The 56,092-nt window shown below is 72.5% G+C and carries 52 protein-coding genes and 3 pseudogenes (1 of these 55 cut by a window edge); 21 read left to right on the top strand and 34 right to left on the bottom strand.

Annotated elements, in window-relative coordinates; all coding sequences use genetic code 11:
- From TU30_RS06625 to TU30_RS06605, 5 genes are all read right to left on the bottom strand, one after another.
- Positions 1–99, bottom strand: the start of a protein-coding gene (locus TU30_RS06625; protein ID WP_042165811.1) for a hypothetical protein. It extends 720 nt beyond the left edge of the window; 99 of the gene's 819 nt are visible here — the first part of the coding sequence; the start codon lies at positions 97–99; the stop codon falls past the left edge of the window.
- Positions 96–1,361, bottom strand: coding sequence for a glycosyltransferase family 4 protein (locus TU30_RS06620; RefSeq protein ID WP_042165808.1), 1,266 nt, complete (start codon positions 1,359–1,361; stop codon positions 96–98). The genes TU30_RS06625 and TU30_RS06620 overlap by 4 nt, the downstream gene beginning before the upstream one ends.
- Before the next feature lie 92 nt (positions 1,362–1,453).
- Positions 1,454–1,891 (bottom strand): hypothetical protein, encoded by a 438-nt coding sequence (locus tag TU30_RS06615; protein WP_042165807.1) that lies wholly within the window; start codon positions 1,889–1,891, stop codon positions 1,454–1,456.
- Positions 1,892–2,079: 188 nt separating this feature from the next.
- Positions 2,080–2,616 carry a MarR family winged helix-turn-helix transcriptional regulator gene (locus TU30_RS06610; RefSeq protein ID WP_042165804.1) on the bottom strand — a complete coding sequence of 179 codons (537 nt, stop codon included), beginning with the start codon at positions 2,614–2,616 and terminating at the stop codon, positions 2,080–2,082.
- A gap of 51 nt (positions 2,617–2,667) precedes the next feature.
- The gene (locus tag TU30_RS06605) at positions 2,668–3,759 is read right to left on the bottom strand and encodes a PP2C family protein-serine/threonine phosphatase (RefSeq protein ID WP_042165801.1); all 1,092 of its coding nucleotides are present in this window, start codon (positions 3,757–3,759) and stop codon (positions 2,668–2,670) included.
- A 278-nt stretch (positions 3,760–4,037) separates the two neighbouring features.
- On the opposite strand from TU30_RS06605, the gene TU30_RS06600 reads away from it, so the two are divergent.
- Entirely contained in the window at positions 4,038–4,547 is a 510-nt protein-coding gene (locus TU30_RS06600) for a hypothetical protein (RefSeq protein WP_042165799.1), read from the top strand.
- Between the two features lie 40 nt (positions 4,548–4,587).
- Here the strand turns inward: TU30_RS06600 and pgm are convergent, their stop codons facing one another.
- The 7 genes from pgm to TU30_RS06565 form a co-directional block, all read right to left on the bottom strand.
- Positions 4,588–6,228 (bottom strand): phosphoglucomutase (alpha-D-glucose-1,6-bisphosphate-dependent), encoded by a 1,641-nt coding sequence (pgm, locus tag TU30_RS06595; RefSeq protein WP_042165797.1) that lies wholly within the window; start codon positions 6,226–6,228, stop codon positions 4,588–4,590.
- A 103-nt stretch (positions 6,229–6,331) separates the two neighbouring features.
- Positions 6,332–6,760 carry a hypothetical protein gene (locus tag TU30_RS06590; RefSeq protein ID WP_042166569.1) on the bottom strand — a complete coding sequence of 143 codons (429 nt, stop codon included), beginning with the start codon at positions 6,758–6,760 and terminating at the stop codon, positions 6,332–6,334.
- A complete protein-coding gene (locus TU30_RS06585) occupies positions 6,757–7,665 on the bottom strand; it encodes an STM4011 family radical SAM protein (protein ID WP_042166567.1) in 909 nt (302 codons plus the stop codon). The genes TU30_RS06590 and TU30_RS06585 overlap by 4 nt, the downstream gene beginning before the upstream one ends.
- A 46-nt stretch (positions 7,666–7,711) precedes the next feature.
- A complete protein-coding gene (locus tag TU30_RS06580; RefSeq protein ID WP_042165795.1) occupies positions 7,712–9,088 on the bottom strand; it encodes an STM4012 family radical SAM protein in 1,377 nt (458 codons plus the stop codon).
- Positions 9,085–9,906: an STM4013/SEN3800 family hydrolase gene (locus tag TU30_RS06575; RefSeq protein ID WP_042166564.1), complete on the bottom strand. Its 822-nt coding sequence runs from the start codon at positions 9,904–9,906 to the stop codon at positions 9,085–9,087. The genes TU30_RS06580 and TU30_RS06575 overlap by 4 nt, the downstream gene beginning before the upstream one ends.
- Before the next feature lie 94 nt (positions 9,907–10,000).
- Entirely contained in the window at positions 10,001–11,200 is a 1,200-nt protein-coding gene (locus tag TU30_RS06570) for an STM4014 family protein (protein ID WP_042166561.1), read from the bottom strand.
- A gap of 10 nt (positions 11,201–11,210) precedes the next feature.
- Positions 11,211–12,170 (bottom strand): STM4015 family protein, encoded by a 960-nt coding sequence (locus TU30_RS06565; protein WP_042165792.1) that lies wholly within the window; start codon positions 12,168–12,170, stop codon positions 11,211–11,213.
- Between the two features lie 286 nt (positions 12,171–12,456).
- Here TU30_RS06565 and TU30_RS06560 point away from each other — a divergent pair, with 286 nt between their 5' ends.
- From TU30_RS06560 to TU30_RS06545, 5 genes are all read left to right on the top strand, one after another.
- Positions 12,457–12,783 (top strand): hypothetical protein, encoded by a 327-nt coding sequence (locus TU30_RS06560; RefSeq protein WP_042165790.1) that lies wholly within the window; start codon positions 12,457–12,459, stop codon positions 12,781–12,783.
- A gap of 80 nt (positions 12,784–12,863) precedes the next feature.
- Positions 12,864–13,949: a DUF6745 domain-containing protein gene (locus TU30_RS06555; protein WP_042165788.1), complete on the top strand. Its 1,086-nt coding sequence runs from the start codon at positions 12,864–12,866 to the stop codon at positions 13,947–13,949.
- 161 nt (positions 13,950–14,110) lie between these two features.
- A complete protein-coding gene (locus TU30_RS36425; RefSeq protein WP_176726219.1) occupies positions 14,111–14,260 on the top strand; it encodes a hypothetical protein in 150 nt (49 codons plus the stop codon).
- A gap of 77 nt (positions 14,261–14,337) precedes the next feature.
- On the top strand, positions 14,338–14,775 hold the full coding sequence (locus TU30_RS06550; protein ID WP_042165786.1) for an ATP-binding protein: 438 nt from the start codon (positions 14,338–14,340) through the stop codon (positions 14,773–14,775).
- 77 nt (positions 14,776–14,852) lie between these two features.
- Positions 14,853–15,575: an adenosylcobinamide amidohydrolase gene (locus tag TU30_RS06545; protein ID WP_042165784.1), complete on the top strand. Its 723-nt coding sequence runs from the start codon at positions 14,853–14,855 to the stop codon at positions 15,573–15,575.
- A gap of 94 nt (positions 15,576–15,669) precedes the next feature.
- On the opposite strand, the gene TU30_RS06540 is transcribed toward TU30_RS06545, so the two are convergent.
- The 4 genes from TU30_RS06540 to TU30_RS06525 all read right to left on the bottom strand — a co-directional run bounded on the left by TU30_RS06540 (position 15,670) and on the right by TU30_RS06525 (position 18,337).
- Positions 15,670–16,176 (bottom strand): SRPBCC family protein, encoded by a 507-nt coding sequence (locus tag TU30_RS06540; protein WP_042165781.1) that lies wholly within the window; start codon positions 16,174–16,176, stop codon positions 15,670–15,672.
- 92 nt (positions 16,177–16,268) lie between these two features.
- Positions 16,269–17,189 carry an oxygenase MpaB family protein gene (locus tag TU30_RS06535; RefSeq protein ID WP_078878150.1) on the bottom strand — a complete coding sequence of 307 codons (921 nt, stop codon included), beginning with the start codon at positions 17,187–17,189 and terminating at the stop codon, positions 16,269–16,271.
- A gap of 168 nt (positions 17,190–17,357) precedes the next feature.
- On the bottom strand, positions 17,358–17,624 hold the full coding sequence (locus tag TU30_RS06530) for a hypothetical protein (RefSeq protein WP_042165779.1): 267 nt from the start codon (positions 17,622–17,624) through the stop codon (positions 17,358–17,360).
- Between the two features lie 104 nt (positions 17,625–17,728).
- Positions 17,729–18,337 (bottom strand): hypothetical protein, encoded by a 609-nt coding sequence (locus TU30_RS06525; RefSeq protein ID WP_042165776.1) that lies wholly within the window; start codon positions 18,335–18,337, stop codon positions 17,729–17,731.
- 243 nt (positions 18,338–18,580) lie between these two features.
- On the opposite strand from TU30_RS06525, the gene TU30_RS06520 reads away from it, so the two are divergent.
- From TU30_RS06520 to TU30_RS06510, 3 genes are all read left to right on the top strand, one after another.
- Positions 18,581–21,265 carry a SpoIIE family protein phosphatase gene (locus TU30_RS06520; protein ID WP_042165774.1) on the top strand — a complete coding sequence of 895 codons (2,685 nt, stop codon included), beginning with the start codon at positions 18,581–18,583 and terminating at the stop codon, positions 21,263–21,265.
- A gap of 167 nt (positions 21,266–21,432) precedes the next feature.
- Positions 21,433–21,735 carry a hypothetical protein gene (locus TU30_RS06515; protein ID WP_042165773.1) on the top strand — a complete coding sequence of 101 codons (303 nt, stop codon included), beginning with the start codon at positions 21,433–21,435 and terminating at the stop codon, positions 21,733–21,735.
- 126 nt (positions 21,736–21,861) lie between these two features.
- Positions 21,862–24,141, top strand: coding sequence for an MMPL family transporter (locus tag TU30_RS06510; protein ID WP_042166556.1), 2,280 nt, complete (start codon positions 21,862–21,864; stop codon positions 24,139–24,141).
- Here the strand turns inward: TU30_RS06510 and TU30_RS36955 are convergent.
- The 5 genes from TU30_RS36955 to TU30_RS06490 form a co-directional block, all read right to left on the bottom strand.
- Positions 24,026–25,786, bottom strand: a complete 1,761-nt coding sequence (locus TU30_RS36955; RefSeq protein WP_267889329.1) for an IS1634 family transposase — start codon at positions 25,784–25,786, stop codon at positions 24,026–24,028. The two genes, TU30_RS06510 and TU30_RS36955, sit on opposite strands and share 116 nt — an antisense overlap.
- Positions 25,787–26,079: 293 nt before the next feature.
- The gene (locus tag TU30_RS06505) at positions 26,080–28,032 is read right to left on the bottom strand and encodes a DUF1996 domain-containing protein (RefSeq protein ID WP_042165771.1); all 1,953 of its coding nucleotides are present in this window, start codon (positions 28,030–28,032) and stop codon (positions 26,080–26,082) included.
- A gap of 290 nt (positions 28,033–28,322) precedes the next feature.
- Positions 28,323–28,994, bottom strand: a complete 672-nt coding sequence (locus TU30_RS06500; protein ID WP_042165770.1) for a lytic polysaccharide monooxygenase — start codon at positions 28,992–28,994, stop codon at positions 28,323–28,325.
- Positions 28,995–29,244: 250 nt separating this feature from the next.
- The gene (locus TU30_RS06495; protein ID WP_042165767.1) at positions 29,245–29,877 is read right to left on the bottom strand and encodes an N-acetyltransferase; all 633 of its coding nucleotides are present in this window, start codon (positions 29,875–29,877) and stop codon (positions 29,245–29,247) included.
- A 106-nt stretch (positions 29,878–29,983) separates the two neighbouring features.
- A complete protein-coding gene (locus TU30_RS06490; protein ID WP_042165765.1) occupies positions 29,984–30,436 on the bottom strand; it encodes a flavodoxin family protein in 453 nt (150 codons plus the stop codon).
- A 135-nt stretch (positions 30,437–30,571) separates the two neighbouring features.
- Between TU30_RS06490 and TU30_RS06485 the strand changes: the two genes are divergently transcribed.
- A complete protein-coding gene (locus TU30_RS06485; protein WP_042165763.1) occupies positions 30,572–31,231 on the top strand; it encodes a class I SAM-dependent methyltransferase in 660 nt (219 codons plus the stop codon).
- Between the two features lie 67 nt (positions 31,232–31,298).
- Here TU30_RS06485 and TU30_RS06480 read toward each other — a convergent pair whose 3' ends face one another.
- Both TU30_RS06480 and TU30_RS06475 read right to left on the bottom strand, forming a co-directional pair.
- Complete coding sequence (locus TU30_RS06480; RefSeq protein ID WP_042165761.1) at positions 31,299–31,904, bottom strand: hypothetical protein; 606 nt, start codon at positions 31,902–31,904, stop codon at positions 31,299–31,301.
- Positions 31,905–32,360: 456 nt separating this feature from the next.
- Positions 32,361–32,909: pseudogene (locus tag TU30_RS06475) on the bottom strand (cation transporting ATPase C-terminal domain-containing protein); the annotation flags it as partial.
- A gap of 713 nt (positions 32,910–33,622) precedes the next feature.
- Here TU30_RS06475 and TU30_RS06465 point away from each other — a divergent pair.
- Positions 33,623–34,996 (top strand): alpha-lytic protease prodomain-containing protein, encoded by a 1,374-nt coding sequence (locus tag TU30_RS06465; RefSeq protein ID WP_042165756.1) that lies wholly within the window; start codon positions 33,623–33,625, stop codon positions 34,994–34,996.
- Positions 34,997–35,054: 58 nt separating this feature from the next.
- Here the strand turns inward: TU30_RS06465 and TU30_RS06460 are convergent, their stop codons facing one another.
- The 3 genes from TU30_RS06460 to TU30_RS06445 form a co-directional block, all read right to left on the bottom strand.
- Positions 35,055–35,378: a hypothetical protein gene (locus tag TU30_RS06460; protein WP_042165753.1), complete on the bottom strand. Its 324-nt coding sequence runs from the start codon at positions 35,376–35,378 to the stop codon at positions 35,055–35,057.
- Positions 35,379–35,606: 228 nt separating this feature from the next.
- Positions 35,607–37,265, bottom strand: a complete 1,659-nt coding sequence (locus TU30_RS06455) for a catalase (RefSeq protein WP_042166554.1) — start codon at positions 37,263–37,265, stop codon at positions 35,607–35,609.
- A gap of 535 nt (positions 37,266–37,800) precedes the next feature.
- Positions 37,801–39,315 carry a helix-turn-helix domain-containing protein gene (locus TU30_RS06445; RefSeq protein ID WP_042165749.1) on the bottom strand — a complete coding sequence of 505 codons (1,515 nt, stop codon included), beginning with the start codon at positions 39,313–39,315 and terminating at the stop codon, positions 37,801–37,803.
- A gap of 239 nt (positions 39,316–39,554) precedes the next feature.
- Between TU30_RS06445 and TU30_RS06440 the strand changes: the two genes are divergently transcribed.
- From TU30_RS06440 to TU30_RS06430, 3 genes and pseudogenes are all read left to right on the top strand, one after another.
- A complete protein-coding gene (locus tag TU30_RS06440) occupies positions 39,555–40,175 on the top strand; it encodes an L-threonylcarbamoyladenylate synthase (protein WP_042165747.1) in 621 nt (206 codons plus the stop codon).
- Positions 40,176–40,400: 225 nt separating this feature from the next.
- Positions 40,401–41,156: pseudogene (locus TU30_RS06435) on the top strand (dienelactone hydrolase family protein).
- Positions 41,157–41,333: 177 nt separating this feature from the next.
- Positions 41,334–42,839 (top strand): metallophosphoesterase, encoded by a 1,506-nt coding sequence (locus tag TU30_RS06430; protein WP_042165745.1) that lies wholly within the window; start codon positions 41,334–41,336, stop codon positions 42,837–42,839.
- A 29-nt stretch (positions 42,840–42,868) separates the two neighbouring features.
- Here the strand turns inward: TU30_RS06430 and TU30_RS06425 are convergent.
- Positions 42,869–43,778 (bottom strand): annotated as a pseudogene (locus TU30_RS06425) (TauD/TfdA dioxygenase family protein).
- Positions 43,779–43,946: 168 nt separating this feature from the next.
- Here TU30_RS06425 and TU30_RS06420 point away from each other — a divergent pair.
- On the top strand, positions 43,947–44,777 hold the full coding sequence (locus tag TU30_RS06420; protein WP_042166552.1) for an aldo/keto reductase: 831 nt from the start codon (positions 43,947–43,949) through the stop codon (positions 44,775–44,777).
- 85 nt (positions 44,778–44,862) lie between these two features.
- On the opposite strand, the gene TU30_RS06415 is transcribed toward TU30_RS06420, so the two are convergent.
- From TU30_RS06415 to TU30_RS06405, 3 genes are all read right to left on the bottom strand, one after another.
- Entirely contained in the window at positions 44,863–45,330 is a 468-nt protein-coding gene (locus TU30_RS06415) for a peroxiredoxin (protein ID WP_042165742.1), read from the bottom strand.
- Positions 45,327–45,707 carry a membrane protein gene (locus TU30_RS06410; protein ID WP_042165739.1) on the bottom strand — a complete coding sequence of 127 codons (381 nt, stop codon included), beginning with the start codon at positions 45,705–45,707 and terminating at the stop codon, positions 45,327–45,329. Before TU30_RS06410 ends, TU30_RS06415 begins: the two co-directional genes overlap by 4 nt.
- A gap of 74 nt (positions 45,708–45,781) precedes the next feature.
- Complete coding sequence (locus TU30_RS06405) at positions 45,782–46,303, bottom strand: MarR family winged helix-turn-helix transcriptional regulator (RefSeq protein WP_042165737.1); 522 nt, start codon at positions 46,301–46,303, stop codon at positions 45,782–45,784.
- Between the two features lie 292 nt (positions 46,304–46,595).
- Here TU30_RS06405 and TU30_RS06400 point away from each other — a divergent pair, with 292 nt between their 5' ends.
- On the top strand, positions 46,596–47,372 hold the full coding sequence (locus tag TU30_RS06400) for an NPP1 family protein (RefSeq protein ID WP_042166550.1): 777 nt from the start codon (positions 46,596–46,598) through the stop codon (positions 47,370–47,372).
- A gap of 144 nt (positions 47,373–47,516) precedes the next feature.
- Positions 47,517–48,452, top strand: a complete 936-nt coding sequence (gene hemC, locus TU30_RS06395; protein WP_042165734.1) for a hydroxymethylbilane synthase — start codon at positions 47,517–47,519, stop codon at positions 48,450–48,452.
- A 5-nt stretch (positions 48,453–48,457) separates the two neighbouring features.
- On the opposite strand, the gene TU30_RS06390 is transcribed toward hemC, so the two are convergent.
- The gene (locus tag TU30_RS06390) at positions 48,458–48,979 is read right to left on the bottom strand and encodes a hypothetical protein (RefSeq protein WP_042165732.1); all 522 of its coding nucleotides are present in this window, start codon (positions 48,977–48,979) and stop codon (positions 48,458–48,460) included.
- Between the two features lie 537 nt (positions 48,980–49,516).
- Between TU30_RS06390 and TU30_RS06385 the strand changes: the two genes are divergently transcribed.
- On the top strand, positions 49,517–50,311 hold the full coding sequence (locus TU30_RS06385) for a SigB/SigF/SigG family RNA polymerase sigma factor (protein WP_042166548.1): 795 nt from the start codon (positions 49,517–49,519) through the stop codon (positions 50,309–50,311).
- Here the strand turns inward: TU30_RS06385 and TU30_RS06380 are convergent.
- Complete coding sequence (locus tag TU30_RS06380; protein WP_176726218.1) at positions 50,259–50,591, bottom strand: ANTAR domain-containing protein; 333 nt, start codon at positions 50,589–50,591, stop codon at positions 50,259–50,261. The genes TU30_RS06385 and TU30_RS06380 overlap by 53 nt on opposite strands.
- Positions 50,592–50,858: 267 nt before the next feature.
- Here TU30_RS06380 and TU30_RS06375 point away from each other — a divergent pair, with 267 nt between their 5' ends.
- Positions 50,859–51,650 carry a VOC family protein gene (locus tag TU30_RS06375; protein ID WP_042166546.1) on the top strand — a complete coding sequence of 264 codons (792 nt, stop codon included), beginning with the start codon at positions 50,859–50,861 and terminating at the stop codon, positions 51,648–51,650.
- A gap of 61 nt (positions 51,651–51,711) precedes the next feature.
- Here TU30_RS06375 and glgX read toward each other — a convergent pair whose 3' ends face one another.
- Both glgX and TU30_RS06365 read right to left on the bottom strand, forming a co-directional pair.
- Positions 51,712–53,856, bottom strand: coding sequence for a glycogen debranching protein GlgX (gene glgX, locus TU30_RS06370; protein ID WP_042165727.1), 2,145 nt, complete (start codon positions 53,854–53,856; stop codon positions 51,712–51,714).
- Positions 53,853–54,365, bottom strand: a complete 513-nt coding sequence (locus tag TU30_RS06365; RefSeq protein ID WP_042165725.1) for a hypothetical protein — start codon at positions 54,363–54,365, stop codon at positions 53,853–53,855. The genes glgX and TU30_RS06365 overlap by 4 nt, the downstream gene beginning before the upstream one ends.
- Positions 54,366–54,733: 368 nt before the next feature.
- On the opposite strand from TU30_RS06365, the gene TU30_RS06360 reads away from it, so the two are divergent.
- Together TU30_RS06360 and TU30_RS06355 are read left to right on the top strand one after the other, a co-directional pair.
- Positions 54,734–55,033: a DUF5133 domain-containing protein gene (locus TU30_RS06360; protein ID WP_042166544.1), complete on the top strand. Its 300-nt coding sequence runs from the start codon at positions 54,734–54,736 to the stop codon at positions 55,031–55,033.
- Positions 55,034–55,106: 73 nt separating this feature from the next.
- On the top strand, positions 55,107–56,092 hold a 986-nt coding region (locus tag TU30_RS06355), incomplete at its 3' end, for a maltotransferase domain-containing protein (RefSeq protein ID WP_042165723.1).

Raw genomic sequence — 56,092 nt, 5'->3', positions numbered from 1 at the left:
CCCGGCCGGGTGCAGTGCGACGCGGAAGGCCGTCCGGCCGTCGGCGTCGACCGTGCAGTGGGCGCGCGGTGCACCCGTGTCCTGTGCGGCGGTGCTCATCGACGTCCCTTCCGGAGGGTGCGCAGCGCCTCGGAGGCGGCGGCGAGGGCGAGGTCGGCGGCGGCGTGGCCCTGGCCGGACAGGGTCCGGTGGGCCCGGCCCTCCTGCGGTGCGGAGCACCCGCCGGTGCTTCTGGCCGCCACGGCCTGCCCCGCGAGGCGTTCCGCCTGCGCCACGACGGGCCCGGGGGCGTAGCGGCGGGCGTTCTCGAGGGCCGCCCTGCCCATGCGGCGGCGGCGTTCGTCGTCACCGACGAGTTCCAGCAGGGCCGCGCCGAGGGCGTCGGCGTCACCTACGGGCACCAGCCGACCGTCGACGCCGTCCTTGATGATCTCTCCGGGTCCGTAGGGGCAGTCGGTGCTCACCACGGGCAGTCCGCAGCGCATCGCCTCGACGATGGTCATGCCGAACGGCTCGAAGTTGGACGCGGCGACCCCGAGGGAACCCTTGACCCACTCGGCCTCCATCGGGGTCGCCGCGCCCATGAGGAAGACGTTGTTCCACAGGCCGAGCGACTCGATCAGGCGGCGCAGCGCGGCCTGCTCCTCGCCCTTGCCGTAGATGCGCAGCTGCCAGTCGGGGTGGGCGGCGGCGACCCGGGCGAACGCGCGGATGATCAGGTCGTAGCGCTTGACGGGGACCAGCCGGCCGGCCGTGACGACCACCTTGGCGGTGCCGTCGGCGGCGGGCAGGACGGGATCGGGGACGCTGTTCGGCAGGGCCTCCACCCGTACGCCGGGCAGCCGCATCTTGCGCCGGTAGGAGTCGGCGTCCGCCTCGGTGACGGTGGTGAGCACGTCGAGGCGGCGGTAGGCACGGCGCAGCGCGGTGCGCAGCCGGGGCGGGTGGTTGTCCAGGGTGAGGTGCTCCTGGCCGACCCGTGCGACGTGCTCCGGGGCCTGGAGTGCGAGGTGCACGTTGAGTCCCGGCCGGGTTCCGATGACCACGTCGGCGTCGATGGACCCCAGGCACGCGGCGATCCGCTGGTCCGTCAGCTCGCTGTACTGGTGGTAGCGGTACTCGGCCGAGGGGAACACCTTGGCCGGTATCCGGTGCCGGGGGTCGTCCTTCTCCTGCCTGAGATCCACCAGGTGCCGGAGCCTCACATCGGGGTGCGGGGTGAGGTTCGGGTGCTCCCGGTGCCGCAGCACGGAGACGATCTCCACGTCGTGCCGTTCGGCCAGCGCGGCGGCGAGGTTGAACGTGGTGGTGATCGTGCCTCCGATGCCATAGGCGTTGTGGATCAGGAAAGAGATCTTCATGGCGTACTAGACCGCTCACGGCGTTCAGAAGTTGTCTGCTGTTATCACTTTGTTGGCTCGGGTTGCACCTTCTGGACGAAGGATCCGTCTGGTCACTGCTGCTGAGGCCGGCCGGCCGAAGGCGCCGCCGCGCCGGACGGCTTGATCCGCATACCGGGGCGGCGGCGGTGCACGGTCAGGTAGGTCAGTCCCTGGGCGCCGGCGGCGAGTGCGCGCATGGAGCCGTGCGGGAGCCAGGTCAGGACGCCCGCACGCAGGGGCTGCGCGCCGTCGGGCGCGGTCAGTGAGCCCTCACCGGCCAGGACGAGGAGAAGGACGTCGAGGTCGGGCTCACGGTGCGTGTCGACCTGCCGGCCGGGCGGGATGCGGACGACGTTGGCGTCGAGTTGCCGGCCGGACTCCGCCAGCCGCCACAGGGCGCCGGCCGGCCCGTCCTCGAGGGCCGCCAGCGCGGTCGTGTCGCACAGCGTCCGGGGCAGCGGATCGTCGTCACCGTACTCGGGGGTGGGGTCGCCGCCGTCTGCCGTCATCGGGTGTCACCGTCCTGTGCGCGGGAGCCTCTCAAATAGGAATTTAGCATGCATATTTGAGACCCGGCCCTCCGCTCCCGCACGGTCGGGCTGCCTGCAGTGCGGCGAGCCGGTCCGTGAGGATCGGGCCGGTCCCGTCCGGCCGTTCCTGCTGGACCCGAGCATTGTCGGCGTTTCGGCAACAACGCTCATCGGCCGGGTCGCTCGCGCTGGGCGTCTTCGTCCTCGGCAGGCGGGCCCGGCCCCTCGGGATCGTCCGGAGCCGGTGGCTCACCGCCGGCCTCGTTGAACGCGGTGAGCGCCCCGACGAGCGCCACCCGTTCCTCGGGGGCGAGCCGTCCGACGATCCCGGCGATCTCGGCGCGGCGCCGCGCGGTGACGTCCGCGACGATCCGCCGGCCCTCGTCGGTCAGCCGCAGCAGCGTCTCGCGGCGGTTGGCCGGATTGGTCCGCCGTACGGCGAGTCCGGCCGCGATCAGCCGGTCGACCATGCGCATCGCGGTGGACGGGGCGACGTGGAGCAGCTCGGCGAGGGCGACCAGCGTGGTGTCGCCGCGGGTCGACAGCACCACCAGCATGCGGAACTGCGGCTGGGTCACCCGGTCCTCGACCGCGCCCAGGGACCGCGCGGAGACCTCCACGAGCAGACGTGAGGCGGTCAGGACCGCACGGGTGACGGCGTCGACGTCGTCACCCGTCCCGGCGGGAACCCCACGCTCCGGCATGGATCCTTTGTACCTCACCCCCGCCCGGCCCGTACGCCTGCGAGCCGCGGCTCAACCACCGGGCGGGGACGGGTCCCCGTCGTCGTGCCGGTGGTGGCGCAGCAGGAGCATCGCGGCGTCGTCGCCGGGCGGCCCGCCGGCATGCCGGACCAGGTCGGCGCGCAGAGCCTCGAGGGCGCGGCGCGTGTCGGGCTCCTTCAGCAGACGGGTGCGCTCGCCCAGCGGATAGAAGCGTCCGTCCTCGTCGCGCGCCTCGGTGACTCCGTCGGTGTACAGGAGCAGTTGCTCGCCGGGCTCGAACCCGACCCGGAAGAGCTGCGGCCCCTCGGTGCCGTGCGCGGTCAGGCCGAGCGGCAGGGCGTACGACGGCGGCTCCGGGAAGTCGACGCCGCCGTCGCGCCGTACGAGTGCGGGAGGCGGGTGACCGTAGTTGAGGAGGACGAGGTCCCGGCCCACGTCGATCTCGGCGAGGACGGCGGTGACGAACCGCTCGCCCTCCAGTTCCCGGGCCACGCTGCGCTCCACCCGCTCGCCGACCCCGGCCAGGTCCCGCTCGTCGTAGGCGGCCTCCCGGAAGGCACCGAGCACCACGGCGGCCGTCTCCACCGCGGCCAGCCCTTTGCCCTGGACATCGCCGACGATCACCCGCACGCCGTGCGGCGTGGCCACCACCTCGTACAGATCGCCGCCGATACGCGCCTCCGCGACGGCGGACGTGTAGGAGACCGCCACCTGGAACGCCCCCGCGTTCAGCGGCACCGGCCGCAGCAGCACACGCTGCGCGACCTCCGCGATCGACCGCACGCTCGCCAGTTCCGCCTCCCGGCGGGAGCGCATGACCGCGGCCGCGACGCCGACGCCGGTGACCCCGGCCACGGACGCCATGGCGGTGTAGCCGCGGGGCTCCACGAACAGCCCGTTGTACAGGCCCAGTCCCACGCACAGCAGCAGGGCGAGTACACCGATCGCCGCGGTGCGGCGCCAGCCGCCGACGAGTCCGGCGAAGGCGGGGCCGACCGCCACCAGTGGCAGCAGGCCGACGCCCGGTCCGACCACGACGTCCACGACCGCGATCACCAGCATGACCACGACCGGCATCCAGGACAGCGCGGTCTGGCTCGATGACGGCTTCTCGTCGGTCATGACCTGCTCCAGCGGTGGCGAGGCACTCGAGAGCCGTCCGATTCCTCCCTGGGCTCCCCCTCCCCCGCTGATGAGACTATGCAACGGTCGCCGGCGTGTTCCGGCCTCCGCCTCGGACCTTTATGCAATCGAGTCCCACCGGTCCGGACGACCCGCGTCCGGGACGCCGGGCCCCTGGCCCGACGGTTTCGCGCTGTGGGATGATCCTGCCCGGGGTCCTGCCTGGTGCGGGTGAGCTGTGGTGTCGGCGGCGGGCTCCCCACCGGAGAGGAACGGACGTGACCGCGCAGCGACCTGACGGCGAGAAGCCGGAGGACAGGGACGGGACGCCGTCGGTACCCGACGAGGTCTGGCAGCGGTTCCTCACGGACAACGAACGCGCCATCCGCGCCACCGCCCCCGTCGAACCCTCCGCCCTGCAGCGGGCGTCGGGGTGGCAGCCGCGGCCGGCCCGCGGACGCACGGCGGGACCGGGGGCCGACAGCACGGGCGCCGTCGGTGACCTCTGGTACCCCGACGACCCGTGGGAGGGCCCGTCGTGGCGGGACCTCGACAGGCGGGCCAGAGCGCGCCGTGTCTGCCGGGTGATCGGTACGGCTGCCGCGATCGCGCTGGTCCTGGGCGCGTGGTCCCAGCTGTCCACCGGCGCGGGCACCCCGGATCGGGGGCCCGGCGACACGGTGCTGCAGCAGTCGGAGGACGTCCCCACGCAACTGCCCACGGCGACGTCCGGTCCGTCCGGTCTCGCCTCCCCGTCCCCGGCCACGCCGGCGGTGCAGGCCGGCTGACGCACCGCCGGCCCCCGCACACCGCGCGGCGCGGAACCCGTCAGCCGCCCAGCGCCGACAGCACCACCGCCTTGGCCTCCTCCTGCACCCTTCGGAGGTGGCCGGGTCCCTGGAAGGACTCGGCGTAGATCTTGTACACGTCCTCCGTGCCCGAGGGGCGGGCCGCGAACCAGGCGTTGGCCGTGGTCACCTTGATGCCGCCGATGGACGCGCCGTTGCCGGGGGCCTCGGTGAGCACCGCGGTGACCGCCTCCCCGGCGAGGGTGTCGGCGGTGACCTGCGCGGGCGAGAGCTTGGCCAGGCGGGCCTTCTCCTCCCGGGTCGCCGGGGCGTCGATCCGTTCGTAGGCGGGCTCGCCGAAGCGGGCGGTGAGCGCGGCGTAGTGCTCGGAGGGTGTCTTCCCTGTGACCGCGGTGATCTCGGAGGCGAGCAGTGCCAGGAGGATGCCGTCCTTGTCGGTGGTCCACACCGAGCCGTCGCGGCGCAGGAAGGAGGCGCCGGCGGACTCCTCACCGCCGAAGCCGAGGGTGCCGTCCGCCAGCCCGTCGACGAACCACTTGAAGCCGACGGGCACCTCGACCAGTTCGCGCTTCAGGTCGGCGGCGACCCGGTCGATCATCGCGGACGACACCAGTGTCTTGCCCACGCCGGCCGCGGCCGGCCACTGCTCGCGGTGCGCGTAGAGGTACTGGATGGCTGTGGCGAGGTAGTGGTTGGGGTTCATCAGGCCGGCGTCCGGAGTGACGATGCCGTGCCGGTCGGCGTCCGCGTCGTTGCCGGTGGCCAGGTCGAAACGGTCCCGCTGCGCGATGAGGGAGGCCATGGCATGCGGCGACGAGCAGTCCATGCGGATCTTGCCGTCCCAGTCCAGGGTCATGAACCGCCAGGTGGGATCGGTGAGGGGGTTGACCACGGTGAGGTCGATGCCGTACTGCTCGGCGATACGGCCCCAGTAGGCGACGGACGCCCCGCCCAGCGGGTCGGCCCCGATGCGGATGCCGGCCGTGCGGATCGCGTCCAGGTCCAGCACCCCCGGCAGGTCGGCGACATAGGTCCCGAGGAAGTCGTGGCGACCGGTGCCGGGGGCGGCGAGGGCACGGGCGTGGGAAATGCGCCGGACACCCTTGAGACCGTCACGGATCAGGGCGTTCGCACGGTCCTGGATCCAGGTGGTCGCCCCGGAACCGGCGGGGCCGCCGCTGGGCGGGTTGTACTTGAAGCCTCCGTCGGCGGGCGGGTTGTGGGACGGGGTGACGACGACGCCGTCCGCCAGGCCGGTGGTGCGGCCGCGGTTGTGGGTGAGGATCGCGTGCGAGACCGCGGGGGTCGGCGTGTAGCCGTCGGCACTGTCGATGAGCACCGTGACACCGTTGGCGGCGAACACCTCCAGGGCGGTCACCCTGGCCGGCTCGGAGAGCGCGTGGGTGTCGGCACCCAGGTAGAGCGGGCCGTCGGTGCCCTGTTCCGCGCGGTACTCGCAAATGGCCTGGCTGGTCGCGGCGATGTGGTCCTCGTTGAACGCGCCCGCCAGGGACGAGCCACGGTGCCCGGACGTCCCGAACGCGACGCGCTGCCCCGCGTCCTGCGGGTCCGGGTGCACCGCGTAGTACGCCGTGACCAGCCGGGCGACGTCGACGAGATCCTCGGGACCGGCCGGACCGCCCGCTCGCTCGTGCTGCATGTGCCCACTCCTTGGCAGGGATCGATTCTGCGCTTGCGGACACATCTTTCCTCTTCGAGGCCGCACCGCGCGAGTGGAACCGCCCGCCCCGTCCCGCCCCGGGTCAGATGCGTCCGCCGGTCATCCGTGTGAGGGGACCGTGGGCGTGGCGTTCCGTGCGGCGGCCCACCGCGTAGGACGCGGCACTCAGTACGGTCAGGCCGGCTCCGACACCGGCGGCGACGAGCTTGCGGTTCGAGAGGACCGTCCAGGCGGTCACCGCGGTCGCGGCGACCTGACCCGAGGTGGCGACGACCGCCTTACGGCCCGCCTCGACGCCCTTGGCCGCGCTCTGCACGGCGCCGTTCGCCGCTCCGGCCGCGCGCTCGGCGCCCGACTTGGCCACTGACGCCGCGTCACCCACCTTGGTGGCGGCGCCGCCTGCCGCCCGCTCGGCGGGAGCGGTCGCCTTCTCCGCGGCGTTCTGGGCCTTCGCCGCGGCGTTCCGGGGAGAGGTGGTCTTCTGATTCGGGCTCTTGTTCTGTTCACTCATGGACACCGACTTGCCGCTGAGTCCCGCGGCAAACCCGTTCCGTCGCCCGGTTCACGTCGAGCGGGCGTCGCCGGGACGCGTTCCAGGACACCGCCCGCGAACACGTCGTACAACGGCAGCGTCTCGAGGTGGACGTATCCGATGTGACAGTCGCAGCTGGTGAGGGGGCAGGCGCGCGGGGCCAGGGCCTGCCGGTAGCTGCCGTCGTAGAGGTTGCCCAGTTCGGTGCGGACGAAGTGGCAGCGGCGGACCGTGCCTTCGCCGTCGACGGAGATCACGGACTCCCCGGTACGGCAGGGCAGGCCCGCGCTGGCGTGCGGGTGACGGCTGTAGCCGAACAGCGGATCCAGTGCCGTCCACAGGTCCGCCTCGGCGTCGTCGTACATGCGGCCCTCGGCGGCGTTGACCCACAGGTACACCTGCTCCGGCAGCTCGGCGCGCAGCCGCCGGGCCGCCTCCAGGTGTTCGGACAGGCCGACGATGCCGACGCTGAACCGGACACCGAGGCGGGCCAGTTCGTGGCTCTTGGCCAGGAAGCGGTCGTACGGGGTCTGCCCGGGGTGGTAGGTGCACCACAGGGCGAGGGTGCCGAGGTCGGCGTCGGCGAGCCAGTCGGTACGGCAGCTGAGGTTGGTCTGGATGACGACCCGGCGGACGTGCGGCCGGTGGGAGAGGTCGGTCAGGGCGCGCCGGTACCAGGAACGGACCAGGCCCTCGCCCCAGGGGGTGAAGAGGAGGGAGAGGCGGTCGCCGGTCTGCTCGGTGGCCCAGTGGGTGAACCGTTCCAGGGCGGCGCGGTCGGCGCGCAGTTGCTCCCGGCTGTCGCGGCGCTTGGCGAAGGGGCAGTACGGGCAGTCGTAGTCGCACGAGGCGAGCGGACCGCGGTAGAGCACGGTCAGGTCCATGGGGCCGTTCGGCGGGCCGGGCGTGGAGCGGTTCACGGGACGGGTCTCACTTCCGCTCGTAGGCGGCCATGGCGGTCCGGACGGCCGGGGAGAACAGCTCCGGCCCGATGGCGTCGGAGTGGGCGAGTCCTTCCGGGGTCAGCCGCAGCAGCGGGGCGCGCGGGCCGCCGTCCGCCAGCCAGCCGCGGTCGGCGAACCGGGACAGTTCGGTGCCGAAGTCGTCCTGGGGCGTGCTGTCGAACCGGGCCCGGTAGTCGGCGGTGTCGAGGCCGTCCGCCTGGAGCAGTGACTGGATGAGGTGGCGGCGGCGGGCCTCGTCGGTGCCGATCGCCCGGCCGTACTCGGCTCGGGCCAGGTCTGCGGCCGGGCGCCGGACGTAGTCGTCGATGATGCCGCGGATCTCGTGCATGCCGACGGCGTAGTCGAAGGAGTAGTGCAGGCCGGCGGTGTACGAGCGGGCGCCGCAGCCGAGGCCGATCATGCCGTCGGTCTGGCAGGCGTAGTCGTCGGCGCCCTGCGGCGGGGCGTCTGCGCGACGGAACATGCGCATGGACTGCTGGGTGTAGCCGCGGGCCAGGAGGTGGTCGCGGCCCAGCCGGTACAGGCGCAGCCGCTGCTCGTCCCAGGCCGGGTCGGTGTCCGGTGCGCGGCGGCCGAGACCGGTCAGGGGGCGTATGTAGAGCGGGTAGAGGTAGAGCTCCTCGGGCTGCCAGGCCAGGGCGGCGTCCAGGGAAAGCAGCCAGGTCCGCTCGGTCTGGCCGTCGATGCCGTAGATCAGGTCGATGTTGAGGACGGGGATGCGGGCGTCGCGGACGCGGCCGAGGGCCGCCTCGACGTCGGCGCGGCGCTGCGGCCGTACGGCGGCACGGGCCTCGGCGTCGTCGAAGCTCTGGACACCGAGGCTCAGTCGGGTGGTGCCGCGTGCCGAGAGGACCTCGAGCCGGTCGGCGGTGGCCGTGGCGGGCGAGGCCTCCACGGAGAGGGGGACGCCGCGCAGGTCGGCGCCCATGCGGTGTTCGGCGATGTCGCAGAGCCGCTCGAGTTCGGCGGCGGTGAGGAAGGTGGGGGTGCCTCCGCCGAAGGCCGCGGTGGCGAACCGCACGCCGTCCTGCTCGCCCAGGGCCTCGCGCACCGCGGTCGCCTGCCGGTCCAGGGCGTCCAGGTAGGCACCGGTGAATCCGTCGGGGGCTCCGATGCGGGTGAAGAGGTTGCAGAAGCCGCAGCGGACCTCGCAGAACGGGATGTGCAGGTAGAGGGAAAGGGCGTCCTTGGGTTCGGCGGCCCACAGGTCGCGCAGGAGCGGGCGGTCGGAAAGCCGTCGGTAGGCGGTCTTGTGCGGGTAGGCGTAGACGTAGTTCTGGTACGGGCTCGCCGGGTACGTCCCGCCGGTCCGGGGGTGGCGGGGGCTGGTGACAGTGGTCATCGGGCGGCCTCGGCGGGGGTGTGGTCCAGGTGGAAGTGGGCGTAGGGCACGGTCCACACGGACGGGTGGCCGATGCGGTGGCCGGTGTAGCCGTCGTCGCCGTACGCGGTGCCGTGGTCGGAGCAGACGACGGCGAAGCAGGGGCGCCTGCTGCTCGCGGCGGCGAAGAGGCGGCCGATGTGCCGGTCGACGTACTCCAGGGCGGCGGCGTGCGTCGCGCGGGTGTCACCGTCGGCCCGGGTGGCGCCGGGCAGGTAAAACCAGTTCGGCTGGTGCAGGGCGGCCACGTTGACGAAGAGGAACAGGCGTTGCTCGTCGGGAAGTTCCCGTACGACTTCTTCCGCACGGGTTACCTGGGCCTCGAACGAGGTGGGCGAGGCGACGCCGAACTCCGGCTCCCAGTGGGACTCCTGGAACATCCCGGGGAGTACCGAGCCGAGGGGGCCCTGCCGGTCGAAAAAGCCGACACCGCCGATGCACACCGTGCGGTAGCCCTCCTTCGCCAGGCCCGACACCAGGTCCGGGGTCTCGTACACGAAGGTGCCGTCGGCCGTGGTCTCGCTGCCGGCGAAGCGTGCCGCGAACAGGCGGGGGTGCGGGCCGGGAGTGGCCGGCGTCGGCAGGAAGCCGGCGAAGATCGCCTGGTGCGAGGCGTAGGTGAAGCTTCCCGGGGCGTGCCGCTCCTCCCACCGGCCGCCGGGCAGCAGGCGGGCCAGGTTCGGGGTGCGGCCGGTGGCGGCGAGTTCGGCGGCGACGTCGTGGCGGAGGGTGTCGAGCGTGACGAGCAGGATGTCGTGGCTGCCGACGATCTCGCTCATGTCGGGCTCGTGCCGGTCCGGTTGCCGGGGCGCCGGGGGTGTGGTGGGGCCGGCGGCCTGCGGGCCGCGCGGTGCGGGCGCGGGGGGCGTCGGGTCAGGCGCGGGCATGGGTGGGGGTTCCTGTTCTGTATGAATCATGCGGGTGCTGCGCGTGGTGCCGGTGATTCGGATGCTGTGGGGTGTCCGCGGTGCCGGTGCGGTGCAGGACGGCGGCGATCTGTGCCGCGTAGGTGTCGAGGCCCTCCGCTCCGCTGCCCGGCAGGCCCGTGAGGCGGGGCAGCAGATCGCCGAAGGCGTTGACCTCGCCGACCGCGGACCTGCGCCAGCCGACGGCCGGGAGCAGGTCGACGCCCACGCACAGGGTGCGGGGGAAGCAGGCCGCCGTCCGCTCGCACACGGCGAGGACGTCGGACCACCGGCCGCCTCCCGCCCCTACGGCCTCCCGGACCGCGTCCAGGTCGCCGCGGCTTCCGCCGAGGTGGAGGTTGGTCAGTGGTGAGGTGCTGGTGCGCACCACGGCGTGGGTCGCACGGCCGGCCACCACCACGATCCGCAGATCGGTGACGCGTCCCCGCAGCGAGGCCTTGGGCAGCCAGCGTTCGAGATGCAGTCCGTCGGGTGCCAGCGTGTCGACGATCGCGGCGATGTCCCGCTCCCGTTCGTAGCGGCGCAGCTTGAGGGAGTTGAACAGGACTTTGTCCGGTGTGAGTTCGACGGAGGTGGTGGCACGGATGCGGCCGGCGGCCGACGACTCGACGGCGAGAACGCCGGAGGCCGAGGAGCCGTGTGCCGGCTTGACGAAGAGCCTCGGCATCCGGTGTTCGCGCATGAGGGTCCGGACGTCGTCCCAGCCCCGGACAGGTGCCGCGTCCCCTCCGGAGGTGGGTGACCGGGGCACGGGGACGTCCGCCGCTTCGAGGGTCGCGTGGCAGCGCCGCTTGTCGAACAGGACGGCCAGGTCGTCGGTGTCGTCGAGGCGGATGCCGCCCCGCAGCCCCCGCGTCGCGCGGGTGAACCGCGCGTACCAGAGTGCCGAGCCCTCGACCCTCGTGGGGTCCTGGATGTCCCGCAGCAGCCGGTCGACCTCCGGGTTCTCGCCGGGCGAGTCGAGCCGGACGATCTCGTCGGCCGCGAAGTCCGCCCCGCCCGCCCGCAGGACGTCGGCCCAGGGCACGATGCGCGGTGCGGGCAGGCCGGCCGCGCGTACGGCCTCGGCGAAGAGGGCGACCCTGCGGTTCTCCGGGTTGCCCACCACGGCGAAGCGCACGGGCGGGCCGGGCGGCTGGGCCTGCATCACGCGGTCGTCACTCCCCGACGGACACGTAGCGGAGGGCGGTGCCGTCCTCGTCCTCGTCCGCCTCGGCGTCGTCCGGGTCGAGGTCGACCTCGACGCCCGCGGCGGCGAAGGTCTCGCTCAGACGCTGCCGGAGAGGCTCGCTGAGGTAGTTGTGGTGCAGGTCGAGCTTCTTCAGATGCGTCAGCGGCTGACCGCCGAGGAGAGCGACGGCGCCGTCGTCGCCGAGGGTGCCCATGGACAGGTCGAGCACGTCGAGGCGGGCCACCACCGGGGCGGACGCCACGGCGGCGGCGACCTCGTCCTGGATCTCGCTGTTGCGCAGGGCGAGGTGACGCAGGCGCGGGAAGCGGTCACCGGACAGAATCGGCTCCAGGTCGGCGGCCTCGCTGTCCGCGCCGTACCACGAGGTGCCGAGCCACAGGTCGAGGTGCTCCAGCGCGGGCAGTTCACTGGCCCCGACGCCCCGGACGACCTCCACCGGGAGACCGCCGGTCTCCATGGTCAGCGAGCGCAGCGCCTCGTGACGCAGAGCGGGGAACTCCAGTCCCTGGCCTCCCCGCACCCCGAACTCCTCCAGGGCGGGGAAGCCGGCCAGCAGGGGGGTGACGTCGGTCTGGTTGATCCAGGAGATCTCGCACTCCTCGGACGTGATGTCCCCCAGGAAGACCGACCGCAGGGCGGGCAGGCGGTCACGCGCGGCCAGCAGCGCCTGGACGGCCTCGGACGGCGCCGAGTCGTACGCGTCCTCCCAGGCGCCGACGATCAGCGCCCGCACCCTGGTCGTGTCGACCTGGGCGCAGAACCGGGCGAAGGCCGCCTCCCACGCCTCCTCGGCGTCGTACGAGCCGGTGGCGATCCGCCAGGCCACGGCGTCGGGCCCGGGCAGCTCCGCCGTCGTCCCCGACGGTCCGGGGAAGGAGAAGACGGGCAGTCCGTACAGCTTCTCGAGGGTGCCACCGATGATCATGCGGGCCGCTCCTGACGTGTGACGCGGGTGAGGGACGAGCGGGGGGACGAGGTCCGGCGCCGTCACGGAACCCGGGCCGGGAGCGGCCCTTCGACGGTGCGTGCAGCAGTTCTACCAACAGCGACCGACAACGCCCGGCGGCGGGCCTCGCGAAGCCGCACTGGACATCGGTCAGTGGTGGAGCCACGACCACCGGAACCTGCGTACCCCTGTCAATGTCAGTGGTGGCTCGTACGGTCCTCGCATGGACTCCGGAGCACCGTGCGCCGGAGTGGAGGGGAGATCCGTGTACCGGCAGGGAGACGTGCTGATCGTGCCCGTCGTCGAGGAGGCGGTGCCCGCGCACGTCCCGGACGCGCCCAAGGAGCCGCGTGATGTCCGGGGCCGGCTCGTGCTGGCCCTGGGAGAGGTCACCGGGCATGCACACGCGGTCGTCGGCAAGGGAGAACTGGTGAGCGAGCCGGGCCCCTTCGGACCCCTGCTGCTGCATCTGCCCGAGGGCGGCCGGGTGGTGCACGAGGAGCACGCGACGATCCCGTTGCCGAAGGGGTGGTACCGCGTGGTCCGGCAGCGCGAGTACATCCCCGGTTCGGTACGGATCGTCGCCGACTGAGCGGCACGGACGACAGGCACCGGACAAGCACTGCCAGGAAGCACGGACCGGACGAGCGGTGCGGACAGGGGACGTGGGGAATGACGACGACGGAGCAGACGAACGGGGTGGCGGCCGTGACCGGCGGCCTTGCACCGGCGGCGGGCGGGGACCGCGCAAAGGGCGGTCCGGGGCGCTGGCGGGCGTGGGCCGCGAGCGCGGTGCGCGCCGACCGGGCCGCCGCCGAGGAGGGCATCCGGCTGGCCTACCGGCGGGCCGGGCTGCCGCAGCCGGAGCGGGTGGTCTGGGCCGACTCGCCGCGCGAGGGCGTGACGCTGGTGCGACAGGGCACGGACTTCGGGGCGAGCGTGCGCGAGGCGGTGCGCACGGCGCCCTGGGCCGCCGAACGCGCGCGCCTGCACGCCCGGTTGGGCGCGGCGGGCTGGGCACGCCACTGGTCGGCGACCGGCGGTGCCCTCTGGGACTCCACGCAGGCTCTGGTGGACCGGATCCGCACCGGGGTGCTCGACGATCTCGCGGCCGACGACGCGGGCGCCCGTACGGAGATACGGCTGGTCCTGCTGGACGCGCTGCTCGGGCAGCACGACGCGCCGTGGCTGGCCGCTCTGGACGCCGCCGGACCGTCCCCGCTCGACGGTCCGGCCCAGGTGTGCCGCAGCGCCGGCTGGTGGTGGCCGTTCGAGAAGGTGGCGGTGGTGTGCGAGCGGCCGGTCGCCCTGCACCGTGACGAGGCGGGCAGGCTGGACCACGGGGACGGCCCGGCACTGGAGTTCCCCGACGGGTTCGCCCTGTGCGCCTGGCGCGGCATGCCGGTGGGGCGTGCCTTCCTGGAGGAACTGCGCACCCTCACGCCGGAGCGGATCCGGGCCGAGGGGAACGCCGAGCTGCGCCGGGTGATGCTCGAGTACTACGGCTACGACCGCTACCTGGCCGATTCCGGTGCGCAGCCCGTCCACCGGGACGAGACGGGCACCCTCTGGCGGGTCGAACTCGACGGCGACGAGGCGGTCGTGATGGTGGAGGTCGTCAACTCCACCCCGGAGCCCGACGGCACCCACCGTACGTACTGGCTCCGGGTGCCGCCGACGACGCGGACCGCGCGGGAGGGGGTGGCGTGGACGTTCGGGATCGCGCCCGAGGTGTACGAGCCGCTGAAGCAGACGTGAGGTCTCTGCCGCCGTCCGCAGGGCTGACTCCGTCTCCAGGGGGTAGGCGAAGGAAGGAACCGACAAGGACCGACTCAGGACGAAGACGAGCAGGAGACCGACGAGTGATCTCCGGGCGGCCGGCCGGGCCCCCGGAGCGCGGTCCCGTGGAAGGAGTTCTCATGGCCGGCATCGTGGAGCGCATCAAGCGGTTCGCCCAGAGCCCTCAGGGGCGGCGTGCGACCGAGCAGGCGCGGCGTGCCGCGTCCGATCCCCGGCGCCGGGCGCAGGCCCAGCGGCTGCTGGGCAAGTTCCGCGGCGGTCGCCGCTGACCGGCTCCGCCGCCCTTCGGCGCGGTCCGGTGTCCGGGAAGGTCCGGGCCGCGTCGGTGTGATCAGAAAGGACCCTCATGGACGGATCGTCGGTGCGCGCGGTGGGCTGGGCGCGTACCCTCCCGATGGGCGGTGAGGTGAAGGCGGCGCGCGACTGGGCCCGCGACTACCTCGATGCCCTGGGCTGGACCACCACGGCTCCCGGGACGGCGGACGCCGTGCTGCTGACCGTGTCGGAACTGGTCACCAACGCACACCGGCATGCCCACAGCAACGCCCAGTTGACCCTGTCCCGCGACGACCGTTGTCTGCACATCTCCGTCCACGACACCTCGGCGGAGCTGCCGGCCCGTCGCAGCCCGGGGACGGAGGGCACCGGCGGACGCGGCATGCTTCTCGTCGATGCCCTGGCCGACGAGTGGGAGACCCGTCGCTGCCCGCACGGCAAGTCCGTCACCGCCTGCTTCCGGGGGCCACGGCCGACGGAGGCACCGGGGACGGAAACGGAGCGCTGACCGGGCCTCCTGCGGGCGGGGCGGTCGCCCCTGGCATACGATCGGCCGACCCCGATCCGCTCGAGGAGTTCCGCCCGGTGACCGCCGTCCTCCCGCCGCCCCGCACCTCCGTCGGACTGCTGTGCCCGCGCCGCCTGACCCGTGTCGAGGACGGCGTACCGCTGCACGCCCTGTTGTGGATTCCCGGGCCGGGCATGCGGATGATCAGCAGTGCGGTCCAGGGCGGTAGCATCGGCGAGCGGTCCTGGGTCCTCAACGCGCAGGTCCCCCACGGGTACCGCCGCACCGACCCCGCCCGGCACCTCGCCGACCTCGCCACCGGTGCGGGCGCGTTCGGTCCGGGGGTCGGTCTGATGACGGCCGCCGACGTCGCGTCGTACGCCCACGCGCACGACGGGGGCGCGGAGGTCATCGTCACGTCGGGCGTCGACGTACGGGGCTGGGCGGCGGTCCCCGAGGCCGCGAAGACGGCCGGGGAGGGCGGCACGGACTGCGCACACGCGCCGGGCACGATCAACATCGTCGTGGCCCTGCCGGTGCCCCTCACCGACGCCGCCCTGGTCAACGCGGTGGCCACCGCGACGGAGGCAAAGGTGCAGGCTCTGCTGGAGGCCGGCCACGACTGTTCGGGCACTCCCACCGACGCGGTGTGCGTCGCAGTCCGCGCCCCCTGTCCCGGTGAGACGCCGCACGCCTTCGCCGGGCCCCGTTCCCCGTGGGGCGCACGACTGGCACGCGCTGTCCGCCGCGCTGTGCACGACGCCACACCGTCGCCGCCGTCGCCCCCGCCGTCGCTCTGAGCGGTGGCGGCCCGGCAGCTCGGGGGCCGGGCCCCGCTCTCCGGCCCGGCCGGCCGAAGCACCGGAACGTCCGGACGCCAGGGGCGTCCCGGGCTCAGGCGCGGGTGCCGTCGCGGCCGGGCTCGGACGCGACGACCTGGCCGAGTGGGCGGCGGCGTTCCCACTCGGCGGCGTCGGCCTCGCAGACCTCCGCCAGCCTGGCGAGCAGGGCGCCGTGGCGGATCCGGGCCAATGCCCTCACGGCCGCGCGGCGCAGCCGGCCGTCGGCGCCCCGCAGGGGATGCTCGTCGACGGTCACCAGGCACTCGTTCCCCCAGGGCCGCAGCCGGACGGCGATCCGCGCCGTGCCGAGCGGGCCCTCCCGTGCTTCGAATTCCAGGGCCTCGCCACGCTCGCAGCGACGGACGACCGTCTCACCGGCCAGGCGAAGGGGCCCGATCCGGGTCTCGTAGTGGATCGCGGACCCGAGCCGTGGCCACTGCCCCCGCACGGGCTCGGACGACGGGGTTCCCACCAGCCAGTCCGCATGACGACTGCCGTCCGCGAGGACCTCCCAGACGGTCCGCGCAGGCGTTCTGACCAGACGATGACGAACCGCCACGACGACCTCCCGGGTCCAACAGCCGCACGAGTGCGCCGGACGTGTGAGCCCGCCTCACACCGGCCAGCACTGGGTGCCCACGGTCGGGCATGTCAACCGGCAGTGCCCTGCCCCGGTCCCGGCAGTCGGTCCTCCTGCCCACGCCGTGCACGCTCGCCGGGCGCCAGGGCCCAGCGGATGACGGCGGTGACGGCGGTGCCGAGCGGGCGGACGAACACGTCCTCGGCGAGCGGTGCCCGGGGCAGCCACAGGGCGCGCGAGGCCCAGACCGGCAGCAGGGACACCGCGCCCGCCGCGAGGGCGCCGTAGGGCAGCCGCGCGAGGACGGGCACGGGCGGGTTGAGCAGCAGGAAGCGCGCCGTACTGCGTGCCTCGGGGGTCGCGCGCAGTTCGCTCCGGTAGGCGGCCAGCCGATCGGTGAGCTCGGCACGGTTCGTCGGTGGGTCGGGCACGCCGAGGGCGGTGGCGATGCGCGCCATGTCCTCGACGTACGCGTCGCAGCCGGCGGCGTCCAGCGGCCGGGCGCCGAAGCGCTGGTGGGCACGGAGGAAGGAGTCGACCTCCGCAATGTGCACCCAGCACAGCAGATGGGGGTCGGCGGCACTGTACTCCTGACCGTCGGGGGTGGTGCCGTGCACGGTCTCGTGCACGGCACGTACCCGGTCGACGGCCCGCTGGACGCTGTCGGCCGGACCGTAGGTGGTCATGGCGAGGAAGGTGCTGGTCCGCTGGAGGCGCCCCCAGGGGTCGCCGCGGAACCCCGAGTGCCCCGCGACGGCGGCCATGGCCAGGGGGTGGAGCGACTGGAGCAGCAGGGCCGACAGCCCGCCGGTGAACATCGAGGCGTCCGCGTGCACCTGCCGGACCGGGCGCTCGGGACCGAACCAGCGCGGGCCGGGCGCGTCGTGGATGCGGGCCCGGTTCTCGGGTCCGTCCGGTCCCGCCACCCGGGAGAAGATCGCATCGCCGATCCGGTCACGCAGCACGCGGCCGTTGTCCAGGAGAAGTCCCATGGCTCGTACCGCCTCCCTGCGCCCGCGACCGCCGGCCGGCCGGCCGGTGCACGAACGGCCGGCGCTCCACGACGTCGCCTGCCTTACGCCTGCCTCGCTCCCCGTCCAGTACCCGCGAGCCAGGAAGTTACGGCGCACGCCTCATGCCTTTCTTCCGCACCCCGCACCTCACGGAACGTCCCCCTTCCAATCGAACACACTTCCGTCCCCGACGCGGGGCACGTACAGGGCACGGCCGCCCGCGCCGTAGCGGCCCATCTCGGTGGGCAGCCCGACACCGCCGCGCAGTTCCGCCTCGGAACGGTCGGTGATGTCCAGCAGCAGACCGTCCAGCGGTCCGCCGGCCAGTTCCACGTACAAGCGCCCGTCGCGCGGTCCCGGATCGTCGTGGTCCGCCCCGTAGACCCGGCCGCGCATGAACTCCAGCTCGTCCATACCGGCAGGGTGGCATCGACCACTGACAATCGCCGCCCGCACCGGAGCGGAGGCATGGCTTCCGAGCCTGCCGCGCGTCCGCTCCGGCCGGGCGGTTCGGTGACTCAGCGGGCACCCGTCCAGCTGTGGGCGACGTCGATGACGAGACGGTCCTGGAGCTGCAGCACCCGGAACGGCAGCCGGGCGCGCACACCGAGCCCCATCTGGGTGTCGCCCTCGAAGCTGGCGGCGAACCGGGTGTCCCTGAAGGTGCGGTACCCGGTCGGGTCCACGCCCGGCAGCGGCTGTCCCGCGCGTGCCGGATAGGTGGGCCCGCCGGTCTCGGGGTCGTAGGACGGGGCGGCAACCCGCACCTCGAGGATGGCGCCGCCGGCGACCGGGACGTGGGTACCGGAGCCGTCCTGGTGGAGCCGGTCGACGTACCGGACCGTGTACCCGACGGCGTCGGCGCTGCCACTGCCGCCCGCGCCCGGCAGGTCGACGACCATCCGGTCGTAGCAGTCGTGGCGGCCGGTCCTGACATCGCGCACCGGTGTGGTCGTGGCGGTGCCGGCCGTGTCGCTCTTGGCCTGGCTGCCCCAGCCGGTGGGGCACGCCGCGGACGGGACCGTCGCCGTCCGAGCTGCGGCCGGGGCGGCGACGGCGGGGACCGCCGCCGCACTCAGCGTGGCACCCACGAGCGCCAGGGTCACGTAGATCGTTCTGTTTTGCATTATTTCATGCCCCCAGGGGTTGCATCCTGCTGATATCAGGTGAGACGGCCTGGTTCACCCAAAGGTTGCGCTCCGGTGGGCGGATCCCGTTCACGCCCGGAGCGCGTCCACAGCGTGTCCGGTTCCTGCCGGGCACCCTGGGAGCGGGCCCGGGGCCGTTCCCGCCGCGCCGGAGCACCGGGCATGGCACATCCTGGTGGGGAGCGAATGATGTCCTGTGCGTCCGCACCGGGAGGACGCGAGATGGAAGAGGCAGCCGCCGTACCGGCCGGAGAGCGGCCGGGAGACCGGCCCGGCACCGGTCCGGCACCGGGCGGGGCCGACGACGCGGAGCGGATCGAGGACGTGCTCGCGCGGCCCGTGGTGGCGGCGGTCGAGGCCCTCGGTGGGTACGGGGGCCTGGTGTACCTGCGGTCGCACGACCGGCGTTCGCTGGTGCTGTGCGTGGTGGCCGGGGTGCCCCGGTCCCTGCTGAAGCCGTGGTGGCGGATTCCGGTGGGTGGCGCGCTGCCGGTGGCCGAGGCGTACCGCTCGGGCGGGCGGCTGTGGCTGCCTGACGAGCGGGCGACGATGCTGCGCTTCCCGCAGTTCACCGCCGCGCTGCCCTACTCGTTCGCCTCCGCCTACCAGCCGGTGACGGTGGGCGGCGAGACCGTCGGCGTCCTGGTCGTGCTGCGGTCGGCGACCCGGGAACCCATGGGCGCGGCGACGGTGGCCCGCGTGCTGCACGACGCGGGACGGAGCATGGAGGAGCGCCTGACCGGGTTCGTCCGGCGTGCCCCCGTTCCCGCCGACTCTCCCGCACCCGCCCCGACGGACACGGACACCGGCACGCCGGCGGTCGCGGAAGCCGTGGCGTACCGGACCGAGTACGACGACCAGCCGGTCAGCGTGCGGCTGCCCACCCAGCCGACCCACACCCTGCGGCTCGGCATGGTCGAGTGGGATCTGGACAGTGACCGGTGGTGGGCGGACGACGAGGCGCTGGCGCTGCTCGGGCTGGCCCGGAAGGACTTCGGCGGCACCATGGCGGACATCGAGGCCCGGGTGTCCCCGGACGACGTGCACGAACTGAGGACGTGCCGGAGCGACGCGAGGGCGGGTCTGCGGATCGGGTACCGGCGCCTCCGGGTACTGGACGAGCGCGCGGAGGACGGTCGGCCCCGCTACCGGCCGGTGGAGCTGTGGGGGCATGTCGTACGGGCGGGGTCGGCGGGCAGGCTCCTGGTGGGAGCGCTCGTCGACGCGGCGGGCGGGGTCACCGCGTCGGAGGCCGCCGAACGGCTGCCCGACGGGCTGTTCTCGCTCGACCAGGACGGCCGGGTCACCTATGCCAACCAGCGCTGTGTGGAGCTGCTGGGCTGCGGGCGGGACGAATTGCTCGGCCACTACCCCTGGCAGGTGATCACCTGGCTGCACGATCCGGACTACGAGGACCGTTACCGTGCGGCGATGCTGTCGCAGGAGCCGGTGTCCTATCCGGTACGGGACCCGAACGGCGCCTGGCTGGGCTTCGTGCTCTATCCCGGGGTGCACGGTCTGACGGGCCGTGTCTTCCGCACCGGCCCGCCCGCCGGAGCCGTGGCCGGACCGGTGTCCGAAGCCGGAGCGGCGCCCGGGACAGCCCCGGGAACGGCCTTCGGCGGCGGCACGGCGGGAACAGCCCCGCGCGGTACGGATCTCGCCGCGCCGCCGCCGGCGGAGGTCGCCGCACCCCGCACGGGGGCGCTGTACCACGTCGTGCAGATGGCCAGTGCGCTCACCGAGGCCGCCACCGTCATGGACGTGTGCCGGGCGGTGTCCGAACAGTTGCTGCCCGCGTTCGGTGCCCGCGAGCTGGCCCTGTACGCGGTCCGCGACGAGCGGATGCACCTGCTGTGGGAGTCCGGCTACCCGGAGGGCTTCCTCGCCCCGTTCGAGGGCACCCCTCTGGACTCGGAGCTGCCCGGCGTGCACGCGTTGACCACGCGGCTCCCGCTGTTCTACGAGTCGCCGGAGGAACTGACCGGCGCGTATCCGGGGATCACCCTGGACCGGATGCGGGCCTGGGCGTTCCTGCCGCTGATCGCGTCGGGCCGTCCGGTCGGCTCCTGCATCCTCGGCTGGGAGGTCCTCCGCCGGTTCACTCCCGACGAGCGTTCCGCGCTGATCGCGCTGAGCGGACTGGCCGCCCAGGCGCTGGAGCGGGCCCGGCTGTACGACGCCGAGTCCGCCGTCGCGCGCGGCCTGCAGGAGGGGCTGCTGCCGCACCGGCTGCCCGCGATCGAAGGGCTGGTCAGCACCGGCCGCTATCTGCCGGGAACCCAGGGCATGGCCATCGGCGGCGACTGGTACGACGTGATCAGGACCGAGCGCGGGGTGGCGCTGGTGATCGGTGACGTGGAGGGGCACAGCGTCCAGGCCGCGGCCGTCATGGGGCAGCTGCGCAGCGCCGTGCACGCCTTCGCGGCCAGCGGGCACCCGCCGCAGGAGGTCATCACGCACACCAACCGGCTGCTGGCCGATCTGGAGGCGGACGCCTTCGCCACCTGCTGCTACGTCGAACTCGATCCGGACACCGGCCGTGCTTTCGCCGTCCGGGCCGGCCATCCGCCGCCGCTGCTGCGCCACCCCGACGGCCGCACCGAGACCCTGGACCTCGCCGGCGGCGTGATGCTGGGCGTCGAGGCGGACGCCTTCTACCCGGTCACCGCACTCACCCTGGCGCCCGGCAGTGTCCTCGCCCTGTACACCGACGGGCTGGTCGAGCAGCCCGGCAGCGACATCGAGACCGGGATCGAGGCGGTTCGCCGCACGCTCGCGCACAGCGGTGCGGACTCGGTGGAGGAGCTCGCCGACCAGTTGGTCAGGACAGCCCGCAGGGTCGATGACCGGCCGGACGACGTGGCGCTGCTGCTCACGGCATACCGCCGGGCGCCGGGGGACTGACCTCTCCTGCGCCGGAGTCCCGGCTGTTCGCACCCTCTCCTCCGGGGAGGGCTCCGGGTCCTGGTCCGTCGCGTGGAGGAGGCGGTCGATGAGCCGGGGCAGGTCCTGGCGGCACACACCGCGGTCACGGGTAGGCGGCTGGTCACGGCCGTGCAATAGCCGTCCTCGTGGACCGGGTCGTCCAGCCGGGGCAGTACCTGCCAGGACCGCGTGCCGACGAGCTGTTCGGGACGGCGGCCCCGCAGGCGGACCGCGGTGGTGGTGAGGAAGGCGGTCCGGCCCTCGATGCCGAGAGGCACTGCATCTCGGGCAGCCGTTCGATGCACGGGGTGCCGGACGGCCGGCACGGCGGCGACCGGCCCGGGGCGACCGGGCTCGGTGCCGGTACGCCCCGGCACCTCCCGTACGAACCCCGGCGGCGGGCCCCGCCCTCCGTCCCCACCTTCTCCGACCTGCCCGCCCGTCCCTGAGTCCGCTCGCCCCGGCCCACCGCTCTCGGCTCCGGGATGCCTGGGTGATCCATCCCGCATGTAATGGAGGCGAGGCCGGGAACGGCTCGGCCTCGGTGGATGACCGGGGCGAAGGAGATCACGTCCATGCCTTCGAATCGCGGCGGGGGCGAGGGGGCGGGCAGTCCGAGAGCGGGCGGGCGGAGGGCGGGGGTGCTGCGGCGGCTGGGCGAGTGGTGCGCCCGGCACTTCGTGATCGTCGTCGTGGCCTGGCTGGTGGTCCTGGTGGCACTCCAGATGGCGAGCCGCTCCGTCGGCGGCACGTACTCGGACAACTTCACGCTGCCGGACTCCCAGTCCCAGCAGGGCGTCGAGGTCCTCCAGCGGCATGATCCCCAGGCCGGTGGCTACAGCAGCCAGATCGTGCTGTACGACGGGCAGCAGCAACTGACCGCCTACGGCTCGCAGATGTCCACCGCGGTGGCCGATCTGGAGAAGCTGCCGCACGTGCTGTCGGCACAGAACCCGCTGTCAGCCACCGGGGCGTCCTCCTCGGCCACGGGATCCGGCTCCTCGCAGCCGGATGTCGGCCCACTGTCCTCCGACGGGAAGACGGGGTACATCACGGTCCGTTTCGACGTCCAGCCCTCCACCCTGGGCGACGGCTACCTCGACGGGGTGGACGACGCCGTGCAGCCGCTGCGGGCGGCCGGGGCGCAGGTCGAGTACGGCGGGCCGCTCGGTGAGCTGGCCAGGCCGGCGCCCAACGACCGGCTGAGCGAACTGATCGGCTTCGCCGTGGCGATCGTCGTCCTGCTGATCGGTTTCGGCAGCGTGATCGCCGCGGTCGTTCCCCTGCTGACCGCGTTGCTCGCGGTCGTCGGCGGTCTCGCCCTCCTCGGCCTGCTGGCGGCGGCGTTCACCTTCGCCACGGTCTCCCCGACCCTGGCCACGATGATCGGTCTCGGCGTGGGCATCGACTACGCGCTCTTCCTGATCACCCGTTACCGGCAGGACGTCATGGACGGCCGGGATCCGGTGTCGGCCGCCGGCCGCGCCACCTCCACCAGCGGACGGGCCGTCGTCGTCTCCGGCTGCACGGTGATCATCGCGCTCGCCGGCCTGTCCGCGTCGGGTGTCTCCTTCATCTCGAAGCTGGGGCTCGCCGCGGCCGTCACGGTCGTCTCCGCCGTCGTCGGCGCCCTGACCCTGGTGCCCGCTCTGCTGGGGCTGATCGGCCGCTACCGGGTGCGCCGTCCCGTGGCCGAGACCGACGCCGAGCCGGGCGCCGAACCGCAGGGCGTCTGGCACCGGTACGCACGGCGGGTGGAGCGCCGTCCCTGGTGGTTCCTGGCCGCGGGCGCCGCCACGATCGCCGTTCTCGCGGTCCCGGTGTTCTCGATCCAGCTGGGCCACATCGGTGACGGCGCCGACCCCACCTCCTTCACCGACCGTCGGGCCTACGACCTGATGACCGACGCGTTCGGGCCCGGCTCCAACGGCCCGCTCACCGTTGTCATCGACCAGACCTCGGTGCCGGATACCGACCGGTCCGACCTCGCCTCGCAGGCCCAGAAGGCCCTGGACGGAGTCGGTGACACGGCGGCGGTCACGCCGCTGACGGCCACGCAGGACGGCGACGTGCTGGTCGGCACGGTGTACTCGGCCACCTCCCCGCAGAGCGTCACGACGACGGACCTGACCGACCGCCTGGTGCACGACACCCTGCCGGACGCCGTGCGGGGCACGGACGCCGACACGTACGTCACCGGCACGACGGCGGCGCAGATCGACTTCCGTGACATCGTCGCCGAGCGGCTGCCGCTGATCATCGGTGTGGTGGTCGCGCTGGCCTTCCTGATCATCCTGGCCGTGTTCCGCGGACCGCTCGTCGCCTTCAAGGCGGCCGTCCTCAACGTCCTGTCTATCACCGCCTCCTACGGCGTCGTCGTCGCCGTCTTCCAGTGGGGCTGGGGCGGGCCGGCGCTGGGCGTGTCCGGCAGGGTGCCGATCGAGAGCTACGTGCCGATGATGATGTTCGCGATCATCTTCGGCCTCAGCATGGACTACGAGATCTTCCTGCTCTCCCGCGTCCACGAGGCCTGGCTGCGCACCGGCGACGCCAGGGCCTCGGTCGCCCACGCCCTGGAGATCACCGCGCGGGTCATCACCTGCGCCGCGCTGATCATGGTGAGCGTGTTCGCGGCGTTCGTCGTGAGCGACAACATCGTGGTCAAGATGCTCGGTCTGGGGCTCGCCGTCAGCGTGCTCATCGACGCCACCGTCGTACGCCTGCTGCTGGTCCCGGCCGTCATGACGCTGCTCGGGAACCATGCCTGGTGGACACCCCGGTGGCTGGACCGGATCCTGCCGCACATCGACACGGAGGGCGGGGACGCGCCGGCGCCGTCCCGGACGCCCGGCTAGCTCCGTACTTCGCGGGTAAGCCGTTCAGGTCTCTGGCCAGCGGGGATGTGTGGGTTTCCAGGCCGAGGAGGTCGAGCAGGTGGAGTTGCACGCCCCGGCTGATGACGACGGTGGGTGGGTCGGTGGCTCCGCTGACCCGCAGGCGGAGTCCGGAGAGGTGGTAGAGGATCATCCGGCCGGTCGGTCGGATCATCTGGTTTCCCGGGTAGAGGCCGCGCATCTTCTGCCCGGGCCCCAGAGACCGGCGGACCTGGCGCTCGATCAGGCAGAACAGCAGCAGCGCCAGGCAGATCACCGTGATCAGGGCGGCAAGGCGCTTGTTGTCCTGCACGAAGATCGGGGTGACGGCCAGGGGGCCCTTGAAGTCGCTGTAGCGGCGCTCGACGGCGCCCTGGCCCTTGTAGCGGCGCAGGACCTCGGCGGGCGAGGCCTGCTCGGAGGTGAGGGTGGTCAGCAGCGCGTACCAGCCATCGACCTGTTCCTCGGCGCGCAGGACTTCCTCGGCGAAGTGCCAGGCCAGAGCCGGGCGGCCCGCGTCATCGGCGGTGATCTCGGTCCGCAGACAGGAGGCGACACGGCGGGTCTTGGTGATCACACCGATGCGTGCGGCGACCTTCGCCGCGGTGTTGTAGTACCGCCCGCCGGCCCCCCGTTGCAGCTTGTCGAGCTCCTCGCGGGCCTTGGCCAGGCGTTTTTCGCGGGCCCGGGCCTGGCCTCGGGCGTTGCCGGTGGAATGCACCAGGATCCGGCGCACTGTGTGCCGCGGATCCCGTTTGCGCGGTCCGGACAGGACATGGACGTCCTCCAGTACCCGATACGTCTCACGCTTCTCGGCCGGAAGGTTCTCGTCCGGGACGGGGACGTAGTCCACGACCGCTGCCTCCTCCAGGTCGAGCGCGGCATAGACGGTGTCGTCGGCCTTGGAGGCGGGGGCCGGGGCGATGAAATCGACGCCCGCCGCGATCAGCGCGCCCACGTTGCCGTAGGAGACGAGCTTGGAGTCGCCGACCAGCAGGAAGTCCTTCGGCCCGGCCATCGTGCGCAGGTTGTTCATGGTGCCGGTGATCTGCGAGACCTCCGCCGCGCTGCCGTCCAGGACGCGGGAGAGCACGGGGATCGCGCCGTCGGCGCTGACCGCGAGTCCGGTCTGGATCTGTTTGAGATCGAACCTGCGGTCCTTGGGATGCCCGTGCTTGACCTGCGGATACTCCTCATCCTGGTCATCGGCCGGGTAGGCGCCGTGCAGCGACATGGATGTCATGTCCCAGTGCATGGTCGCCACATCGATGCCGAACTCGCCGATCGCGCGGGCACCGATACTGTCGGTGATCTCCTGCAGGTGCGGGGCGATCGCGTCCAGGGCCCGGCCGAGCCGGTCGTCATCGAGCAACTCCGCCTCGATACCGAAGACTTCCTCCACGGCCCACTCCCGGGCCCAGTCATCCACCCGCCACAACGGGGCCGGCGCGGTCAGCCTGTTGGCCACCAGTACCTCGATGACCTGGCCGTGCGTCACGTGAGCGATCTCCCGCCCCGGACACAAGCGATCGACGATCCCGGCCATATCCAGCCGACGCGAGACGTCGGCAGCGACAGGCAGAGCGCCCAGACGCTTCTCCACCACAGCACTGACCACGCATTCCATACGTGGCCGCTGTGTCCGTGGCCGCGGAGACCGGGAAGATTTCGTCACACCCACTCAACGCGACCACCCCCGCCACGGACACCGGCAGGTGCGCGAAGTGACCTGGATCAACGACCCGCGAAGTACGGAGCTAGCGGGTGGGCCCGGGTGGCACGGACGCCGGGGTACCCGGGCATGCGACGGCGGCAGGTCCCCGGGGACCTGCCGCCGTCGCACCGCACCCGCAGCTCACCCTGCGGGACGTCCGGGTTCGGCCCTGCCGTGCCGGATCGGCCGAGCCCTGGTGCGGGTGATCAGGTACGTCGTACGCGACGCAGGAGCACGACGCCCGCGACGAGCAGGACCGCACCCACCGCCGCCGGCCAGAGCTGGGCTCCGGTGTCGGCCAGACCACCGTTCACGGCCTGCGGCTCGGTGGAGTCCGCGGCAGCGGCCTGCTGTCCGCCGTCGTTGGTCGCCGTGCCGACACCCGGCGTCGCCTGGCCGGCTCCGTCGTCGTTCCGACCAGCGCCTGCCACGTCGTCGGCGTTGGCCGAGGCCCGGACCTCGGGCTGCTCGTCACCGGACGGCGCAGTGGCTTCGTCACCCGCGGGCTCCTCGGTGGCCGGGGCGTCGGCCGGGGGCTCCGAGGGGTTCTCCTGCTGGTCGTCGCCGTTGCCGCCATTGCCGCCGTTGCCGTTGTCACCCGGTTGCTCGGCACCGTCGTCACCGCCGTTGCCGTTGCCTCCGTTGTCGTTACCGCCCTCGTCGGGGGCCTCGGGCGCCTCGGTGGGCTCCTCCTCCGGATTCTCACCCGGCTGCTCACCGTCGCCGGCACCGGCACCGCAGGTGCGACCGCTGTTGATGCAGTCGACCATCTCCTGCATCAGGTCCTCTTCGAAGACGTTGATGAAGTCGCCGTGGTCGGTGCCCGGCTTGTGCAGCTGCTCCGGGAAGGAGTCCACGGCGAACAGCGGGGTGGTCGCGCCGCCGTCGTCCAGGCTCGGCGCGTCGACGTCGTAGACGATGCGCTGGACCAGTTGCGGCACGGGCGTGAAGCCGGAGGGGCAGTTGCCCTGGGCGTCCACGAACGCCATGTGCGTGCGGTGGTTGGCGCTGTCGATGTTGCGGCCGTCCCAGCAGCTCTGGAAGTCGAAGGTGCGGACCACGTCACTGCCCTGGGGACACAGCGGGTACTTGTCCGCCAGCTGCCGGTCCTCGAAGCCGGTGCAGCTCCAGGACGCGTTGGCGTTGGCGGGGCCGTTGACGAAGGACTTGGCGTCACCGGTGATGATGCGCAGCAGCCTCGGCATGGCCGTGACCTCGCCCTGCGGGTTGCCGACGAAGGTCAGCGTGACCTCCTTGGGGGTCACGATCTCACCGACGTTGCCCTCGATGCCGCCGCCGGGGGAATTGGCGTCCTGTTCCTCGGTGCCGTTCTGCAGTCGCAGCACGGGCCAGTAGTACGACGACTTGTCGCCCTGGTTCTCGCAGGTGGTGTCGGCCGCCGCCAGCTCCTCGTCGCTGGAGAAGGCGTTGGTGGCCTGGTTGCCGATGTAGTCGTGGAAGTGGTGTGCGCCGTTGGTGACACCCGGGGCGGCGATCACGTTGTCCGAGTTGAACAGGCCGTTCTCGTTGACGCCGCAGCTGCTGACGAAGGTGCCCTTCGAGGCGTCGGCCGAGTCGGCGGGCTTGGCCGCGTTGGGCTGGACGCTCTGGATGTCCACGAAGTCCGCGGCGACGGGCCCGTTGCCCGCCTGACCGCCGTTTCCGCCGCCCTGCTCCTGGCCGGCGCCCTCGTCGCCGCCCTGTTCGTCTTCCGCGCCCTCTTCTCCCTGTCCGCCCTCCTGACCGTTCCCGTCCTGGCCCTCACCGGGCTGGGCGGAGGCGTTGCCGGAGTCGACCACGGAGCAGTCGGCGAGTTCACCGAGGCCCTCGGGGCGGTCGCCCTCCTGCTCCATGGCGACCGAGATGCGGCCGAGGGTCGCGGTGCGCTCCGCCTCGAGCGGCCCCACCACCTTCTCGTCGGCGACGCCGGGGTCCTGCCGAATGGCCGGGGCGGACTCCGCCAGGCGCTGGTAGGCCTGGGCGATCTGCTCGTCCAGCGCCGCGAGTTCCTTGTCGACGGCCGGCCGCGCTTTCTCGGGGACCGTGGTCAGGTTGGTCCCCACGTCGGGGCAGTCGATGGTGGCCCCACCGAGAACCCGCGCCCGACCGGCTCCGTCGGTGTCGTCCTCCGTCGCGGAAGCGTAGACATTGGCCGCCATCAACCCCCCTCCGCCCAGGATCAGCGCGACCGCCGCGAAGGTCGCGCGCTGTGGCCCTCGGGGGCGTCTGCGTGTGTTGCGTGGCAAGGCAGTACTCCTACGCTTCGGTCGCGGGGGTGGGCATGAAATTCTCACGCCTCATACGTAGGTGCTTCGCAGTGCGTTCAAGTGCCTCACGGTTTCTTCGAAGAATCTCAGGAATCCTCAGGCACGCCCGAGCCCCCGGATCCCGCCCGGCTCAGCGTGCACGGCGGGGCCTCCGGGGGCCGGGCATCTCAAGGAACAGCTGGTCAGCCGAAGTTCACGTCACTGCACAGGAAGTACGTCTGATCCATGTGCGAGGCCTGCCAGATCGTGTAGACGACATGGCGGCCGCTGTAGCCGGAAGTACTCACCGGGATCGAGTAGTTCCGGCTCGGGCCGTACGAGCCGGTGGAGGCCGCCAGTTCGAGGTCGTCCCAGGTCAGCGGCTGGGTGATGGGGTCGAAGCCCTGCCGGGTGACATAGACGAGGAAGTAGTCCGCACCGTGGCTCGCCTGGTCGTACAACTGGACGGTGAAGTCGCTGTCCACGTCCTCGGCCTGCCAGTCGCCCACCGTGTCCATGGAGTTGTAGCGACCGCCCTCGGCGCGTCCGCCGCTGCACAGCTGCCCGCCCGGGACCGCGGATTCGAAGTCACCGGCGGAACCGTTCCGGTAGAGGCCGTTCCAGTTCCACATGGCGTTGGGGTTGTCCTGCCACGCCTGCCAGCACATGGGGTCCTCGTCCGCCATGGCCGGATTCCAAAAGTCGCTTCCCCAGCGCAGCTGGCAGGCGCAGTTGCGGGACGCCGGGTCGACGACCGAGCCGTGCGCGGCCGCGGTACCGCTCCAGGGGACCAGGCACAGCAGCGTGGCGACGAGGACGCTCAGGACGAGCGACGGACGCGACGCGATACGCAGGTCATGACCATGCCAATTCATGATCTCCTTCTTCCGGGTGGGGGGATGCAGGGACGTCGGAGCGCCGCATACGGAGGGCGAAGGTACGGACGCGTGGGGGCGTACGCGCCGGAGCACATACGGGAACATCCCTGGGAGCGCTCCCAGGATCACAGGTTGCGCCTCATGAAACGGAGCGGCAACACCCGTTTGCGCCACTTCCGCAGCGGCCGTGGCGTCTTCGACGCGCGGAGCGGGTCGCGGCCGCCCGAAGCCGGCCGCGACCCGTCCGTCACAGCCGGCCGAGGTCCCGGGTGGAGCGCCCGAGGCAGGTGACGGAATCGCCGACGTGCGCCTCGATCTCATGGAAGCCCATCCGGTCGTAGAACGCCCTGGCGGGCTTGTTGGCCTTCACCATGACGAGGTGGACCGCCGGCACCCCACGGTCGTCCAGCGCCTCGAGGAGCGTCCGCATCAGCTCCCGGCCGTGACCGAGGCCCTGCCGGTCGGGGAGCAGGTCGATGTGCAGATGGGCCGGATAGTCGGCCAGTCCGGGGACGGACATCCGCTCGGGGTGGTGCAGGAGCCGGGCCATCTCCTCGTCCGAAGCGGTTGGCGGCCCGGACGGCTCGGGGTAGCGGTCGGCGACCAGGGGCAGCCACTCGGTCCGGAATCGCCGGGCGAAGCGCTCCGTGTCGGCGACCCCGAGGATGTAGCCGACCGCACGCCCCTGCCCGTCGTCCAGGACGAAGGCCAGTTCGGGCTCCAGATGCACGTAGGGGGCGGCGAAGACGGCGGGGAGAATGCTCGGGTCCCGGTAGAAGGGGCGGCTGTCCTGCCCGTTGTGCGCGGTGCGGACGCAGATGTCGTCGAGGGCCGGCCGGTCCTCGTGGCGGTACGGCCGAATCGAGGGAGACGAGGTCATGACCGGCATCCTGCATCGAGTGGGAGCGCTCCTACAACTCTGCCGCCGGTCTCCGCCCACTCCGTGCGCGGTATGCGGGGCGGGGAGCCCCGGTGCGGTCCGGACGTCAGTCCATGAGGCCGGCGGCAAGGGTGGCGCCCAGTTCCCAGCACCGCTCGACGGCGGCCCTGCCGGGTTCGCCCGTGACGGTCACGGCGTCCGCGACGCGCTGCCAGCCGAGGCCCTTCGTGACGGATTCGATGCCCCGCACCGCGCCGGTGACGTCGTTGCCGCCGTGCACGTAGTAGCCGAAGGGCCGGCCCCGGGTGGTGTCCAGGCACGGGTAGTAGACTTGGTCGAAGAAGTGCTTGAGCGCCCCCGACATGTAGCCGAGGTTCGCCGGGGTGCCGAGAAGATAGCCGTCGGCTTCCAGGACGTCGCCGGCGGTGGCGGACAGGGCCGCCCGCCGTACCACGCGGACGTCCTCGATCTCCGGGGCCGTGGCACCGGAGAGAACCGCTTCGAACATCGCCTGGCAGTGCGGAGAGGGGGTGTGATGAACGATCAGCAGAGTCGGCACACCCCGACCCTGCCGTGCCGGCCGGCACCCCCGCAAGCCGGCCCCGCGCACCGGGAGGGGGAACGGCGAACGGTTGTGGAAGCCCGTCGGGAATGGCACGATGCACGGCATCGGCACACGGAGACGGGGTGCGTCGTGACCGACGAGAATCGCAGGCCACCAGCAGCGGTGGTGTTCGACGCGCTGGGCAGCGAGTACGAGAAGGCGTTCGCCGCCTCCGAGACGCACGGGGCCTCCCTGGAGTGGCTGCTGGAACGGCTCCCGCCCGCCGGCCGGGTACTGGACGTCGGCAGCGGGACGGGCCGGCCCACGGCCTCGACACTCGCCGCGGCCGGTCACCGGGTACTGGGGGTCGACGTGTCACCGGTGATGGTGGAGATCGCGGCCCGGCAGGTGCCCGACGCCGAGTTCCGCTGCGGCGACATCCGCGGACTGCCTCTCGAAGAGGGTTCGTTCGACGCCGTGTGCCTGTACTTCACCCTGCTCCAGATGTCGCGTGCCGAGCAGTCCGACCTGCTGCGGCGGCTGACCCGGCTGCTGCGGCCCAAAGGCCTGTTCGCGCTGGCGACCGTGCCCCTGGATGTGGAGGGCTTCGACGGTGTCTTCATGGGGCAGAACGTGCGGGTCACCAGCTTCGCCGCCCAGGACGTGATCGGTCTGGTGCGCGATGCGGGGCTGACGGTGCTGTCCGAGAGAAGCGTGATGTTCACCCCGGCCCACCCCGACGCCGCGCCGGAACCCCACCTCTTCCTGCACTGCGGGCGCGAGGACGGCGGGGAGCCCGGGGCCCCGTAAGGCACGGCCCCGGCGAGCCGGCGCCGCCCTCCGCCGACCCACGGCAGCGCACCTCGCCCGCCGGCCGTCACCCCGTCATCCGCTTGCGCCAGGTCGGCTCGACCAGCCGCCACTCGGCCTCCCACTCCTGCGCGCGCCGCTGCTGTGTCCGGGACCGGACGAACCATCCGCCGAGCACGACCGTTCCCCCGGTGGCCGCGGCGACCGTGAGGCCGGCCATGACGGTCTGGAACCGCGCGTCCGCTCCGCCGGGCGGCTCGGAGACGAGGCGCCCCGCGTCGTTCGTCCACACGGTGACCACGCTGCCCGCCCTGTCCCCGGGTTCGGTTTCGGCACGGCCCGTGCGGCTGGTGCCGTCGGGGGCCGTCCACCGCACCTTCACCCATACGCGGCCGTCCCCGCTGCCGTCCTCGGTCACCGGGGACGGCAGCGTGCCGGCCGCGTCCTCGACGAGTACGGCGGGGACGGTGCGGGACTGTGCGCGGCGCTCCGCGAGGGACCGGTCCACCGCTCCCGCCGTCGCCAGGCCGGTGACCGCCCCGGCGAACAGGGTGAGGAGGAGGCCGGCGAGCAGCAGCCAGGCTTCGACCAGATCGCTGCGGCGCCGCAGCGGGTTGCTCCGCCAGCGCCACAGCCACACCCTGCGGGGCCGTGGACCACGCGTCCTCCCCATGGGGCGTCACCTCCTCGCACGCCACCTCTCCAGGGTCCGCCACCCGGCCGCCAGGCGCATGGGGTGAACGGTCCCGGCACAAGGTCCAGGACGGCCGAGGACCACGGCGGCCGGTCGGGCACCACCCCTGACGTCGGCCGTCGGACCGCGTGGGCCGGGACGACCGCGCGCCGCTCACCGCCGGGGACGGCCTCGAGGGCACCGGTTCCGGCGGGCTTCGACGCCGGGACCACCTGGGTCCGGCTGCGGCGGCCGTGGCTCCGTGGAGGGGCCGGGCGGCCCTGCTCCTCCAGTCCGAGCGCACCGGAGGGATCCGCGCGGGCCGCCGGTGCACTCCGGCTGCCCGGTCCGACGGTGCCGAGGTCGCTCCGGTGGGCCGGTGGGCCGGTGGGCCGGTGGGCCGGTGGGCCGGTGGGCCGGTGGGCCGGTGGGCCGGTGGGCCGGTGGCTGCAGGGTCTATGCCACCACCGGTCGTGCGATCCCGCTGTGCAGCAGCCTTCGGGCCTGCCGGGCAGCGGCGTTCAGGTGCGGGGCGAGCCGGGACAGCAGCTCGTACAGGCGTCGGACCGCGGCCAGGCGTTCCAGCCGCGGCGCCAGGGCCGACAGGACGATGGCCAGGGCCACGCCCGTCCACGCCACTGGCCCCAGCGGGGTGCAGCCGAAGAAGTGGCTGACGCCGGGGGTCTGGACGAGGGCGGCGAGCACGGCGGCGGATCCCAGGGCCGTCGTCCACACCAGCGGGCTGTGCCGGCGGCCGGCCAGCGTCTGCACGAGCTGTGCGCCGACGACGCCGCACAGGGCCATGGTGGTGGAGCGCCGTTCGGTGCCGGGGGTCAGGCGGCCGAACAGGTAGGCGGCGACAGCGCCGAGGCAGGTCGTCACACCCCGGCGGCGGATGGCGCGCAGCAGGGGTGCGCCGAGGACGTCGAGGCTCATCGGGCCGGTCTCGGCGAGGGCCGCCGTCGAGGGATCGCCGCTCGGCGTCACCGCCACCGCCATGGCCGGACGGCCGTCCGGCGACCGCGCGGGGACACCGCGCCGATCACGTCCGGCGCGCCACCGGCGGCCCTGCCCGCATGACCCGCGCCCGGCAGACGGCGCAGTCCCGAGGCGACGGCCCGCAAGGGCTGCGGGAGCTCCGACGAACGGGACACGTCCTGGTTCATGCAGTCCTCCACGGGCGCATCCTCGGGGGCGCCGACGAACACCCCTGCCTTTGCCCCGGTCTCATGTGGAAACCGCCGAGCTGCTTCTCCTGTGCGCCAGGGGTGGTTCCGTTCACCCCAGGGGCCTTCGGCTGTCCGCCCCGGGCCGGCCCGAACCGGTCGGCCGCTCCCCGTCCGGCCCCCGGGCGCGTCCGACCATGCCAGGTGTCCGCCGTCGCGCCCGGGTACTGCACATGGCGTTCGCGGACTCACCAAAGCGCGAAAGTGTGCCGCTCCTGACATCGCGTCGGACGTCACGGGCAAGGCCTATGGCCTGTCCGGCGATTCGATCCGGTTCGGCCCGCGTGTCCGGTGCCCCCGGTCACGCAAAGGAGGAGCGTCCTCGTACGGGAGGGCGTACCGGGCATGCCCGGTACCGCCGTGAAGTGCGGTGCCCGGCGCCCCGGGACCGGTGGAAGCAGACGGACAGGACCTCAGACTCACGGCAGCTCAGACTCACGGCAGCTCAGCCTCACGGCAGCTTCGCCGACCCCGACGAAGGAGACGTACCGAATGGTCCTCAGACATGCCCGGACCGCACGCCGAACGGCCCTGGCCGCACTCGGCGGTCTCGTCCTGACCGTCCTCCCCTCCGCTGCGGTGGCCGGCTCCGCGCCCCCTTCGGAGCCCGCGTCCGGTGCGGCCCGGGCCCTCGGCACCGACCGTGCCTCGGCGCCGGTGCTCGACGCCCTCCAGCGTGACCTGGGCCTGAGCCCGGCGCAGGCGTCCGAGCGGCTGGCCAACGAGGCGGAGGCGGGCACTCGCGCGGGCATCCTGCGCAACGCCCTGGGTGACCGGTTCGCCGGCGCATGGGTGCGCGGGGCGGTCTCCGGCGAACTCAGCGTCGCGACCACCGACGCCGAGGACGTGGCCGCCATCGAGGCACAGGGCGCCGAGGCCGTCGTCGTCACCCGCCCGCTGGCCGACCTCAGAGCCGCCAAGGACAGGCTGGACGCGGCGGCCGCCACCCGCGACACCGCCGGTACGCCGCTGTGGTACGTGGACGTACCGGCGAACCGGCTCGTGGTCCAGGCGCGGACGGTGTCGGCCGGTGCCGCCTTCGTCGACGCCGCCGGGATCGACGACCAGGACGTGACCATCCACGTGTCCGCGGTCCGGCCGCGGCTGCTGCAGGACATCACCGGCGGCGACGCCTACTACGTCAACGGCACCGCCCGCTGTTCGGTCGGCTTCTCCGTGACCAGGGACGCGCAGCAGGGCTTCGCCACCACCGGTCACTGCGGCGACCGGGGTGACACGACCACCGGGTTCGACCGGAGTGCTCAGGGCACCTTCCAGGACTCCGTCTTCCCCGGCAGGGACATGGCGTGGGTGGGCACCAACGACGCGTGGACGGCCACCCCGGGCGTCAGGGCGCGGGACGGGCAGGAGGTGCAGGTCACCGGCTCGGTGGAGGCGCTCGTCGGAGCGGCGGTGTGCCGGTCCGGCTCGACCACCGGATGGCACTGCGGGACCGTCCAGCAGCACGAGACCAGCGTCAGCTACGCCGAGGGCACGGTCGACGGAGTGACCCGGACGACGGTCTGCGCCGAGCCGGGCGACTCCGGCGGCCCCTTCGTCGCGGGATCCCAGGCGCAGGGCGTCACCTCCGGCGGCTCCGGTGACTGCAGGCGCGGCGGGACCACGTTCTACCAGCCGGTCAACCCGATCCTCGCCGACTTCGGCCTGACCCTGACCACGGATCCCGGGCAGACCGCGACGCCGGACCCGCAGGACGGCGCCGAGGGCCCGTGGACCGCGGGCCGCGTCTATCCGGCCGGGGCCACGGTGACCCGCGACGGCGTACGCTACCGGTGCCTGCAGACGCACCAGGCCCAGAGCGCGTGGGCGCCCGCCGGCACGCCGGCCTTGTGGCAGCGTCTCTGAGACCCTGCCCCGCGTCGCCCGCCCGGTGCCGGCCCGGCGCCGGGCGGGCCCGGGGGCTTCACCAGAAGCGGGTGGTGAGCGCCGGCCGGTGCACCGCCTGGGCGGCGTCGCGCAGGCTCAGGGCAACGCTGATGGTGGCGCGCAGCGCCGAGGGCCGTACCGTCTGTGCCGTTTCGGTGGCCAGCACGAGCAGGCAGGCCGCGGCCTGTTCCACCACGGCCACGGGGAAGGTGTAGTCGCTGTCGGCCGCCGCGCGGAACGCCTTCAACGGGATCCCGGCCCCGTCGACGGTCCGCTTGGCGGCCTGCTCCAGGTGCTGTGCGGCCTGGTCGCACACGGAGGCGGGCAGGGTGAGGGTGCGGGAGAACGATGCACTGGTCATGACCCGAGTGGTCCCCCGCCACCAGCCCTTTCGATCGGTGGACGGGGCGTTTTCACCGTCCCGCGTGACGAGTCGGGGCACATGCCGGGGCTCAGGGGAGGGCGCACCGGGACGGCAGTCACGAGGCCGGGCCGCTCGCCGACGGCAGACGGGAACACACCGGCGTGCACCAGCGCGTTCCGTCACTGGTGCACGCCGTACCGCAGTACCGCCTGGCCCAAGGGACGCTCAGCGGTTCACCACGTGCCGTTCGTTCGGGACGCAGTGGGTCATGGTGAGTCCCCGCACGTCGCGCGGCGGGTTGTCGCCCAGGGTGGCGAGCCGCTCGCGGTCCTCGTCGGTGAGGTCCTGGCCCGCGAGGGGTTTCAGGCCGGCGACGTCCTCCGGGGCGATGCCGAGCCCGTCGCCGACCCTGCGGCCGAGGTCGTTCTCGACGAGCAGGAAGTGCCACACCATGCGCTCCTGCACCGCCCGGTCGCACTGGGAGATCAGGTCGACGAAGTTCTTCACCAGGTCGTCGCGCTCCCAGTCCTCGAGGAGCAGATAACGCTGGCCCGCCTGCTGGTAGTCGTTGGCGCGCGGGATGCGCTTGCGGGTGAGCCAGCCCCGGATCTCCGGTCCCTGCTCGTCGTGCGACGGCTCCAGCGCCTCGCGCAGGCCCCCGGTGATCGACGGTTCGTAGTTGACCTCGGGGTTCTCGCCGGCCGCGTCCACGTGGTAGGTCATCTGACCGTCCCGCTGGTTGGTGCGTACCTCGGCGGCCTTGGCCCGGTTGACGGGCAACTGGAGGTAGTTCGGGCCCACGCGGTGGCGCTGTGTGTCGCTGTAGGAGAAGGTCCGGCCGACGAGCATCTTGTCGTCGGAGAAGTCCAGGCCGTCGACGAGGACACCGGTGCCGAAGGAGATCTGCTCGTTCTCGGCGAAGTAGTTCTCCGGCATCCGGTCGAGCACCATCCTGCCGACCGGCTTCGGCGGGAAGTCCTGCTCGGGCCAGGTCTTGGTGTCGTCGAGCGGGTCGAAGTCCAGCTCCGGGTGCTCGTGGTCGTCCATCATCTGGACGAGCAGCTCCCACTCGGGGTGCTCGCCGCGCCCCACCGCCTCGTAGAGGTCCTTGGTGGCGTGGCCGAGGGAGTCGGCCTGGATGTTCGCGGCGTCCTCCTCGGTCATGGAGCGGACGCCCTGTTTCGGCATCCAGTGGTACTTGACCAGTTTGGTCCCGCCCTCGGCGTTGACCCACTTGTACGTGTTCACGCCGAAGCCCTGCATGTGCCGGTAGTCCGCCGGGATCCCCCGCGGACTGAACAGGTTGACCAGCATGTGCATGCTCTCGGGCGTCTGTGACATGAAGTCGAAGATGCGCCGCGGCTGCTGCTCGAAGGTGACCGGGTCGGGCTTGAGCGCGTGGATGACGTCCGGGAACTTGATCGCGTCCCGGATGAAGAAGACGCCCAGGTTGTTGCCGACGAGGTCCCAGTTGCCTTCCTCGGTGTAGAACTTCACGGCGAAGCCACGCGGGTCGCGGGCCGTTTCGGCGGAGTCGCGGCCACCGATGACGGTGGAGAACCGGACGGCCAGGTCCGTGCGTTTGCCACGCTCCTGGAACAGCTTGGCGCGGGTGTAGCGGCTGATCGGCTCGTCGCCCCAGGTCCCGTACGCCTCGAAGTGGCCGAACGCGGTCACCCCGCGGGCGTGCACCACGCGCTCGGGAATACGTTCCCGGTCGAAGTGGCTGATCTTCTCCAGGAACTGGTAGTTCTCCAGTGTGGCGGGTCCGCGGGCGCCGACCGTGCGCTGGTTCTGGTTGTCGTGGACCGGATGGCCCTGCCGGTTGGTGAGTACCTTGCGGTCGTCGCCCGGAGCGGAAGCCCGGTTCGAAACGTCCGTCATGATCATGGACTCCTTCGGCTGCTCATGACTGGTGGCGGGCCGGGGCACGGGGGCGCGCGGCCGCGGGCCGGTCACCGTGGACGGCGCGGTGCTCCGGCGTCCCGGCAGCCCGTCTCCCGTCCCGGTGTCCCCGGTTTCCCGGAAAGCGCGTGGTCGCTCACGCGTCGGTGGCCCGCTCACTGAAACGTCCGCCGCCGGACGGCGGGGCTGTGCACCTCGCCCACCTCCCGCCGCAGCATGCGTACGAGGGCCATGCTGCCGTGCATCACCCGGACCGGCGACTCGGAGCAGCGACTCGGAGCGGCGGAGCCGGTCCGGCAGGCGCCGTGGGCGTACGCGACGCACGGGAGCCCGACCGGTCCCCCGTTCCGGTCGTGCTCCCGCGGCACCACGAACCTATGTGAATGGCGACGCGGCTGTGTATAGCACCGGTGCCCGCTGCGACGGCTGCGGGACTCAGCCGTGCACAACTCGGTCCGATACACCCCTTTTCACCCCGTGCGAGGCGGCCGCAACAGGGGTGGCTGGACGTCGTTCACCCTGGTGGGGGCGTGGACACGAACCCCGCGAACACCGGTGTCTCCAGGTCTCCCAGAGCCAGATGGGCGAGCACGACCTCGTACAGGTCGGTGCCGGCGGCCAGCAGCTGGCGCTCCAGGACCGGCTCGGCGCTGCGCACGTGTTCACGAACGGTCTGCGCGTGGACGCCCAGGAGCTGCGCGGCCCGCTCGGCATTGCCACCGGCGGCGATCCAGGTGCGCAGGGTGCGGCGCAGGGGGCGGGTGTCCCGGTCCAGGCGTTCCAGCAGTTCCCCCGCCCAGGCACGGACGGCGGGCCCGGACACCAGGGGTGCGAGTACGGGGGCGGACGACGCCTCGGAGGCACTGCCCACCTGTATGTCCTGGAGGTTGAACTGGGTGTGCAGCGCCAGATGCACGACGGCACGGACGGTGACGTCGTCGAAGTCGGTGCCCAGCATGTTCTCGACGCGTTCCATGCGGGCCCGCACCGTGTTGCGGCTCACCCCGAGGATCTTCGCCGTGTTGACAGCGGTGAACTCCAGACCGAGGCGGGTGGTGACGAGGAGCTCGGCACGGGTGTGGTGCGGCACGGTGTCCAGGGGCCCCAGCAGCCGGGCCGTCCAGCCGCGGAGCGCCGTCGGGTCCATCAGCCGCTCGGGGTGGGTGCGTTCGGCGTACACCGCCGTCTTGTCCGGACGGAAGTGCGCCACGGCGAGGGCGCTGACGGCCTGCCCGTACGCGGTGGCGGTCCGGGCGAGGCTCTGCCGGACGCTGCCGCCGAGGAAGGTGTCCGGATGCCGTTCGACCAGGGACTTCAGATCACCGGCGGTGGTCTCGCGAGGGCTGACGACGATCACGTGCCCGTCCATCGCCGGGCACCGCACGACCAGCGCCCCCTCCTTGGTGGTGTCCAGGCACTCCTCGGCGAGGCGGTCACGTCGGGCGGGTTCGGACTCCACGACGTAGACGCACGCGGTGTCCGCCTCGAGCAGGCCCGGCCAGAGCCCCCCGGCCACCCTGCGGGCGGCGACGGTGTCCTCGACCATGAGCAGTTGGAGGATCGCCAGCCGCAGGTCGGCGCTGGCGCGGCGCAGCCGCTGCCCGGCCGCGGTGTTCTCGCCCGCGGTCAGCAGCAGCTCGATCACCTGGACGGTGTGGGTGACGACATCGGCGCTGCGCCGGTCGAACGGGGCGTTCCGGGAGACGGCCAGTGCCCAGGTCCGGGCGGGGTGCCCGACCTTCACCAGGCGCAGGTGCCGCCCGCCGTCCTCCCAGGCGGCGGAGGCGATCCGGCCGGAGGTGACGTCGGTGACGAGGTTCTCGTCCACTGCCGGCCCGGTCCCGGCGACGAGCGTGCCGGTGTCGTCCCAGAGCGCCACCGCCCCGTGCACGGTGCCGGCGAGCCAGTCGACGACCCTGCGGACGTCGCGTCCCGCCGGCCGCAGGTGTTCCAGCAGTTCCTGCGCCCACTCGGGCTGTTCCCCGGCCACCGCCACCGGCTCCGGGATTCCGTCCTTGCGGGCTGCCACCTCGGCCTTCCCCTCGTGCGCCTGGTCTCTTCGGCCCGGTCCCGGACGTTACCCCACGGATGCGGCAAGCTCACCCCGGCGGACGGGGCGAAGGGGAAGCCCTGCACGGCGTCGACGCACCGCGGACACACCGCCCCCGCCCCCGCCCCTGCCCCGCCCACGGCCGGGGCGGGGCCGGGGCACGGTGGCCCCGGCCGGGCATGCGCGGTCCTGCCGTGCGGGCGGCATAAGCTCGGTGAATGGCGAAGTACTTCGACGTGCACCCCGACAACCCCCAGCCGCGTACCATCTCCCAGGTCGCCGCGAGCATCCGCGACGACGCCCTGATCGCATACCCCACGGATTCCTGTTACGCGCTCGGCTGCCGGCTCGGCAGCCGGGAGGGCATCGCCCGGATCCGCACCATCCGCAAGCTGGACGACCGGCACCACTTCACCCTGGTGTGCCGGGACTTCGCCCAGCTCGGTCAGTTCGTACACATCGACAACGACGTGTTCCGCGCGGTCAAGGCGTCCACGCCGGGCAGGTACACGTTCATCCTGCCCGCGACCAAGGAGGTGCCGCGCATGCTCCAGCATCCGAAGAAGAAGACGGTCGGCGTGCGCATCCCCGAGCACGTGGTCACCCAGGCACTGCTCGCGGAGCTGGGCGAGCCCCTGTTGTCCAGCACCCTGCTGCTGCCCGGCGAGGACGAGCCGATGACCCAGGGCTGGGAGATCAAAGACAGGCTCGACCACGTGGTGGACGCGGTGCTCGACTCCGGGGACTGCGGCACCGAGCCGACCACGGTGATCGACTTCTCGGGCGGCGAGGCCGAAATCGTACGGCGGGGCGCGGGCGACACCTCGCGGTTCGAGTGACAGTGACACGGTGACCTGCCCCGATACGGGCCGCGAGGGTCCGCGGGAGCGGTGACGCACGCACAGGGGCAGACGCAGAATGCCCCAAAGAGGCCCCCTGCACCGCGTGGGACCGGACAGGACCGAAGTGCCGGGTCCGGGGCATGTCACGATGGGCATGATCCGCCCCGCCCGCCGCGGGTGCGGATCCCCCTTCGACATCCCGCAGAGAGGCGCCCGTCGGCCATGACCGCGGTACGGGGAAGCACCGTTGACATCACGACCGAGGACGGCACCGCCGACGCGTATCTGACACGTCCCGCCGACGGGGGTCCCCGGCCGGCGGTGCTGTTCTACATGGACGTCTTCGGACTGCGGCCGCGGCTGCGGACCATGGCCGACCGGCTGGCGGAGGCCGGGTACACGGTCCTGGTGCCGAACGTGTTCTACCGTCATGGCCGCAGTCCGGTGGTCGAACTGCCCGAGTTCATCGGTCCGGGAGCGCGGCCGGAGGTCTTCGGACGCCTGGAGCCGATCATGCGGGAAGTGACGCCGGAACTCGCCGTGCGCGACGCCGGCGCGTAGCTGCGGTGGCTGGCCGGCCATCCCGCGGCGACCGGCGGTCCCGTGGCGGTGACCGGCTGCTGCATGGGCGCGGTGCTCTCCCTCCACACGGCGGGCACGTATCCGGACCGGGTGGCGGCCGCGGCCGGATTCCACGGGGCCCGGCTGGCGCCCGGGACGCCGGACAGCCCTCATCTGCTGGTGGACAGGATCACCGCGGAGCTGTACTTCGCTCACGCGGACCAGGACCCGTCGACGCCCGAGGAGCAGACCGAGCGGCTGGAGCGGGCGCTCACCACGGCCGGGGTCCGGCACCGCTGCGAGGTGTACACCGGGGCACGGCACGGTTGCACCCGGGCGGACACCGCCGTGTACGACGAGGAGGCGGACGAGTGTCACTGGGCCGCGCTGCTGGACCTGCTGCACCGCACCTTCTGACGGCCCTGCCGCGCCGCGCCTTCCGAGAGTCCTGTCGCGGGGGTCCTGTGGGGGCGCGCCGTGGGAGCGGCGCCTTCAATGCCGCACGGTACGCATCCACTTCGGCGCGCCCCTGGCCGCACCCGTGGCCCGTACCCGCTCTCCTGCCGCCCACGGGACCGTTGTTACGGTGCTCCGATGTCAGACTCTTCACGCGACACGGCCGAGGGCGCCGGCTGGGGCACGGGGCAACGGGGCGATTACCGGCGGCTGTTGCCGTCCGGGGCCGAGAAGATCTCCTGGTTCGACCCGCGCATGCTGTGGGCCGCCCGCAACGGCGTCCTGGCCTCCTGGTTCGGGGACCCGACGGGCCGCACCCGCAGCCGGTGGGTGGCCCAGCGGGCGGCGGCCGGCGCGCCCTCCGACAAGGTGATCCGGCACGACGTCCCGGACCGGTTCTCCTTCCTCGTCGTCGGCGACACCGGCGAGGGCGGCGAGCCCCAGTACGCCGTCGTGCCCGGACTGTTGAAGGAGGGCCGGGACAGCGCGTTCACCGTGCTGGCCAGCGACGTGATCTATCCCGTCGGCAGCACCGACGACTACGGCGACAAGTTCTTCCGCCCGTACCGGGACTACAAGGCGCCCCTCTACGCGATACCCGGCAACCACGACTGGTACGAGGATCTCGGCGGGTTCATGCGCGTCTTCTGCGACAACGCCCCTCCCCTGCCGCCCGGGCCCGCACCGCGCCCCCTCACCAGGGCCTGGCTGCGCTCCCTGCTGTGGCACCGGCCGCGGCCCGCTGACGACCAGCGCCTCGCCGAGGCGAGGGCGTTGCGGTCCGACCCGGAGCAGCAGGCGGTGCAGCCGGGCCCGTACTGGGCGATCGACGCGGGGCCGGTGCGGATCATAGGCATCGACACCGGCCTGCTGGGAACCGTCGACGCCGAGCAGGGGGCCTGGCTGCGTGAGGTGTCCCGGGGGCCGCGCCCGAAGATCCTCGTGACCGGCTCGCCGCTGTACGTGGACGGCGCGCACCATCCCTGTCCCGTCGAGGGCGGGGGAACGGTCGACGACATCGTCCGTGACCCGGACCACCGCTACGTGGCCGCGATCGGCGGTGACATCCACAACTACCAGCGCTATCCGGTCCGCCTGGACGACGGCCGCACCCTCCAGTACGTGGTGGCGGGCGGTGGCGGCGCCTTCACGCACGCCACCCACACCATCCCGCGCGTCCATGTCGCCGGCGTCACCGAGCGGGACTTCCGCTGCTACCCGCTGCGCGGCGACTCCCTCGCCTTCTACAGCGCGCTCTACGGGCGCCGGACGCGGCTGCGCCGCTTCTTCACCCTGACCGAGGCCGAGGCGACAGCCGTGATCGCCGAACGTCTCGGCATCGGTCCCACCCGCCCGCCGGGCTCGCGGGCCCGGGTCACCCGGCGCGTGCGACTGGTCGCCGGGCTGCTCGGGACCGGCCGCCGGCCCGAGCGGGGCAGGCGGTTCAGGCTGCCCGTGCGCAAGGCCTACACGCAGTTGCTCTCGCCCGGCTCGGCCACCTACACGCCGCCGTTCTTCAAGTGCTTCCTGCGGCTGGACGTGGGCCCGGACGCGATCCGGTTGCGCTGCCACGCCGCCACCGGCAACCTCGCTCAGGAAGTCGCCCCGCCGGTCGAGGACGAGGTGATCATCCCGCTGACGTGACCGGTCCCCGGGCGCGAGCTGCCGGTCGGTCACCAGCGTCCGGGGGCGGTCCCGGTGATCGGCTCCGAGGGGCGGCCGTCGGTTCCGACCGGTACGTCACCGGCGAGCATCACCCGGTGCATGATCCGCGGGTGGTCGAGGTGGGCGGTGTCACCGGGGGCGAGGTGAATGGTGGCGCGGTTGTCCCAGAACGCCACGCTGCCCGGCTCCCACCGGAAACGCACCGTGTACTCGGGCCGGGACAGTCCGGTGATCTGCTCGACGTAGTAGCCGTTGACGAAGAGCACCCGCTCCCCCGTCTCCGGGTGGACCCGCACCAGAGGGTGCTCGGTGGCGGTCTGGTGGTCCAGCAGGTGGCGCACATAGGCGTCGTCTCCGGACCTGGGCTGGTAGCCGGTGCTCGGCGCGCAGCCGGTCGGCGGACTCCCTGACCGGGGCGGACAGTCCGGTGTAGGCGGCGGCCAGGTTCGACCAGGTGGTGTCGCCGCCGTAGGGTGGCACGGCCTCCGCGCGCAGGATCGTCGCGGCGGGCGGGTCGGTCCGGGCGCCGTGGTCGCAGTGCCAGCCGCGCAGCAGGGTGTGGCGGCGGCGACGCAGCCATTCGTCGCGCTCCATGCCGAACCGCCCGCCGAGCTCCAGCCGGTCGGCGGTCGTCTCGACCTCCGGGAAGCCGGGCGGCGACGCCTTGCCCCGCCGGGGCAGGACGACCGGCTCGCCGAACCGCCGGGCCAGTGCCACGTGCCCGGCGTGATCCAGGCGCTGTCCGCGGAAGAACACCACCTTCCAGCGCAGTACCGCCGCCCGGATGGTGGCGATCACGGCGTCGCCGGGCCCGTCCGCGAGGTCGACACCGGTGATCTCGGCGCCGGTGTGCCCGGCGACCGGACGCACCTCGACGCCCGTACCCGTGTCCTGTCCGAGGCCCTTCGTGCCGTCCATGCCGCTCCCGCCCGTCGTCATGTGTGCCCCCTCCGTCGGTCCGTCCCCGGCCTGCGCCGGTTCGGGTGCGTCCGTCTCGTCCGTCCGGCCCGCCCGTCGGGTTGATCGTCGACCGCCCGGTCGGTGAGGCTGGAGGAGGACGACACTGTCGAACGGGAAGGTCCCCTCGTGATCAGCATCCCGAACCACACGCTCAACGACGGCACGACGCTCCCCGCCCTCGGTCTCGGCACCTGGCCGATGGACGACGCGCAGGCCGAGCGGTCCGTGGCCGCGGCCCTGGAGATGGGCTACCGCCTTGTCGACACGGCGACGAACTACCGCAACGAGACGGGTGTCGGCCGTGCCGTGGCCCGCGCCGGTGTCCCGCGCGAGGAGGTCGTCGTGACGACGAAGCTCCCCGGCCGCCATCACGGGTACGAGGAGACCCTCGCCTCCTTCGAGGAGTCCCGCGCGCGTCTCGGCCTGGAGTACGTCGATCTGTATCTGATCCACTGGCCGCTCCCCCGGGTCGACCGGTACGTCGACTCCTGGAAGGCCATGATCAAACTGCGCGAGGAGGGTCTCGTGCGGTCGATCGGCGTCTCCAACTTCACGCCGGCCCACATCGAGCGGCTGGAGAAGGAGACCGGGGTGCTGCCCTCGGTCAACCAGGTCGAGCTGCACCCGTTCCTCCCCCAGGAGGAGCTGCGCTCCCACCACGCGGGCAAGGGTGTGCTCGTCGAGAGCTGGAGCCCGCTGGGCCGGGGTTCGCAGCTCCTGGACGACCTGGCCGTGGCCGCCGTCGCCGAGGCCCACGGGGTCACCCCGGCCCAGGCTGTGCTGCGCTGGCACATCCAGCTCGGGGCGCTGCCCGTGCCCAAGTCCGCCGACCCCGGGCGGCAGCGCGCCAACCTCGACGTCTTCGGTTTCACGCTGGACGACGCCCAGATGCACACCATCGCGGACCGGGCGCACCGGCGGATCGGCGGGGACCCGGAGGTCCACGAGGAGTTCTGACCACCGCCCTCCGACGGGCGCACGGCCCACGACCGGACCACGCGTGCGGTCGTGGGCCGTGTGTCCGTCGCCCGTCGGATGCGGTTCATGCCCGGTGGTCGCGGAGTGCGGCGAGCGCCCGGTCGGCGTGCACGTTCATCCGCAGCTCGCTGCGGACGACCTCGAGGACGGTGCGGTCCTGCCCGATGACGAAGGTGGCACGCTTGGTCGGCGCCAGGGAGAGGCCCCGCTTCACCCCGAACCGCTCGCGGACGGCACCGTCGGCGTCGGACAGCAGGGGCATGCCGAGCGAGTGCCGCCCGGCGAACTCCGCCTGCCGTTCCACGGCGTCGCCGCTGATGCCCACCGGCCGTGCGCCGGCCGCGGCGAACTCCGCGGCCAGGTCACGGAAGTGGCAGGCCTGCGCGGTGCAGCCGACGCTCAGTGCGGCCGGATAGAAGAACAGCACCACGGGCCCCCCGGCCAGCAGCTCCGACAGTTCGCGGACGGTGCCCGTCCCGTCCGGCAGGGCGAAGTCCTCGACCGTGTCGCCCTTGTCCGGGCGCCCGCTCACGACGTGCCCTCCGCGCCCTTGGCGACGCCCCGCGCCCACAGCACCAGCGGCAGCTGCAGGGGCAGCCGCCCCCAGGCGGCGGCCCGCTGCGGCGCGGGGCGGCGGCGCCAGTCGACGGCCATCTTCACGTTGGCGGGGAACACCCCGACGAAGAAGGCGGCCGTGGCCAGTGCGGCGACCCTGCGGGTCTGCGGCAGCGCCACCCCGGCGGCCAGCGCGAGCTCGGCGGCGCCGCTGGCACGGGTCCAGGTCCGGGCCGAGCCCGGCAGGGAGCGCGGCACGATGTGGTCGAACTGGCGCGGGGCGGCGAAATGCGCGGTGCCCGCGGCGGCCAGCAGGCCGGCGAGCAGCAGGGGTGAGCGATCGGACCGTGACACGGTTCCTCCTCCAGTGGCCTGCCACGCGACATTACCGGACGGTAAGTACGGGGAGCCACCGGGACGAAGACGCGTCAGGCGGCTCCGGCGGGGGTGCCGCCGCGCGGTTCCGCCTCCTCTTCGGCGGCATGGGCGAGGAAGTCGTCGACCATGCGGTGGAAGAGCGTGGCGAGCTGACGCAGTTCCGCCGGAGACCAGTCCGACAGGGCCACCTGCATGGCCTGCGCCCCGACCGCACGGATGCGGGTGATGGCCTCCCGGCCCGTCTCGGTGAGTTCGACGCGGTGGGCGCGGCGGTCGTCGGGGTCCGGGACCCGGGTGACGTGGCCGGACTTCTGCAGTTGCTGCACGGTGCGGGTGACGTGTGACGCCTCCACGCCCAGGCGGGCGGCCAGCTCGCCCGGCCGCAGCGGTTCGGTGTCGGCCGCCTGCCGCAGCAGCGCGACGGCCGCCCGGTCCAGGGGGACGCCCGCCAGGGCCATCAGACGTTCGTGCTGGCGGGCGCGGGAGCCCAGATAGGTGATGCGCATGAGCGCCCGTTCGATCTCGGCCACTTCCGGCGAGGCGGGGACGTCGGGGACCGGGGATGCGCGCATGCGCCCACTTTACCATCTCGTTGCGTAATTCAATCAATCCACGGGCGCACGGAACGTACCGCTCCGCCCACCCTCCGGCGGTTGCCGTTCGGGGGTAACCGCGGACCACGGGGCGCACGGGCGCCGCGCTCCGGACGGCCTGGAGCGACCGGACGGCGGCCTCACGAGTGTTGGGCAGCACTTCACCATCAGTACGCTCCTGCAGTCTTGGCATGGACGTGCTCAACCGCGATGCTGAACGCCTTTGCTCCCCACAGCAGTTGGGATGCACCCGCATTCCGAGGAGGAAGCCGTGTCGCCGAGTACGTTCCGAACACACCGCAGGAGATGGCTGACCGGCATCGCCGGCGCCTTCGCATGCGTCATCGCCTTCCCCGCCACCGCCTTCGCCGCACCGCCGCCGGCCCTGCCGGCCGACGCCGACTCCCTCGACCGGACGTTCCAGCCCGCCTACGACTACGACACCGACGGGTGCTACCCCACACCCGCGATCGGCCCGGACGGCGCGGTCAACCCCGGGCTCAACCCGACGGGCGCCCTCAACGGCAACTGCCGTGACGCCCCGGACCTGGACAGCACCAACGGCTACTCGCGCTCCAAGTGCAACAACGGCTGGTGCGCCATCGTCTACGCCCTGTACTTCGAGAAGGACCAGGCGCTGCCGGGCGTCAGCCTCGGCGGCCACCGCCACGACTGGGAGCATGTCGTGGTGTGGGTGCAGAACGGCACGGCCCAGTACGTCTCGACCTCCAACCACGGCTCGTTCTCGGTCCACGCCAGGTCGGCGGTCCGTTTCGACGGGACGCACCCGAAGATCGTGTACCACAAGGACGGCATCAGCACGCACTGCTTCCGGCTCGCGAGCGCGGGCGACGAACCGCCGGAGAACCACAAGCGCACCTGGCAGTACCCGCCGCTGGTCGGCTGGAACGGTTATCCGGCCGGGCTGCGCGACAAGCTCGTCCAGCACAACTTCGGCAGTGCCCACTTCGGTCTCAAGGACGGGAGTTTCGCCTCCCATCTCGCCGCGGCGAAGCCTTCGGGCATCCCGTTCGACCCGAACGCCTGAGCCCGGAACCCCTCCGGGCCCGAACGCCTGATCACGCGTCATCCGGCCATGTCCCCAAGGGAGTCCGGACGCATTCGTCGCCCCGGACTCCCGAACCGGCCCGCCCTGCGCCGGCACTCGGGCCGAAGGGTCTATCGTGTCGCCATGTCCGTCCCCGAACTGATCCGTATCGTCTCCCGCGACTCGCCCATGGCGCTCGCCCAGGTGGAGCGCGTCCGGGTCGAGTTGGCCGACGCCCTGCCCGGCGTGCGCACCGAGGTCGTCCCCGTGCGGACCACCGGCGACAAGTGGCTGGGCGACCTGTCCCAGGTGGAGGGCAAGGGAGCGTTCACCAAGGAGGTCGACGCCGCGCTGCTGGCCGGCGAGGCGGACCTCGCGGTGCACTGCGTCAAGGACGTGCCCGCCGACCGCCCGCTCCCCGCTGGCACCGTGTTCGCCGCGTTCCTGGAGCGGGACGACGTCCGTGACGCCCTCGTGCACCTGGACGGACTCACCCTGGACGAGCTGCCGGAGGGGGCCCGGATCGGTACCTCCTCGGTGCGCCGCGTCGCGCAGCTGGCCGCATCCCATCCGCACCTCGAGTGCGTACCGTTCCGCGGCAACGCCAACCGGCGGCTGGCGAAGCTCGCCGCCGGCGAGGCGGACGCGCTGCTGCTCGCGGTCTCCGGCCTGCAGCGCATCGACCGCCGCGACGTGATCAGCGAGGTCCTCTCCCCCGAGACGATGATGCCGCCCATCGGCGCGGGCATCCTCGCCCTCCAGTGCCGTGAGGACGACACGCCCCTCATCGACGCGGTCAGCGCCCTCGGCCATCCGGACACACATCGGGAGGCCACCACCGAGCGCATGTTCCTGCACGTACTGCAGGGACACTGCAACAGCCCGATCGCCGGGTACGCGCAGGTCGAACGGAGCGGCGAACTGTCGCTGCGGGCCTGTGTCTTCACCCCGGACGGCAAGGTGCGGCTGAACGCCCACGAGTGGGCCGGCCGGCTGGATCCGGCGACACTCGGCACCTCGGTCGCCGTCGCCCTGCTGCGTCAGGGCGCCCGCGAGATCATCGACGGCATCCCGCACTGACACCGTCAGACGCTGCCCTCCTCGGCCTGCTCCTGGAGGAACACGCCGATCTGCTGCGCAAGACCTTCCCGGACCCCGCCCGACGGGGTCCCGGCGGGTCCCTCGTGCGCGCCGATGCCGCCGGACCACAGGCGACGACCGGTCCACTCCTCGTCGACCCGCAGCTGTACCTGGACGTCGACGTGGCTCAGGGACGCCTCGGGTCCGGCCGCGTAGAGCACGGCGGTGGCGCGGCGCAGCGGATAGACGTCGAATCCCTCGATGAACTGCGAGTTGCGCCAGTCGAGGAGGGCACCCTCCCCCTCGGGACCGATCCGCACGTCGATCTGGCCGTCCTCGAGGTGAATTCCGACGTTCCGCCCGCCGCGGTTCTCGACGGTCACGCGGACGCTGAAGTACGTCAGCCCTGCGGCGGCGTCGTCCCGTCCCCGGGGCGGCTCGCCCGGCTCCAGACGGTGGACACGGACCCGCAGACCGGGATGTTCGTCGTACTCCTGCCAGTCCCCGACCACGTTCGGCTCGTACACGGTGCACCCTCTCGACTTCTGTCGCTGCTTCCTATCTGTGGGCTCGGCGCGCTGTCAAATGAGCGGAATGCGCCGTGGTCAGGCACTTCGTCCCCGCCGCCCGCCGATCAAGCGCTGCGCTGGCACGATCCGCCGGACCGGCCGCCCCGGCCCGCGCGGCGCGTGCCGCACATCACGTCGTCCACGGTGATCGCCGCACCCGGCCCGGCGATCACCGGACCGGGGCGTGCGCGAACCGTACCGCCGGAACGCGGCACGTCCCCAGCGGCGTAGCGCCCCGGTCGCCCTCCGCAATTCGGCATGCCGAATTCCCCCGGTTTCACAGCGCGCGATTCCCGAAATCCTCGCACTGTTCCCCGCGCCGAATTCGGGAAACCGTTTCACCACGGCGGCGAGGGGGAATGAGAGGTCCAGTGCTTCGGACCGGAGGCACGACCGTGGGAACCGGCTCGCCGCCCCCGGGTCTCCTCCGTGTGGTCCGAGCTCGCGCTCCCACGGTGCCCGTCCACCCGGCACCTGCTCAGGGAGGTGCGCGACATGCGTATCGCCGGCAGCACCACGAAGCCGCACCCTCACCACGACGCACCGGACACCGCCCAGGACTTCGTCCGCCTCGCCCGGCTCCCGGAGGGCCCCGAGCGCAAGGCACTGCGGGACGGACTCGTCCGTTCCTGGCTGCCCATGGCCGAGCGGATCGCCGTACGCTTCCGCGGGCGCGGCGAGGCGCTGGAGGACCTGTACCAGGTGGCGGCCCTGGGCCTGGTCAAGGCAGTCGACCACTACGACCCGGCGCGCGGCACCGCCTTCGAGGCGTACGCCGTCCCGACCGTCACCGGGGAGGTCAAGCGCCACTTCCGTGACCACATGTGGACCCTGCACGTGCCGCGCCGCGTCCAGGACCTGCGCAACCGGGTGCGGCACGCCGCCAAGGAGCTGGCACAGACCACTCCCGGCCGGGCCCCGACGACCGCCGAGATCGCCGCGTACGCGCAGCTGACCGAGGACGAGGTGCGCACCGGCACGGAAGCCCTGGAGTGCTTCACCGCACTGTCGCTGGAGGCGGAGATGCCGGGCACGGACGGGTACGCGCTCGGGGACTCGCTCGGCGGCCCGGACCCCGCCTACGACACGGTCGTCGACCGGGTGGCGGTCCGCCCCTGCCTCGAGGCGCTTCCGGAGCGCGAGCGGCTCATCCTCTATCTGCGGTTCTTCCGGGGCATGACGCAGAGCAGCATCGCGGAACTGCTCGGCATCTCGCAGATGCATGTGTCCCGGCTGCTCAGCAGCTGTTTCGCCCAGGTGCGCGAGGAGCTGCGGACGGAGGCCGGCTGAACCGGTCCAGGGTCTTCTCCAGCTCCGCCCGGATTCCGGGCGGCAGCACACCGGTGCGCCCCCAGGCCACGATCGTCCCGGCGATGTCGCGGAGCTTGACGTTGGTGTGCTGGGAGACCTCCCTCAGCACCGTCCACCCCTGGTCGGGCGACACCCGCCCGAGGACGACGACCACGCCGATCGCCTGGTCCACCACCGCGTGCGAGACGACCGCCTCCTTCAGCTGCTGCACCTCTTCCTCCAGCTGAAGGATCCGGTCCGCTTCCCCGTCCGTGGGCATGGTCACCTCCGGGTCCGGTGTACCGCTCCCGGGCCGCCCGCACCTGTGTCCGGGTGCCTTCGGCGGGTGTCCGGCTCCTCCATCGTCGTCACTCGTGCCATCCTGTGCCACCGGGGGTGTTCGCGGGTCCCCTCCGTGCCGGTCCGGGCACCATCACCGGGGTACTCGGCAGGCGCCCTGAGCCCTACAGGCCGGACACTGGAGTCCACGGATGCCTGCCAGGCCGACGAGAACAGCGATCGGGACGCGACTGTGACGAACCACGACATGCCCTCCCCCTCCGGTGCGACGGACGTCTTCTCGACGCACTCCGTGTACGGGACGCCCTGCTGGGTGAGTCTGACCAGCCGCGACCTCGGCACGACCGAGGAGTTCTACGGGGCCGTCCTCGGCTGGCGGTGGCGCCCGGCCCGCCTGGGCGAGCGGTTCCGGCTCGCCCTGAAGGACGGCACGCCGGTGGCGGGCGTCGCCGCGGTCGCCGACATGTGGCGGATGGCGGTGGCCTGGACCCCGTACTTCGCCGCCCGCAGTGCGGACGAGGCGGTGTCGCGGGTGCAGGAACGCGGCGGCACGCTGGCGGTCGGCCCGATCTCGCTGCCCCCCGGGCGCGCGGCGCTGCTGGCCGACCGGGACGGCGCGACCTTCGGGGTGTGGGAGGGCGAGCTGTCCACCGGCTGGCTCAGCTGGCAGCGCTCCCAGCCCTCCTTCATCAGGCTGCACACCCGGGACGCCCTGGACGCCGCCATCTTCTACGGCGAGGTCTTCGACTGGGGGGCGACGGGGGACGGCCGCACGGAGGTCGTCTACGAGGGCGACGAGGTGGTGCTGCGCGGGGACGGGCAGGTACTCGCCTGCATCCAGTCGGGGGCGCTGGGATCGGCGCCCGATCCGACGATCCGGCCGCACTGGCAGGTGCACTTCACCGTGACGGACGTCGAGGTCTGTGCCGACGCCGCCGAGCGGCACGGAGGCAGTGTGGTGGCCCTGCGCGACGACGAGGCCGTGCTGCGCGACAACGAGGGCGCCCTGTTCACGGTGACCGCGCGCCGCGGCCGCTGATCCCGGCGGCCGGACGCCCGCGGTCCTTTCGGGCACCTCTCCCCGAGAGGACCGCGGTCCCTCACTTCCCGGTCTGCGACGGCCGGGACAGCAGCACCAGGCTGCGCGAGTCCACGGTCAGCCCGGTACCGGCCTTGTGCTCGGATTCGTCGGGGACGCCGTCCGGGTCGGCGGTGTCGATCAGCGCCGTCCAGCGCTCGCCGTAGGCAGCGGCCGGAAGGCGGAAGTCCACCGGCTCCCCATGGCTGTTGAGCAGCAGCAGGAAGGAGTCGTCGACCAGGCGCCGGCCCCGCGGGTCCGGTTCGGCGATGGCGTCGCCGTTGAGGAAGACGCCGACGCTGTGCGCGTCCGGGCGCCGCCAGTCGACGTCGGTCATCTCCTCGGCGTCCGGCAGCAGCCACACCAGGTCGGGCAGGCCCCGGCCCGCACGGGAGGCCGGCCCGCCGTGGAAGAAGCGGCGGCGCCGCAGCACGGGGTGGGCGATCCGCAGGGAGATGACCCGCCGGGTGAAGTCCAGCAGGGCTCGCTGCTCCACGGTCGGCTTCCAGTCTATCCAGGAGATCTCGTTGTCCTGGCAGTAGGCGTTGTTGTTGCCGTGCTGGCTGCGGCCCACTTCGTCGCCGTGCGAGAGCATCGGGATGCCCTGGGAAAGGAGCAGCGTGGCAAGGAAGTTCCGCTGTCGGCGGGCTCGCAGTTCGAGTACGGACGGGTCGTCGGTGTCGCCCTCCGCCCCGCTGTTCCAGGACCGGTTGTGGCTCTCGCCGTCCCGGTTGCCCTCACCGTTGGCCGTGTTGTGCTTGTCGTTGTACGAGACGAGGTCGCGCAGGGTGAAACCGTCGTGCGCGGTGACGAAGTTGACGCTGGCACGGGGCAGTCGCCTGCTGTGCGCGTACAGGTCGGAGGAACCGGTGAGGCGGGAGGCGAACTCACCGAGCGTGTGCGGCTCGGTGCGCCAGAAGTCCCTTACGGCATCCCTGTACTTGCCGTTCCACTCCGACCACAGCTGCGGGAAGTTGCCCACCTGGTAGCCGCCTTCGCCGACGTCCCACGGTTCGGCGATGAGCTTGACGCGGCTGATCACGGGGTCCTGCTGAATGAGGTCGAAGAACGCGGAGAGCCGGTCCACCTCGTGGAACTGCCGGGCCAGTGTGGCCGCGAGGTCGAAGCGGAAGCCGTCGACATGCATCTCGGTGACCCAGTACCGCAGCGAGTCCATGATCAGCTGGAGTACGTAGGGGTGGCGCATCAGCAGGCTGTTGCCGGTACCGGTGGTGTCGTAGTAGTGCGACCAGTCGCCGTCCACCAGCCGGTAGTACGCGGAGTTGTCGATGCCGCGGAAGGAGAGGGTGGGACCCTTCTCGTTGCCCTCGGCGGTGTGGTTGTAGACGACGTCCAGGATGACCTCCAGCCCTGCCGCGTGCAGGGTCCGGACCATCGTCCTGAACTCGGTGACCTGCTGTCCGCGGGTGCCGTGGGCGGCGTAGGCGTTGTGCGGGGCGAAGTAGCCGATGGTGTTGTAGCCCCAGTAGTTGGCCAGGCCCCGGCTCTGCAGCACACCGTCCTGGACGAACTGGTGCACCGGCATCAGCTCCACCGCGGTGACGCCCAGCGAGGTCAGATGGTCGACCACCGCCGGGTGCGCCAGTCCGGCGTAGGTGCCGCGCAGTTCGGCGGGAACGTCCGGGTGGGTGCGGGTCATGCCCTTGACGTGGGCCTCGTAGATCACCGTGTCGGCGTAGGGACGGCCGGGGCCGTTGTCCTCGCCCCAGTCGAACGCCGGGTCGGTCACCACGCCCAGCATGGTGTGTCCGGCACTGTCGGCCGGGTCGGGGCCGTCGGGCCGGCGCTCGTAGAGCGAGGGGTGGTTGTCGATCTGCCCGTCGACGGCCGTGGCGTACGGGTCGAGGAGCAGCTTCGCCGGGTTGCAGCGGTGCCCGGCGGCCGGTGCCCACGGCCCGTGCACCCGGTAGCCGTAACGCTGGCCCGGGCCGACGCCGGGCAGGTAGCCGTGCCACACGAAGCCGTCGGCCTCGGTCAGCGGGACGGTGGTGTGGCGGCCGGAGTCGTCCACCAGGACGAGTTCGACGCCTTCGGCGACCTCGCTGAACAGCGCGAAGTTGGTGCCCCCGGCGTCATGGACCGCACCCAGCGGATAGGGGCGCCCGCTCCACGCGGGCGCCCCTCGTCCGGGGTTCCTCCGGGTCACCGGGCTGCCTCCAGAAGGCCGGCGGAGGCACGCACCAGGCCGGCCAGCTGGGCGACGGTGACCACGCGGGGCAGGTCCAGGCCCTCGCTCACCCTCGAGTCCGGCGTGGTCGGCACGAGCGGGACGCGTTCGTCGGCGCGGGCCCGCTGCGAGAACCAGATGACCCTGCTGCCGGTCGCGGTGGCGCAGCAGCCCCAGCCGTCGCTGCTGGCGGCGATGTGCTCCAGGCAGCCGCGCAGTTCCTGGTCGGGGCGCAGAGCGCGGTCGTGGTCCCCGATGGCGGTGATGAGGTGCTGTCCGTTCCACCACATCTCGATCGACGTGTTCTTGTCGGTGGCGTGCTCGTCGATGGCGCGCAGCAGCATCTCGGTGCCGCGACAGACGGGCTCCATCAGGTTCTCCAGGTCCCAGTGCCGGAGGTGGGCGGCCAGAATGCGGCTGACCTGCTCCACGCGCTCCGGGCTGACTTCCACGTCGAGGTGGTAGTAGCAGGGCACTGCGGTCTTCATCGTCGTTGGCTCCTCACCGCGAAGCTCCCGATTTCCCCTCGTCCCTGCGGACGAGCCCCGAACACGAAATGTGAGCGGTTGGCGCTCCTGAGTCACCATCAGCGTGACCGGGTTGGTCCATCCGTGCAACACGAGCACACGGCCGGGGTGGCCGATGCGCCGGACGGGCGCGGTTCACGCCGGCCCCGGACACCGCCCGGCCCGCCGCACCGGACCACGGCCCAACAGGACGCACGGTTACCGATCATGCACCATGTGTGAAAGCCCCTCGGTCGCCGTCACGGGACCGTGCCCTCCGCGCACACGGCCGCCGTCCGACCACCGGAGGAAACGTCTCCCCAACGAGCCACGGAAAGGTGAACGGCGCCATGCTGCTACCTGCCAGAGCCGAAGTCGCCCGGCAGTTGCGTCGCTACCGGGCCTGGGAACGCGTGATGCTCGCCACCCCCACCGACCGCACGGTACGGACGACGTTCGAGGACTCGGGCCACACCCTCTGTGTGCTGATGGGCAAGCGCTGCGCGCGGGAGGCGGCCGAGGCTGCCGAACGGTACCTGCGCGCCGGTCCCTCCACTCACCTGCGGGAACAGAACGACCGGCCCCGTTCGGCCACCGCGGTCAGGTGGGGTCCGCCGGCGGTCGAGCGGCGGTCCCCGGCGGGAAGGTAAAGGGCCTTCCCGCCTCCATCTCGTCCCACGACCGGGCGTGGCCCGGTGTCGAGCACGGCGGAGGTACAGACCCATGAAGGCGACCAGGACCATCGGACGCATCCCCGTGCGGGATGTCCGGCCGGCCGTCGAATGCGGCAGACGGCCGGCGAAGGCGGTCGTCGGGGAGTCGTTCGAGGTGTCGGCGACCGTGTTCCGTGAGGGGCACGACGCGGTGGCCGCCCGGGTCGTCCTCAGGGATCCGGAGGGCCGACGGGGGCCGTTCACGCCGATGCGTGAACGGGCGCCGGGCACCGACCGGTGGGGCGCGGAGATCGCCCTGGACGCGGTGGGCCGATGGACGTACACCGTGGAGGCCTGGAGCGATCCGGTCACCACCTGGCGGCGCCACGCGCGGGTCAAGGTGCCGGCGGGGATCGACACGGGTCTGGTGCTGGAGGAGGGTGGCGACCTGTTCGAGCGGGCCGCCGCCGGAGTACCCGAGGGCGACGGCCGCTCCCTCGTGCTCGCGGCGGCGAAGACGCTCCGGGACGACTGCCTGCCCGACGACATCCGGCTGGCGGCGGGGCTGACGCCGGAGGTGGACGCGGTGCTGGCCCGCCACCCGCTGCGGGACCTGGTCACCAGCAGCGACCCGATGCCGCTGCTGGTGGAGCGCGAGCGTGCCCTGTTCGGGTCCTGGTACGAGTTCTTCCCCCGCTCCGAGGGCACCGCGGACGAACCGCACGGCACCTTCCGCACCGCCGCCCGCCGACTGCCCGCCATCGCCGCGATGGGCTTCGACGTCGTCTACCTCCCCCCGATCCACCCCATCGGCACCACCTTCCGCAAGGGCCCCGACAACACCCTGGACGCCGGCCCCGACGACGTCGGCGTCCCCTGGGCCATCGGCTCCCCCGAGGGCGGCCACGACACCGTCCACCCCCGGCTGGGCACCCTCGAGGACTTCACCTGGTTCGTCGGCCGGGCGGCCCACCACGGACTGGAGATCGCCCTGGACCTCGCCCTCCAGTGCTCCCCCGACCACCCCTGGGTCCACCAGCACCCCCAGTGGTTCCA

Source organism: Streptomyces sp. NBRC 110035 (assembly GCF_000829695.1).
GTDB lineage: Bacteria > Actinomycetota > Actinomycetes > Streptomycetales > Streptomycetaceae > Streptomyces.
Note: the sequence above shows the minus strand (reverse complement) of the source record. Positions and strands in the feature narration are given on the sequence as shown.

Coding starts and splice junctions, on each gene's coding strand:
- TU30_RS06620 (WP_042165808.1), bottom strand. CDS start 1,361: ATGAAGATCTCTTTCCTGATCCACAACGCCTATGGCATCGGAGGCACG.
- TU30_RS06615 (WP_042165807.1), bottom strand. CDS start 1,891: ATGACGGCAGACGGCGGCGACCCCACCCCCGAGTACGGTGACGACGAT.
- TU30_RS06610 (WP_042165804.1), bottom strand. CDS start 2,616: ATGCCGGAGCGTGGGGTTCCCGCCGGGACGGGTGACGACGTCGACGCC.
- TU30_RS06605 (WP_042165801.1), bottom strand. CDS start 3,759: ATGACCGACGAGAAGCCGTCATCGAGCCAGACCGCGCTGTCCTGGATG.
- pgm (WP_042165797.1), bottom strand. CDS start 6,228: ATGCAGCACGAGCGAGCGGGCGGTCCGGCCGGTCCCGAGGATCTCGTC.
- TU30_RS06590 (WP_042166569.1), bottom strand. CDS start 6,760: ATGAGTGAACAGAACAAGAGCCCGAATCAGAAGACCACCTCTCCCCGG.
- TU30_RS06585 (WP_042166567.1), bottom strand. CDS start 7,665: ATGGACCTGACCGTGCTCTACCGCGGTCCGCTCGCCTCGTGCGACTAC.
- TU30_RS06580 (WP_042165795.1), bottom strand. CDS start 9,088: ATGACCACTGTCACCAGCCCCCGCCACCCCCGGACCGGCGGGACGTAC.
- TU30_RS06575 (WP_042166564.1), bottom strand. CDS start 9,906: ATGAGCGAGATCGTCGGCAGCCACGACATCCTGCTCGTCACGCTCGAC.
- TU30_RS06570 (WP_042166561.1), bottom strand. CDS start 11,200: ATGCAGGCCCAGCCGCCCGGCCCGCCCGTGCGCTTCGCCGTGGTGGGC.
- TU30_RS06565 (WP_042165792.1), bottom strand. CDS start 12,170: ATGATCATCGGTGGCACCCTCGAGAAGCTGTACGGACTGCCCGTCTTC.
- TU30_RS06555 (WP_042165788.1), top strand. CDS start 12,864: ATGACGACGACGGAGCAGACGAACGGGGTGGCGGCCGTGACCGGCGGC.
- TU30_RS36425 (WP_176726219.1), top strand. CDS start 14,111: ATGGCCGGCATCGTGGAGCGCATCAAGCGGTTCGCCCAGAGCCCTCAG.
- TU30_RS06550 (WP_042165786.1), top strand. CDS start 14,338: ATGGACGGATCGTCGGTGCGCGCGGTGGGCTGGGCGCGTACCCTCCCG.
- TU30_RS06535 (WP_078878150.1), bottom strand. CDS start 17,189: ATGGGACTTCTCCTGGACAACGGCCGCGTGCTGCGTGACCGGATCGGC.
- TU30_RS06530 (WP_042165779.1), bottom strand. CDS start 17,624: ATGGACGAGCTGGAGTTCATGCGCGGCCGGGTCTACGGGGCGGACCAC.
- TU30_RS06525 (WP_042165776.1), bottom strand. CDS start 18,337: ATGCAAAACAGAACGATCTACGTGACCCTGGCGCTCGTGGGTGCCACG.
- TU30_RS06520 (WP_042165774.1), top strand. CDS start 18,581: ATGGAAGAGGCAGCCGCCGTACCGGCCGGAGAGCGGCCGGGAGACCGG.
- TU30_RS06510 (WP_042166556.1), top strand. CDS start 21,862: ATGCCTTCGAATCGCGGCGGGGGCGAGGGGGCGGGCAGTCCGAGAGCG.
- TU30_RS36955 (WP_267889329.1), bottom strand. CDS start 25,786: ATGGAATGCGTGGTCAGTGCTGTGGTGGAGAAGCGTCTGGGCGCTCTG.
- TU30_RS06505 (WP_042165771.1), bottom strand. CDS start 28,032: ATGGCGGCCAATGTCTACGCTTCCGCGACGGAGGACGACACCGACGGA.
- TU30_RS06500 (WP_042165770.1), bottom strand. CDS start 28,994: ATGAATTGGCATGGTCATGACCTGCGTATCGCGTCGCGTCCGTCGCTC.
- TU30_RS06495 (WP_042165767.1), bottom strand. CDS start 29,877: ATGACCTCGTCTCCCTCGATTCGGCCGTACCGCCACGAGGACCGGCCG.
- TU30_RS06480 (WP_042165761.1), bottom strand. CDS start 31,904: ATGGGGAGGACGCGTGGTCCACGGCCCCGCAGGGTGTGGCTGTGGCGC.
- TU30_RS06465 (WP_042165756.1), top strand. CDS start 33,623: ATGGTCCTCAGACATGCCCGGACCGCACGCCGAACGGCCCTGGCCGCA.
- TU30_RS06460 (WP_042165753.1), bottom strand. CDS start 35,378: ATGACCAGTGCATCGTTCTCCCGCACCCTCACCCTGCCCGCCTCCGTG.
- TU30_RS06455 (WP_042166554.1), bottom strand. CDS start 37,265: ATGACGGACGTTTCGAACCGGGCTTCCGCTCCGGGCGACGACCGCAAG.
- TU30_RS06440 (WP_042165747.1), top strand. CDS start 39,555: ATGGCGAAGTACTTCGACGTGCACCCCGACAACCCCCAGCCGCGTACC.
- TU30_RS06430 (WP_042165745.1), top strand. CDS start 41,334: ATGTCAGACTCTTCACGCGACACGGCCGAGGGCGCCGGCTGGGGCACG.
- TU30_RS06405 (WP_042165737.1), bottom strand. CDS start 46,303: ATGCGCGCATCCCCGGTCCCCGACGTCCCCGCCTCGCCGGAAGTGGCC.
- hemC (WP_042165734.1), top strand. CDS start 47,517: ATGTCCGTCCCCGAACTGATCCGTATCGTCTCCCGCGACTCGCCCATG.
- TU30_RS06385 (WP_042166548.1), top strand. CDS start 49,517: ATGCGTATCGCCGGCAGCACCACGAAGCCGCACCCTCACCACGACGCA.
- TU30_RS06380 (WP_176726218.1), bottom strand. CDS start 50,591: ATGCCCACGGACGGGGAAGCGGACCGGATCCTTCAGCTGGAGGAAGAG.
- TU30_RS06375 (WP_042166546.1), top strand. CDS start 50,859: ATGCCCTCCCCCTCCGGTGCGACGGACGTCTTCTCGACGCACTCCGTG.
- TU30_RS06365 (WP_042165725.1), bottom strand. CDS start 54,365: ATGAAGACCGCAGTGCCCTGCTACTACCACCTCGACGTGGAAGTCAGC.
- TU30_RS06360 (WP_042166544.1), top strand. CDS start 54,734: ATGCTGCTACCTGCCAGAGCCGAAGTCGCCCGGCAGTTGCGTCGCTAC.